Raw genomic sequence first — 46,031 nt, 5'->3', positions numbered from 1 at the left:
GAAGAGGGCAAGCACAGTATGAGCATACTGAATGCAATAAAGAACAAACTGGCGCTCAGGATTGCCGCAGTCATCAGGGATAGGTCAAAATATATGGACAGGAATAAGGCGCAGATCTAGAAAAGACCAGACCCGGGAAAAAGAAATATCGGCCAAGTGGGCTAAAAAGTTATTCTGAAAAATTTTGAGCCATCAAGCTCTAAAAATTTTTTGGAAATAACTTTTTGGATAGGAAAACTATTGAAGGAAAAAAGTAAAAAAATAGTTGGTTTAATCATAACAATCATTGCGAGGAGGAACGACGAAGCAATCTTCCCGCATGTCATGCTGAGCGTAGTCGAAGCATCTGTTCATTGGTATTCGTATAGATCCTTCGACGCAGCTCAGGATGACAAAGTCGAAAGATTGCTTCGTTCCTCGCAATGACGGGGTGGCTCGGAATAACGTAAAAATAATAAACCTGAAAATCAATAACTTACAAACATTTATCGTCCCTCAACCCTACCATAATCCAAATTCAGGATATATATAGGTATGACCACCAAAGAAATATTGACCTTACTTGAAAAGTTTAAGTCTGGAAAACTCAACAACCAAGAGCTATCCAGATTAAAACAGCTATTTGAATCATCATCTGCTCTCAAAGATCTCCTCCAATCCATGCAAATGGATTATGACCTATTGAAAGTACAAATCCAAGAATACCCAATCTACCCTAACCAAGAAAAAACAAAAAACCGCATATTACAATCCATATTAAACCAAAATCCCCACAAATCAACAAAACGGTTTCCTTTCCATTACTTGGGTTGGGCTTTGGTTGCATCCCTTGTAATTGCAGGCATATTCCTATATCCTAAAAAATCAACAAAGCAACAAGAAATCGTTTGGGAAACCATCAGTACCTTACATGGCGAACAAAAACACTTCAGGCTTTCCGACAGTACTGAAATAAAGCTTAATGGAAATTCCAGCATTACCTATGCAAAATCTACTACCGGTCAACTTCGAATCGTTAAGTTACAAGGAGAAGCATTCTTCGATGTGGCAAAAGATCCGCAAAGACCTTTCCTCATTTTATCCAAAGATTTTGTAACCCGAGTAGTTGGTACCTCCTTCAATATCGATTCTGATATTGAAAAATCTGTAGAAGTCAATTCGGGAAAAGTAAAAGTTTTTCAAATGGACGAAAAGACTTATTCAACCCTGTTAAACCAAGATTTTACCAGTCTTGAAACACAAATAACTCAATCAACAGGCCATAAAGTTGAGCTGAACAAAGGCGAAAGAGCTGTGCTAACAAATAACAATTGGGAAGTCAAATCTTTTACTAATAACAATTGGTACAATAAGGAATTGGTGCATTTCGGAGAAAAATTGAGCACCATCCTTAAAAAGGCCTATCGTTATTATGGCGATTCTATCACCGTTTCACCGGAGATTGCCAATACAAAAACCACCATCACCTTCAAAAGAAAAAGTATTGAACAAGTATTACAAACACTTGCGGAAATGAATAATGCTAACCTCATTAAAAAATCTGATCAACTATGGGAAATTAAAAAGAAATAATAGCTAACACTTTTAAAAAAACAGGAGTGCCAGGCACCCCTGCAATTATTTTTCTGTAATCAACTTGCCTGAGAAACTAACTGATTAGCAGAGACAATCAACAAAGTTTTAACCTTTATTAATTTATGCAAAGATGCAAAAAATTCGACTCATTTTATATAACCCTAACCTACGACAGATTATGCGTAAATCATTTATGCTCTGGAGTTTTCTCCTTACCTGCTGTATCGTATTCGCCAGTACAGAATCTTACGGACAGAAGGAGTTGCTAAAAACAATAAAAGTAGATTTTAAGAATATCAGTCTGCAAACGGCATTGGAAGAATTGCAAACCAAATACAATATTCCTTTAGCCTATAATAACGATGCGAGTTACTTGAAATCCAAGGTGAACTATTCGGGGAAAAACACCGCTCGAGAGGTGCTTAATGCCATACTGGCAAAACATAACCTCACCATTGAAACCAAACATGATTTTGTTCGCATCGTGAGCAAACCAGCGCCACGAAAAACCGGCCCTACATCTCCTCAAAGTGAAATTACGGGTACCGTAAAAGATACAGATGGTAATCCCTTAGCAGGGGTAACTGTATACCAAAAAGGAAAACAATCCAATGGGACCACTACTGACTTGAACGGTAAGTTTATCCTGAATGTTCCAAACAATAGTGAACTTGTTTTTCAGATTGTAGGTTACAAGACTATTGAAACAAATATTGGAACGAATAAATCCATCGAGGTTACCATGGAAATCACGGAAGCAGGAATCGATGAGGTGGTGGTTGTCGGATTTGGTACTCAAAAGAAATTGTCTGTTGTGGGTTCGCAGTCAACTGTAGAAGCGAAAAAACTACAGGTCCCAGCAGCAAACCTCACCAATGCTATAGCTGGAAAGGTTTCTGGGGTTATTGCAGTACAACGTACAGGAGAGCCTGGTTTTGATGATGCGGGGATTTGGATCCGAGGAATTTCGACTTTCAGCCAAGGATTAAGTGCTCCATTGATTTTGGTGGACGGTACACCTAGAAGTATGTCCAACGTAGATCCAGAAGATATAGAAAGCTTTACAGTGCTAAAAGATGCAGCTGCAACTTCCGTATATGGTGTTCGTGGTGCCAACGGGGTTGTCATCATCAAAACCAAAGCTGGACAAGCAGGAAAACCAAAATTCAGCTTCCGGTATTATGAAGGGGTTACCCAATTCACCAAATTACCAGAATTCGCAGATGGTATAACTTATATGCGGATGTCAAATGAGGCATTGACGAACCGAGGAGCTGCTCCAATCTATAGTGAAGAAAGAATTGAAAAAACGGCGAGTGGAGAAGATCCATACCTCTATCCTAATGTGGATTGGATGGATGTCCTTTTCCGGGATTTTGGTCAGCAACGTAGAGGAAACCTGAACATCAGCGGGGGATCTGACTTGGCAACCTATTATGTTGGTACCAGCTATTACGACGAAAATGGTTTATATACTGAAGACCCTAGTGTGAATTATAACCAACAAGTAGGTTATAAGAGGTACAACCTAACCTCCAACCTGACAGTAAGACCATCCATCAATACAAAGATTGAATTGGGAATCCAAGGTTACTTGGCCAATGCCAATTATCCGGCAACGGGAAATGGCGATATCTTTGCCAATGCGTGGATGGTAACTCCTGTCCTACACCCGGCCATGTATGAAAACGGGACGGTACCTGACCAAAGAGCTGGCTCCTTGGTCAATCCATATGCCCACTTAACCCAAACAGGATATGCCAATCAGTGGAGAAATCAATTGTTTTCTAACCTTCGGGCAACCCAACAATTACCATTTATCACCAAAGGACTTTCCGCTACGGCGATGTTCTCCTTCGATGTTTACAACTATACCAGTATGCGAAGAACAAAACGTCCAAGTTCTTATTTGGCTACTGGTAGGGATGAAAATGGTGAAATGCAATACGAGCAAACCTTTGAAGGCGATCGTTTCTTAAGCTTTGCAAGATCTTCACAAGGGACTAGGACCATCTATTTAGAAGGTGCATTAAATTATAACCGCTCTTTTGGAAAACATACCACAACTGGAATGTTGTTGTTCAACAAGTCCGACGAGTTGAATTCGCAGGCAGGAACATTGATTTCTTCCCTACCCTTCCGATTTTTAGGTTTGTCGGGAAGAGGAACCTATTCCTATGCTGATAAATACTTCTTGGAAGCCAACTTTGGATACAATGGTTCTGAAAACTTTGCACCTGTAAATCGCTTTGGATTCTTCCCATCCGTTGGATTGGCTTGGGTTTTGAGCGAGGAAAACTTCTTTACGAGTTTAAAAGAAACATTACCCGTTGCTAAATTAAGGTTCTCCCATGGTAAAGTAGGAAGCAGCAGAATCCTAAGTGAATCAGGTGAGACCCGTTTTGCCTATATCTCCACGATTGCCAATACTGGTGGGTATAACTTCGGAAAAGATAGAGGAAACAATTATGCTACTGGATATAATATTGGTGAATATGGTGTTAATGTGACTTGGGAAACATCTATCAAGAGCAACTTAGGTATAGATTTACAGACCAAAAACAATGAATTTAGCCTACAATTTGATCTATTCAAAGAGCGCAGAGAAGGTATTTTCCTTCGTCGTGGCAATGTACCAACCTATGTAGGTTTACAGACGGCACCATTCGGTAACTTAGGAATCATTGATAATAAAGGTTTTGATGGATCCATCACGTATACCAAAAAGTTCAATGATTTCGGATTCCAAATCTTAGGAAATTTCACCTTGAACAGAAACAAAATCGTGGAAAATGACCAACCTGATCCATTATATCCTTGGCTAGATCAAAAGGGTCAAAAATTAGGTCAACGTATGGGTCTTGTAGCTCTGGGTCTATTCGAAACGGAAGAAGAAATTGCCAATGGTCCATTACATTCGGGACTTGTAAGACCAGGAGACATCAAATTTCAAGATGTTAATGGTGATGGAAAGATTGATGATTTTGATAAAGTGCCAATCGGATATGGAACAATTCCTGAATTTGTATATGGATTTGGATTTAGTGTAAATTATAAAAACCTATCCCTATCTACCCTATTCCAAGGTGTAGGTAATGTGGATGTACATATGAACGGTGAAGGTTTAATGCCATTCTCAGTATCCATGAGCCGTGGTAACCTGCTGAGCAATATTGAAGATCGTTGGACTATTGACAACCCTCGTCAGGATGCTTTCTACCCTCGTTTATCAGATGGTAGCCCGAACGGAAACTACCAAACATCCACCTGGTGGGTGAAAAATGGCCGCTATATCCGATTAAAAGACGTTCAGTTATCTTATATGTTACCTAAAAATTGGACAAATCCCATCGGTCTGAACAATGCGAATATATTTTTCGCAGGATACAACCTGGTTACTTGGACACCTTTCAAATTCTGGGATATGGAATTAGGGGATGGCCGTGGAACCCGCTATCCAAATGTCAAAACGTATAGTTTAGGTCTAAATGTTAACTTTTAATCCTTCCAATCATGAAATTTAATTTAAAAAATACCATAACACCTGTCCTTGCTGCAGCTCTTTTGATGCTTGGAAGCTCCTGTCAAAAAGAATTCCTGAACCAGGTACCTGATGACAGGTTATCGCTGGAGGAAGTATTTAATAGAAGAAAACTTTCCGAGGATTGGTTGGCAGGAACGTACAATTTTATACGCGATGAAGCACACCGAACCAACACTACTCCTTGGGATGTTATTTCGGATGACAACGACGTATCGCAACGAGGAACTCCTTTTCAAGTGAATCTTGGTAACTGGAATGCCTCCTCCAATTATTGGAACTTCTGGGACCATTATTATAAAGGCATTCGTACTGCTACAACCTTCATTAATAACATTGATGGAAACGAGGAAATTCTCCAAGAAAGAGAAGGTGCAGCTCTAATCAAAAAGAGAAAAGCAGAAGCTCGGTTTTTAAGAGCATTCTTCTACGCAGAAATCCTAAAACAATATGGGCCTTTCATTATCATTGGTGATGAGGAAATTGCACCGGATCTCCCTTTAACGGATCCTAATATGCAGATGCCACGTAGCTCCTATGATGAATGTGTAGATTATATTGTCACTGAGCTAAACTTAGCAGAAGCTGACCTAGATGTGGAACATTACGCCAATGGAGATAATGTCTTGGAGAATGACATGGGAAGAGCGAGTAAAATTCTTTGTAGAGCCGTGAAAAGCCGTGTATTACTTTATGCGGCAAGTCCATTGAATAACGGGAATCAGGATTATTTAACTCTTGCTAATAAGGATGGAAAATTATTGTTCAGTTCTAGTTATGATATAAATAAGTGGGCAAAAGCGGCTGAAGCTGCAAAAGAGGTTATTAATTATGCTGAATCATCTGGAAAATTAGGCCTTTACCGAAAAAATAAATCAAATGGTGAACTGGATCCGTTTTTATCCTATCGTGACCTTTTTCTGGATTCTTGGAACATTGAATGGATTATAGGTAGGAATAACAATGGTTTATCAAGCTATCAAAGATCCTGTACCCCAAGATTAGCGAGTGGATATGCTTCCATGGGTCCAACCCAGCAATTGGTGGATGCTTACCGCATGGTAAATGGGGAGTCTCCAATAACCGGATACAATGCCGCAGGAGTTCCCAACATCAATTCCGCAAGTGGTTATTCCGAAACAGGATTTAGTAGCTTTCAGGCACCTGGTTCCACACGTGCAAAGAACACGTTCAATATGTACAAGAACCGTGAACCACGCTTTTATGCAACTATAACCTATTCTGGTAGTGATTGGATCAATACAACCTCCAGCTTGGGCGTTCGAGAAATCCAACTGTATTATACTGGAGAATCGGGAAAAGGGGGATCACACGATTATTCAGAGACTGGATACCTTTTCCGTAAGAACGTATCGCCAACCTATCATCCAGCGCAGAATAACGTCGCGAGACCTCATGTGATGATGCGCTATGCAGAAATACTGTTGAACTATGTAGAAGCGCTAAATGAGTCTAGTCCAAACAATCCTGATATCCTAAAATATCTGAACCAAATCAGGGAACGCGGTGGAATCCCTGCATTATCTGCAGGTTTATCGCAAGCGGAGATGAGAAACCAGATCCGATTGGAAAGACGTATCGAATTGACCATGGAACATCTGCGTTATTTTGATACCAGAAGATGGAAGGTTGCAGAACAGACTGATGCTGGACCAATGTATGGTATGAATGCAGAAGGAGGAACCTCCAATACCGATCTTGCCTTCTTTAAAAGGACAAGGTTTGAAAGCCGGGTATTCCGCAAAAGCTTTTATTATTTCCCTATTCCACAAGCGGAAATTTAACGTAATCCAAATTTAGTTCAGAACCCAGGTTGGTAAATCTAACCCAAAAATGAAAGGATCAATGAAAAGTCTAGTTAATAAAAACATAAAAAAAAGTATGCGATTATCCGCATTACTGTTATTATCCTCCCCGCTGTTCTTCTTACAAAGTTGTAAAGAACAGGCTTTGGATGTCGAAAACCAAGATCAGTATACCAAAGTTTTCATGCAATCCGCTAGTAACGGTGCTGTACCTAAAAGTTTGGCCATTAAAGATGAATGGACCAATATTGCTTTTGGAGCTGGCTATGGCGGATTCAGTATATTAAGCAACCCTGTAACCGTAAATTTTGAGATTGACCAAGAAAAGGTAGATCAGTATAACCAACAGAACAATACAAATTATGAATTGCCACCTGTCGAAAGTTATAAAATTTCCAGTCCGTCTGTAATCATTCAACCGGGAAATGCCGGATCTAATAATAGTAACCTGGAGATAAACCCTATAAAATTGGGCGGTACAAAAACCTATATTATTCCCGTTTCTATCAGTGATGTTCAACCCAGCCTACCAGTTAATGAAAACCTTAGGACTACCTTTTATCTGGTAAATGGAGTCTATGAATCAAATCCTTTTACACCAATCTCGATTGAAGGTTGGGAGATTCACGATTATTCGGATGATGATTACGATGGTGCCGGTGGAAGAGCTAAATATGCCATTGATGGTACCAAGGAAATGATTTGGTTATCCACCTATCGTCGAGTTAACGGTTGGAGGCCGCCACATCCGCATTACTTGACCATTGATATGAATGCCACCCATTCGCTCCATGGAATTACATTATACGGAAGAACAGGTGCTAATAATGCCTATCTTTTTCCAAAAAATGTACTTATACAAACATCCAATGATGGAAATACCTGGACTGATGCTGGTCTATTCAGCATTGTAGCCTCCTCAGAAGATACATCTGCAACCATGTATTTTGAGAAAAGTGTAAGCTGTCGTTATTACAAAGTAACGGTATTAAGCAGTGCAGGTAATGGCGATACCACTTCGATTGCCGAATTGGTAGCATTCTAATGTGTGATTTAATCTATAGATAACATGAAGAAATTAATTGGGTTAATCATAATGGGCAGCATGGTTTTGGCATGCGGAAAAGGTGGTGGAGGTAATGAACCTGTTATCGACCCTCCAAAAAAGGATATCATTGTAAAAACAATGACCTATAATATCTTTGGCGCTAGATCTGGAGGAATTCCAGATCTAAAGGTCATCGCGGAGGTCATCAAAAAAGCAGATCCAGATCTTGTTGCGCTTCAGGAAGTCGATAAAAACTCTGACCGCAACAAACACAATGGCGATATTGCCAAAGCACTGGGCGAAATGACAGGTATGGATTATCATTTTGTGAAGGCTATTGATATAGCAGGTGGTGAATATGGCGATGCCGTACTTTCAAAACTTCCCGTAAAAGAAAAGAAAGGATTTAACTTGGAAGTCGATCCTGCTTTGGGAGGAGAAAGAAGATCTGTTGCACGCATATTGGTAGAAAAAGACGGCAAAGAATTCTATTTCATCAGTACGCATTTTGACCACTTAAGTGATGAACGAAACAGGATCAAGCAGGCCAATGATTTCAATGCACTATGTAAAACCTTTGGGAAACCGATGATTGTAGGTTCCGATTTTAATGCGCTACCAACATCTAATACGATGAACATCCTGAAGACCTATTTTACCGTTGGCTGTTTAAATGGAAACTGTAGCCAGTTTACTTTTCCTACCCCAACGCCAAACAGAACCATTGACTATTTGATCTATCAACCTCTGAATGCCTTTACACCTCAAATGTATTCGGTGTTCACGTGGGCGAATAAAGAATCGGACCATTACCCAGTAATCGCGAATTTTAAAATAAACTTTTAATTGAATTAGGATCTACCGGAAGAAATTTCGTTAGATCCTATTGAAAAAAACCAGAATTAAAATGGTTTTCAAAAGGATATCATGTTCTTTAGCGATGTAATCTTTAATGCTTTTCATCGCTAAGGACATATGTTCCTTTACCGTTTGGGTGGAAATCTCCAGATTACCTGCAATTTCTTTATAAGTCAAACCTTCCTCTCGAGACATTCTAAATATACGTTTCCGCTGAGGTGGTAAAGTATTTATCGCGAGATTGTAGATATTGGCATATTCCTTATCCAAAATCGTTCGCTCAACACATTCTCCCCCTTCGATCTGTTCATGTTCTGTGGCATCAACTTTTAACATGATGGAGGCACTGATCTGCTTTTTGATTTCTTTATAAACTAAATTTCTGGTTATTCGGAAGATGTAATGCCGAATGGGATGAGTGGTTTGTATACGTTCGCGTGCATTCCAAAGATTCAAAAAAGAATCATGAATAATATCATCGCAAATTGCTTCATCTTTTATATATTTTTTGACAAAATAATACAATTCTTTTGCCAGGCTATTGTAGATGAATACAAAAGCATCATGATCACTGTTTTTTAATCGTGAATTTAAACTAATGTCTGAAATATAGTCCAAAGTTTAGGCTCCTTCTCTACCCAAAATTAGGTATAACGTATTAAGTAATTGTTAAACCTAGTTTATCTAAAAATAATGTCCACCTTGTGGTTTTGAATTTGGTTATTTAATTAAATCAAATATAAGGTAATACACATTACATGTCAAGGAGAATTAACATAGATTTAATCGATATTAAACTTAAGCTTAATTAACTTCAGCCTTCACACTTTCCTCCTTGTTGAAAATCGTCGTTCCAATACTTGCCAAAACCACACAGGCCACAGATGCCCATTGCATACCGGTCAAGAATTCCCCTAAAAAGATCAAACCCGACAATGCCCCGAAGGCAGGCTGCAAGCTGGTCAGGATACTAAAGGTCTTTGCAGGCAATCGACCCAAGGCAAACATATCTAAAGAAAATGGCAGGGCACTAGAAAAGATCGCTACTCCAAGTCCTTTAAGGAATAAACTTGGGGTAACATCCATAATGGCGCCATCCCAAATGGCGAAAGGAACTATAAAAAAAGTAGCAATCAGCATGCCCGTACTTACAGCATGTCGGCCATCCATGATTTTGGAAACCTTTCCTCCTACCACAATATACACCGCCCAGAAAGTACCAGCTACAAAGGCCAATACCAATCCTATGATATCGATGGAATTATTCTGCCAGGGCACGATCAAAAGGATCCCTAAACAGGCTAGTAAGGCCCAAATCACATCCAACCATTTACGGGAAAAGGCAAAGGCCAGGAAAAGAGGACCGATAAATTCTATGGTTACACCTAAACCTAAAGGTATGCGCTGAATGGCCATGTAAAAGATCAGGTTCATTGCGGCAATCCCCAAACCGTAAATCGCACAGTACAACCACTGCTTTTTATTGAAGGAAAATATGGGTGGTCTATTGATCAACAACAATAATATAGCTGATAAACCAATTCTTAAGGTACTTGTTCCAATTGGACCAAGAGCGGGAAAAAGTTGTTTGGCAATGGATGCCCCACCCTGCACGCAGACCATGGATAATAAAGCAGCTGTAACAGCTAAATTGGCGTGTTTTAATTTCATTGCTATGGGAATTGCATGGCAAATATAGGTATTCCATGCCTTGTTTATTAAAGGAAAAGAAATGTTTATTTTTCGAATGCTTAGGTATATAAACACCTAGTAAAATCAGAGATTAAATAAAGTAAAAATATAAGCACAAAGAAAAAAGGAAGCGATAATATCGCTTCCTTCGTATTGAAGGATGTTTTGGCAGGCTCCTTCAACAGCTATATCCTACGGGGAATAGAATTAGCTAACTAAACATATATGGACAGGATTGTCAAATACTATTGATAAACACGTACATAGTCAATTTCATAAATGGCTTCATTGATGGAAGGATCAACATCACCACCAAAATACCCCCCCATGGCCATATTCAATATGATGAAAAAATCATGGTGAAATGGGTACTGAGGCGAACTTTTGAAAGTATGGTAAGCTTTTCCATCCACCTTGAAAATAATTTCATCCTTATTCCAATCCACAGAATACACATGGAAGTTTGTTGTTGCTGTAGCCAACTCTGTAGTCTTGGTCGTGGCATTTTCCCCATGATGTTCTGGATAATGTAAGGTTCCATGTATCGTGTTCAATTGCTTACCCACATGTTCCAGTATATCAATCTCCCCACATGCAGGCCAGATTTTTGTTTGGTAATTGCTACCAAGCAACCAACCGGCCGGCCAAGTTCCTTTTCCAACAGGCACTTTTGCACGGATCTCCACCCTTCCGTAAGTAAAATCAAATTTTCCGCGCGTTACTATTCGAGCCGAGGTATATCCATAACCTTCATAGTTCTCCTTAATCAATTTGATCTTTAAGGTTCCATCTGAAATATAGGAATTTGCTGAACGGTCGGTATAATATTGCTTTTCGGCATTTCCCCATCCATTCTCACCATTCCCAATTTCATGGGTCCATTTCTTGCTGTCCAAGCCCCCAGGAACATTGAATTCATCTGCCCAAACCAGCTTTTCTGGTCTTGAAAACTCCAATTCCTCCGTTTTAGAAATGGTAATTCCGTTGGCAGAACGTGCAGTAGCAGTAACTGTATACTTCCCTGCGATAGGATAGGTATATTCTACTTTTCCGGTTTTACTTACTTCCTTTTGGTTGTTGCCAAAATTGATTTCATAGGATAATGCATTATCCGCCTTTGCTTCAAAAATATACGTTCCACTTCCGGCTTCCTTTTCCGTAATTTGCAAGGTTAAATTTGAAGGCGCATCTCCTGCTGGATCACTCCCCTTATTGCTACAACTGATTACCCCTGACAAGGCAATGATCAATATCCAAAATCTATACATCGTTATTTTGCTTTAAGTTTAACATACCAGGCAAGACCATCTCGACCAATGGTCCGCAATTGCATTTCCGTATCCGTTCGTTTTAGGATTTGGTATCGATGGGATCCCATATAATTACCAACAAAACCCAATTTTGAGAATACGATAAATTCTGTTGTTTCGGAACCATCATATCCAAATGCTTCCGAATAATCTGCTGCTTTTGGTCCTAATAACGTAAAATCACCACCTCCAGTTAAGGTATTATCGAAATCACGCAGAAAATCCTTATTCCCAAAAATGGAACCATTGGTTTTGTGCGTAAAACTACCAGAGGCTGTAAAGGTGTACTCATCATCATATATGCCCAAACCTTTTTTATCCAATGGTGGTGCAGCCCACCATATGGGTTCCATTCCATCACTAGGTCCTACTCCAAGATGACCATAGGCTAAGGAATCTAAAGCCCAAGTTTTGCTGGACCCGCCAGTTAGCATGGCTACCAATTCTGGATTAGGAATAAAATCACGTTGAACGGTTATTTCCTGTGTCGTTTCAGAAGAAACGCCCGCTCTTCCATAAGCGATTACCTTTACTTTAAATGTTTCTACACCTACGTGTTTATAGGCGTGCTGGAAGCTATTGGTGGTAGAAGTGATGGGATTGGAACCATCTGCAAAATCCACCCGATAGGTAAATGCATGATCGGCATTTACAGTTAGGGACACTTCTCCAGATCCATCCCCATTGGGATGGGTTGCATCCTTTCCTTTGATATCAAGCTGTAGTTGAGGCGTTGAAGGTGTATCGATGTTTCCAAAGGTAAAGGTCTCCTCCTTACAGCTATAGAGCCCCAAGAAGCAAATCATGGCTATTAAAAAATTCTTTTTCATGGTTTAATAATTAGGGTTTTGTTCAAGATTTGAAATCCGCACTTCATCCAAAGGGATAGGATAGACTTCATGCTTACCGACTACGAATCCCAAGGATTCCAGCCTGGAAGCTGCCATGCCCGTGCGCACAAGATCGAAGTAACGGTCGCCTTCCATGGCCAATTCCAATCGACGTTCCGACAGAATTGCATCGTATAAGGATGCTCCTGCTGCATTCACATCATGGTTATTATTTCCAAAAGCTCTCCTGCGAACCAGGTTAAGATAATCCTTAGCTTTGATATCATTTGGCGAACTGCTTTTGTTCCAAGCCTCAGCAGCCATCAACAACACCTCGCTATAACGTATGATGCGAAAATTGTTTAGGTAATTCAATTCCACCTGACCTGATGTCTGACCTTTTCTAGGCTGATATTTTTGGGAATACAATCCTGTATTTTTATATGGTGCAACCTGATAGGAAATACCATAGGATGGATTAGCGGCAGCATAGGCATCGATATCCAGGATGGTTGCATTTTTCCGTTGGTCGCCTGCTTCATAAGCTGAAGCTAGATTACCTGCAGGAAGGTTGGTACTCCATCCGGCCGCATAAGGCATAGCATCAGTTCCTGCTAAACCGCGGATTCCACATTGCTGAACCGCAAAATTACCCTGTCCGCGCATCGGTGCATCCCAATTATAATAAGGGAAGGTATTGGTATACTGAATTTCAAACACGGATTCGGGACCATTCTCTCCAGCTTGGAGAAAAATGGAAGCGAAATCTGAAACCAAAGAGAAAGCATTCGACGTGATTATACTTTCCAAAACAGGGGCCGCTTGATCATATTTTTTCTGGTAGAGGTAAACTTTTCCCAACAAAGCCTGTGCAGCGTATTTTGTAATTCTACCCTTTTGCTCTTGAACTGGAGATAGATTTCCAATAGCATCCAACAAGTCCTTTTCAATCTGTTCGTAAACCTGCTCCTTGCTGGAACGCTGGATTTGCCGAGACTCATCTAGACTTAATCGTCGATCCGCAAACAAAGGTACACCTCCGAATAAACGGACCAACGTAAAATAATAATATGCCCTCAGAAAACTGACTTCGCCATAAAGGGCATCCTTTCCATTAAAATTGACTGCTCGGCCCAATGGATTTTGATCCCGATATTGGGTCATGAAATTTGCCCGATTAATCCCTTCATAAGCAGACTGCCAGAGTTCCCTCAATGTAGCATTTTCAGGATTCACCGTAAAATCATCCACCTGTTGCAATGCAATCACATCCGATGCACTTTCTCCACCAGCTACCGCATTGTCCGAAGCAATATCTCCGATCGGAACAACTTGGTTCAACCATTGCAAAGGAGTATAAACCGAGATTGTCATTGTCCGATAATCATTCTCATCCTGCAGGTAGGTTGTCGCAGCAATTCTGAAATCATCTTTAGGACTATATTCGACCCATTTCTTGCAGGAAGTTGTACCCAATCCCAGCAAGGCAATGAAAACTAAAGGTTTTGCGAATTTATAGGTATGTTTTTGAATGTTCATGACTTAAAATTTAAAATTAGCACCAAAAGAAAAAGTCCTCGCTTGTGGATATGCCCCACGGTCAACACCTGTATTCATGATTCCTCCAGGCAATTCCGGATCATATCCTAGATAGTTGGTAAACGTGAATGCATTTTTAACCTGCGCGAACAGGCGGATAGATTTCACGTATTTTGAAAGCTGTGGATTTTCCAATGTATAACCCAATTGAAGGTTCTTCACCTTTAGGAAGGATCCATCTTCCACGAATCGGTCAGAAACTCTATTGTTATTGTTCGCATCCGTAAAGGAATATCTTGGATAACGAGCGTCATTCGTACTGTTTGGACCTGTCCATCGGTTCAGGATACTGTTCGGTTTATTGGAATAATTGGCATTCCGTTCATATGCGCGGTACAGATCATTACCGAAAGAACTATATAAGAAGGCGGAGAAATCAATCATTTTATAAGAAAGGTTCAAGCTCAAACCCAAGGTCATGCTTGGGAATGGATCGCCTATTTTGGTCATATCCGAAGCATTGATCACGCCATCTTCATTGATATCCATAAATTTGATATCCCCGGGTCTAGCGCCATCCTGTTGAGCCCATGCATCAATTTCATCTTGATTTTGGAACAATCCAGCAGTTTTATATCCATAGAAATAACCTGGTGTCTCCCCTTTTTCAAAAACGGTTACTGTCTGCGACTGACCATTGAAATAACCCCCGCCAATGATTTTTGCAGTGCCATCGTCATTGGTCGCTGTTACTTTATTCTTTGCTGTGGTAATGGTCAATGCAGAACCAAATTTCCAGTTGGATCCGTAATTGTCGTTATACCCGAAGGTGATATCCAAACCATCTGTTTGGGTAGAACCAATATTTGCCGTAGGGATGGCAACTGTGCCCAGGTAAAGCGAGGCAGAAGGGGTAAACAATAGACCATCAACAGTTTTATGAAAATAATCAGCATCCAAGCTGAATTTGTTATTTGCAAATTGAAGGTTGAATCCCACGTTGGCCTGTACCTGTTTTTCCCAAGCTAAGCTTGGATTATCAATGGAGGTTAGGCTAGATCCCGAATAAAAAACACCCGAGAAATTATATCCATTGGAATTTGCATTTGGTCCATAAACTGGTCCTCCAGTACTGATTCCAGCAAATTGAGGACTTACATTTTCATTTCCGATCGTACCGTAACTTGCTCTGATTTTGAATAGGTTTATGAATTCCGATTGAAAGAAATCTTCATTTGAAACAACCCATCCAAGAGAACCAGATAGGAAATTCGCAAATTTATTGTTAGATCCGAAAGCATAGGATCCATCCCTGCGCATGGACACCGAAGCCAAATAACGTTCATTAAAATCGTAATTGACACGCCCAAAATATGAAAGATTCTTTCGGAAATATTGTCCATAACTTCCATCACGTCCATCCGTACGTTCGGAAGAATTTGCCCCAGTTGCTGCACTGAAATCTGCGAACTCCCAAGAATTATAGGGAACATCTTGTCGGGTTGCAGACATACCATTTCCAGTAGCCTTAAAAGCCGACATCCCTAAAACAGTCTCAAAATTATGCAATTCATTCACCTTAAAATCATAATTCACGAAGTTTTCCCAGGTATAATTAAAGTATTCATTCTTATTATGGCTCACACTATTGTGTTTGCCCGTAACAGTAGAACCGTCCGCATTCATGGAATTATCCACATTATTTACACCATAGAATACCAAAGGATTGAAGGTTTTTCCATTATCATCATATCTGGAATAACCAAACCTGGAAGTAAATCGAAGATTGTGAAGGAGACTATAGGTGAGCTCACCCTTCCCATAGATCTTATTACCCCGGTAGGTATTATAAGTGTTATCCAATTTGGTCAAAGGATTGAAAATTTCGGATAACAATAAGGTACTGAAACCATATTGACCGACGATATTCGGATCAGTATTGTACAAAGGGACAGTAGGGTCATAATTCAACGCACTACCAAGAATAGAGTTGAACGAGTTTTCCTGAATACCTTTGCTATTGATCAATACATAGCTCGTATTTAATGTAAATTTCAGTTTATTGCTCAAATCATAACTCATATTGGCCGTACCAGTGGCACGATTGAACCTGGATTTATCATAACCACCAACAATACCTCCCTGCCCCAACCAACCGGCTGATAGAAAGTAAGTGGTTTTTTCACCTCCACCATTTGCTGTAAGGTTATAGGATTGATCCAATGGTTTTTCAAAAACCATCTCCTGCCAGTCAACGCCTTCACCAAAAACAGTGATATCCGGGAAAATAGCGTTTCCACCAGCAGCAATGCTTCCTTCGTTAATGATCCCTGCATATTCTGTGGCATTGAGCATATTTATTTTTTTCACAGCCTCTTGGTAGCCGACATTTGTATTGATACCAATTTGTACAGGAGCATTCTTACGTCCAGATTTCGTGGTGACAACAATAACCCCATTGCCGCCTTTGATTCCGTAAATTGCAGTTGTAGCAGCGTCCTTTAAAACATTGATAGACTCAATATCCGTGGAAGATATGGCATTGAGATCGTCCAAGGATTGCGGTACGCCATCAACGATAACCATCGGATCTGTCCCTGAAAAGGATGGGATACCACGCACAAGGACGGTTGGTTTAGATCCTGGAGTTCCTCCTTGTATAACATTAACCCCAGATGCTCTTCCCTGCAATGCTTCCTCTACGCGCGTAGGTCTCAATTTTTCAATATCTTCACCTTTCACTGTCGAGATCGCACCTGAAACCTTGGTAATTCGCTGCGTTCCATAACCTACTACAACAACATCCTCAATCAGACTGGCATCGCTGGCTTCCAATTGGATGTTTAAATTCCTCGCATTTGCTGTTAAAGTAATGGTTCTGTCTTCATAACCTACATAAGTTATGATCAATTGATTACGTGGTTGAGCAGATATTTCAAATCTACCCTGACCATCCGTACTGGTCGCTTTGTTGGTACCCAAGATCCGGACAGTAGCCCCAGATATGGTTTCGGCAAGCGCATTTCTCACAACACCAGTATAAGATTGCTCCTGCACTTGGGCTTTGGCCATAGAAGGCATCACAAAGGTCAATAGGAGCATCAGGTTGCAAACATACATATGCCACTTGCATTTGTTGATTAGGTAAAATAACATCATGTTTAATTGCTGTTTATAAATGGTTAAAATTTCTGAAGGCATACTTAGCAGTCGCACATCAATATCCCAAAGTTAATGTAGAATGCTTTACCCACCAATTTTTCACACCCTATAATGCCACTACAAAATAAATTTATACTATTGTAAATCAGATAATTAAAATACTACATATATTTGTATTGAAAAAAAGAGAATCTAACCAATTAAAATATGACCAATTTCTATTCTAGGGTTTTTCTTTTATTAGTAACTCTCCTACCCTGCTTGACTGTTATGGGACAGAAGAACATTGGTGTAGCCAAGATTGTTAACATCAGCCATTTTGATATGGATGCCGGTACCCAAAATTGGCAGATTCAGCAAGATAGTGCTGGTACTATGTATATTGCCAATAACAATGGGCTGATCACCTTCAACGGGAAAGAATGGAAATCCTACCCCATTCCGAACCATACTATTCTTCGTTCGCTGAAAATCATAGATCAGAAAAGAATTTACGCCGGTGGTCAAGGTATGTTCGGATATTTTATCCCCCACAATTCAGGTTTACAGTATGTCGATTTAACAAAACTAATACCGAAGGAACATCAAGATTTTGGAGACACTTGGAGGATTGAACAATTTGAAAACCACATATTCTTTCAAACATCCAGATATATTTTTCAATATGATGGAAAGAAGATAACAGTTTTACCTGCAGCAAGAGGAACAGAATGGTCTTTCCTTGCCAAAAATCAGGGACGGTTATACATAGCAGAAAAGGACAAACTTTATGAATGGAAGCAAGGGAAACTAACCCTTATTCGAAAAGATATTTTTGCCTATATCACAGGGCTGACCGATCTAGGTAAGGAGGGCATTTTGGTAAGTTTATTGACAGAACAAGCATTTCTTATCAAAGATAATGGAACGAGTCCTTTCCATTTACCCTCGGAAATAGTCAACCAACAAGTAAATAGTATCAGTGAATTGGAAAACGAGCAATATGCGATCGGAACTGTCTCTAATGGTCTTTATATTGTTGATAAAAATTGGAAAATCATACAGAATATCAATAGCTCAGATGGTTTAAGGAACAACACTGTGCTATCGAGCCTAGTGGATAAAAATGCAAGGCTTTGGCTTGGTTTGGACAATGGCATCGCGATAATCGATGCCAATTCAGCCATCAGAAATATATACCCTCTACCTCAAGTTCCGATGGCCAGTTATACCTCTTCGGTATATGACAACAAATTATTCATTGGGACCACCGATGGGGTCTATCAAACGACTATTGATCCTGATGCAAGGGATTTATCCTATTCCTCCCACGCATTCAAAAAAATGCAGAATAGCAAAGGACAGGTATGGAATTTCGCCATTACTTCAGGTGAGTTCTACATGCTGCACCACACAGGTACTTACCATTATCAGAACAACAACTTTGTACAGATGAACCAATTAGGTTCCTGGCTAGTGAAGGAAACAAAAGATAAACAACTTTTGATCGGGACATATAATGGTCTTTTTAGTTCTTCTAACGGCTTAAAAGACCTGATGCTGCTAGGAAAAATGGATGAATCCATGCGTTTTCTACAATTGGAGAAAGATGAACGATATGCTTGGACCTCGCATCCTTATCGAGGGGTATATCGATATCATTTGGAAAATCCACAAGAAAAAGCGAAACTATATGGTCATGAAGAAGGTTTGCCAGCCCAAATCAACAATTACGTCTACAAAATCAAAGATCAGATTTTGGTCACCAACCCTCAAGGGATTTATCGTTTCGACCACCATAAGAACCGGTTCATTAGAGATGAATATTGGAATGCGCTCTTCGGAAATAATGCTATCATCTATCTGAAAGAAGATCAACAAAATCGAGTATGGTTCGTTAGTGAAGAAAGATTAGGAGTTCTAGATTTAAGCACTAAAAAAATAACCTTTTTCCCTGAACTCGAAAAGAATATGATAGGTGGATTCTACCATATCAATCCTGTTGACGGGAAGAATATCTTAGTTGGGTCCTACAATGGGTTATTTCACATCAATTATGAGGTTTACCGCTCCAGAATGGAGAAGCCGGTCATATCCTTCAATAAGATTTTAGTGAGTAACCAGGTAAAAGACAGCATATTGATGAACGGTTATTTCAGTAGCCAGTTAAGTGAAACCAAAAAACAGGATCAGGAATTATGGATGCCTCCGGCTTTCAATTCCATTATTTTGGATATCTGTAACCATGATTTCCAAAAAGATGCCATGCAGTATGCTTATCGAATACAAGGGCAGGGTGATTGGTCTAACTGGACATCGGAATCTACTCGGACCTTCGGGAACTTAAAACCTGGAAAATATGTTTTTGAGGTGAAGGCCAAAAACCGATATGATCAAGAATCCGAAACACTTTCCTATACCGTCAACATCAATAAACCTTGGTACCAAAGTCTTTGGGCGATAATCATTTATTGCTGTCTTGGTTTAGGATTAGTTTATCTCGGTTATACACTTTACCTAAACCAACTTTGGAAGCAAAAAGAACGTTTTGAAAAAAAGCAAAGGGACCTCACCTACCTTCATGAATTGGAAAGTCGGGATAAAGAACATAAGATTACCGAGCTGGAAAAAGAAAAGTTACAAAATGATCTGATGTACAAAAACAAAGAATTGGCTTCCATCACCATGAATATTTTTAGAAGGAGCCGTCTAATGGATCGAATGAAACTGGAAATGGAAGAAGTAATCGCCAATATCGATAACAGGGAGACGAAAAACGAAGTGGAAAAAATCGTCAAAAAATTAGTGGACCATTCGAAACAGCGGGATGATTGGGAGCAGTTCTCCCTACATTTCGATGCCATCCATGCTAATTTTTTGAAGAAAATAAAGAATAAATATCCTGCCCTAACAGCAACCGATCTTAAACTCTGTGCTTATATCAAACTCAATATGTCCAGCAAGGAAATTGCCCAGATATTGCATATTTCGCCTAAAGGTGTGGAGGTCGCTCGCTATCGATTACGGAAAAAACTAAACTTGGATCAGCAGGCCAATCTTGCGGATTTTCTGAATGATATTTAACCCACACTGGCAACAATTAATTTTAAATAATTTTTATTTCCATGAAATAATCCCTAGCTTAGTCGAAACTTTAGGGGTGTCTGCAAGGATTGCAGGCTGAGATTTTACCCTTTGAACCTGATCTAATTCATATTAGCGTAGGGAAAAGTAGAACTCAACATGGGTGCGTATCTGCAACCTTGCGGCGTTCCTAAAGTTTATCAAAAAAGATAAACATAGGAATGGAAATCAGCATCAACCAAGAAAAAATTCATTTTGAAATTGCTCCAGCGTCGATCCAAGAATTACTGGAACAACATTACCCAACTTTAACATCAGGTTTTGCCATTGCCCTCAACCAACAGGTAGTGCCGAGGGATCTCTGGAAATCCACCCCTATCCAATCTCAAGATCAAATACTAATCATTTCGGCCACCCAAGGTGGTTAATATTCATTTTTCATACCCCATATTATGAACGAGCAAAGCATAAGTACGAGTCCATTTCCCAATTCCAGAAAGATTTATGTTTCTGGAGAACTGTTCCCTATCCAGGTTCCCATGCGTGAAATCAGCCTTAGCCCAACCAAATTAAGCAAAGGTGGCGTGGAGGAAAACCCAGCCATTACGGTCTATGATACCTCTGGTCCATACACCGATAGCAACGAAACCATCGATGTACGCAAAGGACTGAAAAGGGTTCGGGAGCAATGGATCATCGATCGAGGTGATGTGGAAGAGTTAACACAGATCAGCTCCGAATATGGAAAAGCCAGGTTAGCAGACCCTAAATTGGATGAACTCCGCTTTTCCTACGCACATAAGCCCCTAAGGGCATTGCCGGGCAAAAATGTGACCCAATTACATTATGCCCGAAAAGGGATCATCACCCCCGAAATGGAATATATCGCTATAAGGGAAAACCAGCGCATAGAGCAGATAGAAGCTGCTCCAGCCGCATTGCAGCAACAACACCCAGGCGAAAGTTTTGGTGCAAGAACCCCGAAAACTAGAATCACCCCTGAATTCGTTCGGGAGGAGATTGCAGCAGGACGTGCGATCATTCCCAATAACATCAACCATCCTGAAAGTGAGCCCATGATCATCGGACGTAACTTCCTCGTAAAAATCAATGCCAATATTGGCAATAGCGCGGTAAGTTCCAGCATCGAGGAAGAAGTGGAAAAGGCTGTTTGGGCATGCCGTTGGGGTGCAGATACCATCATGGATCTGTCGACAGGAAAAAACATCCATGAAACTAGAGAATGGATCATCCGCAACTCCCCTGTTCCGATCGGTACTGTGCCTATCTATCAAGCCCTAGAAAAAGTGAATGGAGTGCCAGAGGACCTGACCTGGGAAATTTTCAAGGACACCCTGATCGAACAGGCAGAACAAGGCGTGTCCTATTTCACCATCCATGCAGGAGTACGATTGAAATACATCCACCTGACTGCCAATAGGGTAACTGGGATTGTATCCAGAGGTGGATCCATCATGGCAAAATGGTGTTTATACCATCATCAGGAAAGTTTCTTGTATACGCAGTTTGAGGAGATCTGTGAGATCATGAAACAATATGATGTGGCCTTTTCCTTAGGCGATGGCCTGCGACCGGGATCGATTGCTGATGCCAATGATGCGGCCCAGTTCGCAGAGTTGGAAACCTTGGGAGAACTGACCAAAATTGCTTGGAAACACGATATTCAAGTGATGATTGAAGGACCAGGTCACGTGCCTATGCACATGATCAAAGAAAATATGGAGAAGCAGTTGGAGGAATGTGATGAAGCGCCTTTCTATACCTTAGGACCATTGACAACCGATATAGCGCCAGGTTATGACCATATTACCTCAGCCATCGGAGCGGCCATGATCGGTTGGTACGGATGTGCCATGCTTTGCTATGTAACTCCCAAAGAACACTTGGGATTACCGAATAAAAAAGATGTGAAAGATGGTGTCATCACCTATAAACTAGCTGCCCATGCCGCTGATCTGGCCAAAGGACACCCTGGAGCCCAATACCGAGATAATGTATTGAGCAAGGCGCGATTTGAATTCCGTTGGGAGGATCAATTCAACCTTTCCTTGGATCCGGATACCGCAAGGGAATTCCATGATGAAACCTTACCTGCTGATGGGGCGAAAATAGCGCATTTCTGCTCCATGTGCGGACCGAAATTCTGCTCGATGAAAATCACCCAGGAAATTCGGGAGGCCACGGAAGAAGGCATGTTGGAGAAGTCAAAAGAATTTATTGAATCTGGAAAAGAGATCTATATATGATCGTCGTGATTTCAGAAGAGCAGTATGTTCCATCGGAATTGCAGCATTGGTTGGCCTTATTTGATGCAGGACTGGAAAATCTCCACCTACGCAAATACGGCTTACCAGATCAGCTCATGCTGTCTCTTCTGAATCAAATACCTAATATGTTCAGGAAATACCTGGTAATGCATAGCCACCAGCATTTGGCTGCTGAATTAGGAATCGAAAGGGCACATCTCAAAAGAGAGGGATCGATCGAAATGGAATATCAAACCTTCAGGAAATCCTGTTCCACCCATAGCCTGGAAGAATTTAACCAATTGACCTGCGCTTGGGAATATGCTTTTTTAGGTCCTTTTTATTCGAGTATTTCCAAACCGGGATACCAAGCAAACCCGGATCTGGCAAATGCTTTAGCGATTACCCAAAGACAAAACTACCATACAAAACTGATTGCGCTCGGTGGAATCTCCAAAAAGCAAATCTCAAAACTATCCAGGTTCGATATCGATGGAATAGCCTTAAAAGGAGGTATCTGGCAATCTGAAAACCCAGCACAAAGTTTTAAAGAAATACAAAAACAATATCTAAATGAAAAAGGGAAAATCAATTCCTAGGTTACAATATATCTCCCAAGGCCATACAGAAACCGATCAGCTCACAGGCATACAGCGGGTTCTGGATGCTGGAATCAAATGGGTTCAAGTTCGGTGGAAAGAGGCCGATCTTACGGTACTAAAAAATCTTCTGGAAATAGTCAAACCTAAATTTCAATCCTATAATGCTTATTTATGCATCAATGATCATGTGGAATTGGCAAAGGAATTCGAAGCGGATGCCTTACACCTTGGCCTAAATGATTCCCCCATATTAGAATCAAGGACAATTTTAGGATCGGACACCTTGATTGGAGGAACCGCAAATACCTTCCAGGATATAAAACAAAGGATCGAAGAAAAAGTGGATTATATTGGATTGGGCCCACTACGATTCACCAGCACCAAAAAATCACTAAGCCCCATCCTTGGCTATCAAGGCTATGAAGAAATCTTCGAAAATCTAAGGATGCAAGAACTTTCCTGCCCTCCCATCTTTGCTATTGGCGGAGTGGAATGGGAAGACACGGATATCCTGCAACATTTAGGCCTCTACGGCTTTGCGGCTTCCAATCTATTTTTAAAAGAACCTATACCTTCAGAACTAATTCTATGAAACCCTTAATTATTGCCGATAAAACATTTGATTCACGCCTATTCTTGGGAACAGGCAAATACGGAAGCCATAACCTGATGCGTGAATCCATATTAGCCTCCGGTTGCAACATGGTCACCATGGCCCTAAAACGCTTGAACATGCAAGAAAAAGAAGATTTCTTTTTACAGGCGATGGAAATCCCAGGCATGAACTGGCTACCAAATACCTCAGGTGCTCGAACTGCCGAGGAAGCTATTTTTGCCGCTCAATTAGCGCGAGAAGCATTAGGCACCAACTGGCTGAAGTTAGAAATACATCCCGATCCCCGCTATCTACTTCCAGATCCGATCGAAACATTGAAGGCGACGGAAGAATTGGCAAAACAAGGATTTATTGTCCTGCCCTACATCCATGCTGATCCAGTTCTCTGTAAACGATTAGAAGACGTAGGCACCGCAGCTGTGATGCCGCTTGCGGCCCCTATCGGTAGCAATAAAGGCCTAAAAACCATGGATTTTTTAGAGATCATCATCGAACAGAGCCAGGTTCCAGTCATTGTGGATGCCGGAATCGGTGCCCCCTCTGATGCCGCCAAAACCATGGAAATTGGAGCAGATGCCGTATTGGTCAATACAGCCATTGCGACAGCTAATGATCCCATCCTAATGGCCACAGCCTTCAAAGAGGCAGTAAATGCCGGAAGAATAGCTTATGAATCTGGATTAGCACCGACTAAAAGCAAGCATGCAGCAGCTTCTTCCCCTTTAACCTCCTTTTTATTCGATTGATAATCAATAGTTATGCTAATCAATTCAAATTATCAGTAGCTATGCTAAACAAATCAAATTATCAGCAGGTATTCCAACAATATGCCTGGGAAGATATCAAAGCAACGATCTATGAGGCTACAGCAAATGATGTTTCCCGAAGCTTGGGCAAAACCAGATTGGATGTTTCCGATTTCATGAACCTTATATCACCAGCGGCCGAACCTTTTTTGGAAGAGATGGCTTTTCGATCCATGCAACTGACCCAACAACGATTCGGAAAAACCATACAGTTATATGCTCCGTTGTACCTCAGCAATGAATGCCAGAATATCTGTACCTACTGTGGCTTCAGTATGGACAACAAGATAAAACGAAAGACACTGTCCGATAGCGAATTGCTCTTGGAAGCTTTTGCCTTAAAGGCCATGGGTGTTAACCATGTCCTGTTGGTATCCGGAGAGGCTAATAAAATCGTGGACACCCCCTATTTCCTGCATGCTATAGAACTTTTGAGACCACATTTTGCGCATATCTCCTTGGAAGTACAGCCGTTGGACCATCAAGATTATGAAGTATTGCAAAAAGCAGGGCTACATTCCGTGCTGGTCTATCAGGAAACCTATCATCAGGAGGTTTACAAACAATACCATCCCAAAGGCAAAAAATCAAACTTTTCCTATCGATTGGATACCCCCGATCGCATCGGAAAGGCTGGTATCCACAAAATGGGCTTGGGCGTTTTATTGGGTCTGGAAGACTGGCGTATCGACAGTGCTTTGAACAGCTTCCATCTGGAATATTTACAGAAGACCTACTGGCGGACCAAATATTCGGTTTCCTTTCCCCGCTTGAGACCGGCCCAAGGTATTATGGAACCTAATTTTATCATGGAGGATAGGCACCTGCTCCAGCTGATCTGTGCCTATAGGATCTGGAATCCCGATCTGGAAATTTCCCTTTCCACTCGAGAGGATCAGAAATTCAGGGATCATATCATTCCTTTAGGAATTACCCATATGAGTGCCGCCTCCAAGACCAACCCGGGGGGATATGTGGTCGATCCGGAATCCTTGGAACAATTCGAGATCTCGGATGAGCGATCCATGGATGATATTCGAAAGTTGATTCGAACAGTGGGATATGAACCGGTAATGAAAGATTGGGATAAGGTTTACTCCTCATTTGCATGAAAAAGGAAGATCCGTTTTTACGATATAGCCGTCAGGTGTTCATCGAGGAGATTGGTGTTGCTGGGCAACGCAAAATTATGGCCTCCAAGGTTCTGGTGATCGGCGCCGGTGGATTAGGTTCGGCTATTATTCCTTATCTGGCAGCCGCTGGGGTTGGATGCATTGGAATTATGGACCATGACCTTTTGGAATTGCATAACCTTCAAAGACAGATCATCCATGAAGAAAAAAACATCGGGCAATCAAAGGCACATAGTGCCACTCTATTTGTTAAATCATTGAACTCTGGTATAACGGTCCACACCTATCCCTTTGCTCTGGATCAGGCCAATATGGCCTCCATAATCAATAAGTACGATATTATATTGGATGGCTCAGACAATTTCGAAACACGCTATTTGATCAATGATGGCTGTGTTCAATATCAAAAACCATTGGTTTATGGAAGTATAGAGGGTTTTCAGGGGCAACAAACCGTATTCAACTATCAAGGCGGAAAAAATCTGAGGGACCTATTCCCCCAGGCAGAAGAGCCAAATTATCAGCCAACATGTGATAGCCTCGGCGTATTAGGACCATTAGCAGGCATCGTTGGCAACATGATGGCTTTACAGGCCCTAAAAATAGCAGCTGGTTTACCTGTTACGATAAACCAACTGACCATCGTTGATGGCTACTATTGGCGATTTACGACAGTGAATTATTAATCCTCTCGCGAACCATCATCGGCCATTCGAACTATTTTTGGTGAAAAATTGGCCACAATATCCACCAGTTCTTCTTGGGCGGCCATCACGGTATGAATATCCTTATAGGCCATTGGTGCCTCGTCCATATTAGATCCGATAAGGGTAACTCCCTGATCGTTCAACATTTGCAGCATGTCCTGTTTTTTCAGGTTCTTAATGGCTTGGGTACGGCTCATCTGACGACCTGCTCCATGGGAAGCAGAGTTGATCGACGATTCCACTCCTTTCCCTCGAACCAAGAAGCCGTCGGATGCCATGGATCCTGGGATAATCCCAAGGACACCCTCTGCTGCAGGAGTAGCTCCTTTTCGGTGCACCATCAGTTCTTTGCCTTTATATTGCTCTTTCCAAGCGAAATTATGATGGTTTTCAATTTTGGCCATCCTATCTACCCCCAAATCCTTCAACACCTTTTCATGGATCACCTCATGGCAGGCTGATGCATAATCACCCGCCAGGTTCATGGCGTTCCAATATTCCTGACCGGCTTCTGTATCCATTCCCAAATACGCTAAATGTTGTGCTTGGTAAGGGAGTTTACAAAGCTCTTTAGCCAATTTGGTATAATGTCCGGCAATGGTAGCGCCAAGTCCACGAGAACCAGAGTGGGTCAACAAAGCGAGGTATTTCCCTGCAGGGATACCTAATTCCTGGTCCTCTTGCTCAAAATTAATCGACCCAAATTCTACGAAATGGTTCCCCCCTCCTGAGGACCCCAACTGTGTCCAAGCCTTATCCTTCAAATTCGAAATAAAGGGGATTTCCTGGAATAAGGAATTTTCCAACACTTCATGATCCAATCGCTCATGCTTTAAAAAACCATTGCCAGCTCCAAACCGGGTGTTCTGCAAGATGATCTTTTTTAGCCAATCGTGTTTTTCCAGTAAGGCAACATCTTCCATATCAAAGATGGATAAGGCCATTCGACATCCAATATCCACCCCTACAGCATAAGGAATAATGGCATTTTCCGTTGCCAATACCCCGCCGATTGGTAAACCATATCCCTGGTGGGCATCAGGCATCAAAGCACCCGCTACCGACACCGGTAATCGCATGGCAACATCCATCTGCTTTCTTGCCCCTTCTTCAATGTGTTCTTCCCCATATACGGCATAGGCATCCGTTGATTCTTTTAATGGAATGATGCTGGTGTCCTTTTCCTCGGGAAACAATAAGGCTTTCGCCAAGGGTTCGAAAATCGCGTCTTCCGAAAAGGATTCCGGATCAGCTAAAACCTCTTTAAATTTCTGAAGCATTTCATCACGTTTTAATCCATGACGCTTGCTATTGATCTTTAGGGCAATACCTAATGCACGGTTTTCTTTATAACCTAAGGCTAATAAATCATTCCCATTTATACGTTTATTTTCCATTTTTTGTTTTCCTTTCTTCTTTTTAAAATTGCTAGGGACGAATTTCCCTAGCAAACTTCTTTATTTAACGAACAATTGTTTTAACTGGTCTAATACCTGGCCATTACCTGAAACCGAGATATTATTGATCTTTTCGGAGATCTTCTCCATGTATTCCATTTCTTTCAACCGGAACAACATGTTATTCTCTTCCAATAGTTTAGCCGTGTTCAATAAACTTCTGGTCGAAGCTGTTTCTTCCCGCCGGGTGATGATATTGGCTTGCGCCCTTTTTTCAGCAATCAACACCTGATTCATGATATCCCGTACATCGCCAGGTAAAATGATATCCTTAATCCCTACATAGAACAATTTCAATCCCAATTCCTCCACCTTCAATTGAAAGTTCTTGAAAAAATAGGAAGAAATTCCTTCTCTATTTTCCATCAAACCATCCAAGCTAAAGTTTCCAATGTATTCCCGCAATCCAAATTGCATCAATGCATAAAGTTGATTGTTAAAATCCCTATTATCCAAAAGGGCTTTATAGATATCTTCCACTTGATACTGCACGATAAAATTGACCCGGATCTGGGCTTTGTCCTTGGTTAAGATCTCTTGTCCAGGCACATCCATCTGAACGATCCGCAAATCCACTTTTTTGATTTCGATCTGTATGCTGTTTTTCCAAAAATAATAGCTTCCCGGCAACAATTCCTGTTTAAACATACCATCCACAAAAAGCAAACCCTTCTCTTCTGGATTTATGGTAAACATTCGCACAAAACACTTTAATTGGGATTTTTCAAGCAAATCTCTCTTTATAGATGTTGGGATTTCCAATGTGCTTATATCATACTTTTCGAAACTGTTCTGTTGCAAACCTTTCCAAAAGAAATACCGTCCGGCACCCAAGACCTGATATAAATTACCATTGATCCTATGTAAGGCAATTTCCATATCCGGAACCTCGATGACATCAACCAATTCGGCAAAGCCTGGAATGGTTAACATCAGATCCATGTCGAATGGCATTTGCACCACTCCGCTCATTTCATAAACAGCAAGCTTCTCGCCCATCCATAACCAATATTTTCCAGTGGTTAAGATGCGTTCAACGGCATTGTTTTTCAATACCAAGCCTACTTCGTTTTTGTTGATGTTAATCCTTTTCATTTTATTTCATTTTTGGTTTTAATTCGATATGTTAACAACCTCTTTTCATTTTACAGCTTCTCTTTTCCTTGTTCATCCCTTGGACAACGGGGATAAGAGGTAAATCCTTTTGCAATTATATACGCTTATGATTTAGGGTATAAATCCGAAGGAATAGCTCAAATCCGCTGGTCATTCAATGGATTGTTACAGATCCTTTCGTCCGCATTGCTGCAGGTTAGAAGATCCTAACGGAACAAGGAATCGATCTGCTTTTCATGTATTTTAGCTTTACCAATTAAGCAACATTGCTTTCGCAAAGACAGGACTCGAACCTGCATATAATTCAACAATCCCTTTGTTGAATGGAGTCAGCAAGCCAACTCTTGATCAGTATACAGTCTATAAATCTATAGCTGCACTATCCTGCTATTCAGAAACAGTAAAATGAATCAAAGAACTTGGTCATATCTGACACTACAAAGATGGGGCTACTACTGCGCAGGGTAATTGCGCAATAGAGGAAAATGCTAAAAATTTTTAAAAAATATGCTAAACAGCTGATTTAATGAAACATATATTTTAATATTTCATTATCTCTTGGAAAGTAACAGAACAAATACGCAAATAGATTGCGTAGTGAAATCCATTTCATTACATTTATGTTAGCGAATAACCAGATGAAATAACATGTCAAGCAATAAACTCGCCTTAATACGCTATAAAACGATCGACCAATGCTTAAAGCAGCGGCATCGAAAATGGACCTTGGAAGACCTGATGGAAAAAGTATCGGATGCCTTGTACGAATTGGAGGGGATAACTTCTGGCGTTAGCAAAAGGACCATACAGGGAGACATCCAATTGATGCGTAGTAACAAATTGGGTTATAATGCACCGATAGTTGTCAAGGATAGAAAATTTTATGCCTATGATGATCCTGCCTATAGCATCAGCAACTCCCCATTATCCCATATGGATATGGAGAAGATGAAGGAAGCATTGGATGTATTGAAGCATCTTAATGGCTTTTCCTTTTTTGAGGAGATGAGTGACATGATCATCCGATTGGAGGACAAAATATTGGTAAATGAAAGTAATAAGCCAAATATTGTCCAAATGGAAGGCAATAAATTGTTGCGGGGGCTGGAGTGGATCAATCAGATCTACCAAGCGATCAAAAATCAAATTCCCCTTTTGATCAAATATAAATCATTCAAATCCCAAACTGCAACCGAACAGATTTACTATCCTTATTTATTGAAAGAATACAGGAACCGATGGTTCTTAATGACCTATACAAAAAACGGAAACACCCTAATAACATTGGCATTAGACCGTATTCTGGAGATTGAAGAGATGGCAAAATCTTCTTTTAAAGCTTATGAAGGGATAGATTTTGAACGCTATTTTTCGGATACGATCGGCGTTACGAAAAGTCAAAAAGACCGTGGTCAGGCTGTTTTGTTAAAATTTGACGCCAAAAATGTCCCTTATGTGGAAACTAAACCCCTACATGATTCCCAAGAAATCGTGCAGCGATATCCGGATGGATCGGCATTGTTCCGCATTGATGTGGTCTTGAACCTGGAATTGGAAAGGGAGATCCTAGGTTTTGGGGAATGCGTCGAAGTACTCGCACCAAAACAGCTAAAGAACTACATTAAAAGAAGATTGTTCAGAGCTTATAAACAATACCAGAAGGAACCTAAAGTGGAGAAACAGAACAGTTAAAAAGAAATGAAACAAACGAAAACAGGTAAGAAACCAAGAAAAACCACCGCTGGACCAATTAGGGAGAAGGCCAGAACGATGAAAAACCTGGTGGCGGCCGTTGGCAAGGTGTTGAAGAAAAAAGGATATCCGGGATTGAGCATCGCAAATATTGCGGTGGAAGCAAAGGTGGACCGGAAATTAGTATATGCCTATTTTGGAAACTTGGATAATTTAGTGGAGACCTATATCACCGAACAGGATTATTGGAAAACCAAGGCTAAAAAACAGATTGCCAAGCTGCTGGAGCAGGACCAAATGAGTAAAGAGGAAATGCATGGCTTATTGTTTGGACAATTTGAAACGGTCCTGCAGGATAAGACCTTGCAGCGGATTTTGCAATGGGAACTTTCCGAACCGAATACATCGCTTCGCAAATTGGCGGATGCGCGGGAGGAAGTAGGCGAAGAACTGATTCAAAAATTGGAAAAGAATATTGGGAAGGATGGATTGGATATCCGTGCGGTATTGGCTCTGCAGACAGCCGGTTTGTATTACTTGGCGATACATGCCAAATCGAATGGAAGCACTTTTTGTGGGATTGATATCAATGAGGCAGAGGGAAGAAAACGAATTGAAACGACCTTGATGGATATTTTGGAAAAAATAGATGAAAAAAAGAATCAAAATTGATGAACAACTTACACTTCGGGCCTTAGTTTCGGCTGATGCGATTCGGATGTATCAGATAATTGATTCCCAACGGGATTATTTGGGCGAATGGTTGCCTTTTGTGCATTTTACCAATAAGCTGGAGGATAGTAAGGGTTTTGTGGAGATGTGTATACAGAATTGGAAGAACATGAAAGATTTTGTGTTTAAGATTTGTTTGGATGATCGGATGGTTGGATTGATTGGAACGAAAGAAATTGATTTTTTGAATAAATCTACGGAGATTGGATATTGGTTGTCGGAGGAAGTACAGCATCAAGGGATTATGACAAAGTCGGTTAAGGTGGTTATTGAGCATTTGTTTGAGGAGTTTAATTTGCAAAGGATTCAGATTTGCTGTGCAACTGGAAATGTGAAGAGCAGTAATATTCCGTTGAGGTTGGGTTTTGTGAAGGAAGGAGTTAAGAGAAATGCGGAATGGATAGGGAATTATGAGTTTAGGGATTTGGAGGTGTATAGTTTGTTGAAAGGAGATTTTTGATAGGTAGATGCGTCATTGCGAGGAGGTACGACGAAGCAATCTTTCGCTATGTCATCCTGAGCATAGTCTTTTTGTCATCCTGAGCGTAGTATTTTTGTCATCCTGAGCGTAGTCGAAGGATCTATACGGTTATTAGCGAACAGATGCTTCGACTACGCTCAGCATGACATGCGGGAAGATTGCTTCGTTCCTCGCAATGACGTAGTGGCACCCAATGACAGGGCTCCCTATGACGCAGTTCCTCGCAATGACGCAGGGGCTCGAAACAACTTAACTACCTCTTCCTCGCTTCTTTCATCGGATTTGACTCCGACGACTGCCCTCTCACCCCTCTGCCCTGCCCCTGAAAAATCTCAAACCTAGAAGGTTGCGATTTTCTTGGCCAAGCATTATTATCCTCATCAATATCTGCAGTTTCTCGCCATGGATCCAACTGAATGGAAACCACCTCTTTCCTTTTAGCAAACACCTTCGTCACCTCATTCTCATTCAACCTCCAAATATAAGCCGGGATATTATCTACTTCCTTACTTCCATCAGCAAAGGTCCATTCAATAATCAATGGCATAACCAATCCCCCATTATTTTTGAATTTCAATTCATAAAAAGAAATCTTTCCATCGAAAATATCCTTCTCCTTCGCATTTAACGACGCATAAAAAGCTTGATAATTTGCCTCATTCTCCGGTTTCACCGCAAAACGGTCCCATTTATTATAAAAATCCAATAAGGAAGTATCCTTTTCTACCAAGAAAGCCATATTTTCTTCCATATTACGCTTCCGTGTAATCGTATTCAAATCCCTATCAAAGGCTTCCTTCTGATCTTTCTGCGTTTTCCCCGGATCAGCACCCGTCATCCTATATTGGGTAACATTCGCCAATTCAATCTCCACTGCATCCGTTGTAAAGAACCAACCCCGCCAAAACCAATCCAGATCAACCGCCGAAGCATCCTCCATCGTCCGGAAGAAATCAGCCGGTGTTGGATGTTTAAATTCCCAACGACGGGCATATTCCTTAAACGCATAATCAAACAGCTCCCTACCCATTACCGTCTCCCTAAGAATATTCAGTGCGGTGGCCGGTTTTGCATAAGCATTAGGCCCAAACTGCACAATATTCTCTGAATTGGTCATAATAGGCTCCAATTGATCCTTCGGCAAACGCATATAATCCGTGATCTTATGCGCCGGTCCGCGACGCGATGGAAAATCCTTATCCCATTCCTGCTCTGTCAAAAACTGTAAAAAGGTATTCAAACCTTCATCCATCCAGGTCCATTGTCTTTCATCCGAATTCACGATCATCGGGAAGAAATTATGTCCTACCTCATGGATGATCACCCCGATCATCCCATATTTCACCGCCTCCGAATAGGTCCCGTCCTCATCAGCACGACCATAATTAAAACAGATCATCGGATATTCCATCCCATTGGCCGCTTCCACTGAAACGGCTACCGGATAAGGGTATGGAATCGAGAATTTGGAATAGGTTTTTAAAGTATGTGCCACCACTTTGGTGGAATATTTTCGATATAAAGGATAAGCTTCTGGCCCATAATACGACATGGCCATGGGTTGGTTTCCAGGAACACCTTCATTCACCTTCAACGCATCCCATACCAAACGACGGGAACTCACAAAGGCAAAATCACGAACATTCTTGGCTTCATAAACCCAGGTTTTCTTGGCTTTGGATTTCTCACCCATCGCTTTTTGGGCATCGGCCAAGCTCACGATTTCAATTGGCTCCTGGCTGCTTTGGGCTTGCTTCCATCGGTTAAGTTGTGTAGCATTCAATACTTGTCCATAATTCTGACATTCACCAGTAGCTCCAACGATATGGTCCGCGGGAACCGTGATATTCACTTTATAATCTCCAAATACCAAGGCAAACTCACCTCTACCGGTGAACTGTTTATTCTGCCAACCTTGGAAGTCCGAATAGACCGCCATTCTTGGAAACCATTGTGCGATGGTATAAAGGTAATTATCATCTTTCGCAAAATATTCGTATCCGCCACGGCCACCCTGCTCGATGCGATTGGTAATCTTATAATCCCAATCGATATGCAGATTCATTTTTGCACCCGGCTTCAAAGCGGTTGGAAGGTCGATGCGCATCATCGTATAATTGATGGTGTATTTCAAAGGTTTATTGGATCCGTCCGTCACCTTATGGATATTAACGCCAAACCCCTTCTTTTCAGGGACCAATGTTTTCAATTGGTCAATCGACATGCGTTCGCTCAAACTACTCTGATTGAATTTTTTGCTTTCTGAACCATCTGCATGTTCGTTTTCATCCAGCTGTACCCATAAATAGGTCAAGGGATCGGGAGAATTATTGGTATAGGTAATGACCTCAGAGCCTTTAAGGATTTGGTTCACTTCATCGATCTCCACATTGATCACATAATCTGCTTTCTGCTGCCAATACATCGAACCAGGAGCACCAGAAGCGGTCCGGAAGATATTCGGATCACTCAACAAGGTGCCCAATTGTTCAAATTTATTGCCGTGATTTGACCCAGGATTTTGTTGAGCCTGCGCTAGTGTTAAACACAGGGAGCCAGCGATTGCAAAGCTTAATGTTTTCAAGTTGCCAAATATTTTCATAGTGGAATACGTTCAATAGCCATAATAAAGGAAATACCGATCACTGCAGATGATAAAAAGAAACTCCAGTCTCTATTATTGACCCGGAAGATCTTCAGCATCAGTTCGGACAGTAGGATAACAAAGAAAACAATAATTAGTTGTCCAAATTCCAAACCTATATTAAAGGATAAAAGGGGCAGCACTATGTTTGCCTCTTTTCCCAAAAGTGATTGCAAATAATTGGAAAAGCCCAATCCATGGATCAGACCAAAGATGAGGGCCATACTGTAGAGAATAGCAGCGCTTCGCTGCTTTCTTCTTTTCGGCAGGTTATAAAGCGCCGTAATCAGGATAGTGACAGGTATCAGGAATTCGATCCAGCTCATATCAACCTTGATAATCTTGAAGGCGGCTAAGGCAAGGGTAATGGAATGGCCGATTGTAAAAGCCGTAACCAACCAGAGCAGGCGTTTCCAATCCTTTAAGGTATAGCTACAACATAAAACCAAGACAAATAGGATATGGTCATAGCCATTGAGGTCCAGAATATGTTGCCAACCAAGTTGAAAGTAAATGGAGAAATCGCTCATGATTTAGGTTATTCCAATAATATCACACAAATTTAATATTATTTTAATAAGGAATATTTTATAACTAAATAATTACATAGTTCAAGGATTTAAACTAACCAATTATTTATCCAATACTAACTTTTTGATGCGATCATCAGCCTGCAGCAGTTTAACCTCTTGTTCTGAAAGCTGCACAGAAAATTGGAAATAGTTCGGCATCGGTTGGGAAACATCGATCTGCCGGCCAACATTGATGTTCAGATCCTGAAAAACAGTGATAACAGCATCCTTAACCACAAGAACGGCCTGCGGTTCTTCCAAACCGTCCACAGCAATCGTCAACATATAGGATTCCGACAGGGTGCCCTTATAGGCAATCCGGTCATTTTCATCCTTTTGGCAGGAATTGAAGATCAGTAAAAGGCAACATCCCAACAACAGTACAACTATATTTTTCAAAGGTTTAGCTTGTTTTAATAATAATAACAGCTTGTTCATCAGTTAATTAATTAGTTTTGGCATGGAAAATTAATCATTTTCCTGAATATTGGATACTTTAGTGTGATAAAAATATGAAAAACCTAAAATACAATTGGAAAGTCCTATGTTTCGTTTTAATATTTGTAACGAGCATTGCCTTCGCACATCCATTTTACGTTAGCATCAGTTCCATCACGTTCAACCCCCAAAAGAAACAGGTAGAAATATCCTGTCGGCTCTTTTATGATGATCTCGAACTGGCCTTAAAAAATCAGATGAACCAACGCATTGATGTCATTAATCCGAAGAATAAACAGCAGGCCGATTCTACGATATCTCAGTATATAAGGAACAATTTTCGGATGAAAGTAAATAGTAAACCGGTTGAGCTCAGGTACCTAGGATATGAAATCATTGATGATGTGGCTTGGTGTTATTTATATTCCGATCAGATCAGTTCCATTAATCAACTGGAGGTGACCAATCAACTATTATATCAGGATTTTAAGAGGCAATCCAACATTATGCATGTGCAGGTCGGGAAAACAAAGAAAAGTTACAAGTTAGATCATCCAAAGCGAGTAGCTTCGTTCAGTTTTTAATGGATGAATGATAGAATTGGTAAAAACCTAACCCCTTATAAACACAAAATGCTTTTCGTTAAAAAAGCACATCTAAATTTTAATTATTGATTTTTGTTTTTTAGAAGGTTAACTTTTATTGTTAACACTTCTAGGATTTGGTTTGGATTGATCTCCGACAAAACCCCAATTCGTTACATAATATAAATATGGGTTTCTGACTAGGGTTTGTTTTTTCTTCTTCTCTTTTTTAATCATATTATTTCCTTTCTTTTATTGTTACGGCAATAATATAGCAAAAACCAGTCCAATTTCCAAAGAAATGGTTTATTTTTTTTTTTATAATAAGCTATTAAACTAAAATATTGGGAATTTAGGGATATATTTCTTTTAAATTTAACGATACACTTCCTTTAAAGGAACGCTTCTTTTATACGTAAAATCTGTTGGCGAACATCCAATGATATGTTTAAATACCCTATTAAAATGAACTACGGTATTAAAACCACAAAGGTATGCCACTTCCGATATATTCTCCGTAGAATGGTTGACCAATAATTGGCAAGCCTTTTCGATCCGTATCTCGTTCAAGAAAGTAACATAGGTTTTCATGGTGTGTTTCTTGAAATACTTACAAAAGGCCGAGGGTGTCATGTGGATTAACTTCGCAATCTCATCAATGGTAATATCCTTCGCATAATTTTCCAGGGTATATCTTAACACCTCATTGATTCGGATACCGACCCGGTCGTTGAAATTGGAATCCTGCAACCCAGAGTATAAGGAAATCATATTCGATTCCTGGGTAAAAAGGAAATCAAATACGGTAAATACCTTTTTAAGTTTGCTGATATTTTGGGATCTAAATAAATCCAGGAACACTTCTTTAATCTCCAGACTATGCTTAGGGCTTAATTTTTTGGAAGAATCCAAGTTCTTGAAGAAATCGCGAATGGAACGAAGTTCCGACATTTCGAACAAGGATCTTAATTTTTCAAACCCAACGAATAGATGAACAACATGGATTAATTCTATGGAATCATTCTCTTTAATAAAAACATGTGGATCATTCGCTTTCAGGATATAAATCTCATCCTTTACAAAAGGTTGGATTAAATTCCCGATCACCACGGAACCCCTACCCCTAACAATGTATGAAATCTGAATTTCTTTATGCCGGTGATAGTGGCTATAAAATTGTTCAAGGATATCTTCTTGTACATAAAATGATCCTGACCCACCCGCTGGGGCAGTAAATTCGATAGGTGTTTTCACCTCCATGTTTTTAATCGATTCCATACTAGAGAGAAAATTTAATTCAAATGTTTTAAAAGTCTGGTGTTAAAATTCATAACTAAGTTTAACAAATCTAAGATTTTTTTTTATCCTATTAGCATAGGATTAAACATAAAGTGAACTTTTTTCTCTTAAAAGTTATTGTTACACTTTTTATTGTCAAAAATTTAAGAAACAATCGTTTTTATTGGAAAAAATAAGAAAACTGTTCTTAGCTTGTTGAAATATTTTAAATCTACTGGAATCCAAGTTTGATTCTTCATCTAAGTGAGGTCTAAGTGAGATGTAAGTGAGTTGTAGGTGCCTTTAGTCACTTACAACTCACTTACAACTTGCTTAGACATTTCTTCCATAGTGAATCTAAAAAGATATTCCTAAATTGGTCCATCATATACTTGGAAGGATGAAAGATGTTTTAATAATAGCTTTAGGCGGTGGAATCGGCAGTGTAATGCGGTATTTTGGTGCACAATTTATCAGCAAGAATTACCCTTCGCATATTCCTATGGGAACCCTGCTTATCAATATTACCGGATGTCTACTTATTGGCTTGTTGATCGGTCTATCCGATAGACAGCAATGGCTAAATAATGAATGGAAACTCCTATTGATCACCGGTTTCTGTGGTGGCTATACCACCTTTTCCACTTTTGCAGCCGAGAACATCAACCTGATTCAAAACCAACACATCGGATACGCTATCCTCTACACGGTTTTAAGTGTGGCTTTAGGTTTATTGGCGGTTTGGGCAGGACTTTCCTTAGGAAAAGTGTTCCTTAGTAACTGACCAAATTAGAGTTGAATACCAGCCCTTCCTTCCGTTCAATATCCTTCATCTGATTCACTAATATCCGAACGCTTTCTTTTGCCAATACGTCGGTAGGCTGTTTCACATGACTGATGGGATGGTAGAAAAAATCATAAACTTCACTGGCATCAAAACACAAGACTTCTAAATCCTTTGGAATCTGTACCCCTCTCTGGGTCAATATTTTCAATCCTGCAACCGACAAGGTGTTGGTGGCAAACACCATCACATCCGTCTTTTGTCCATCCAGGATTTCATATACCACCGATTTCAGTTCCTGATGTTGATTTGCATAATCAATTTCAAAAACATCGGTTACCATATCTTTTGCTGCATCTTTAAATCCAGCCTTCCTATCGATCATATGTTGAAGTTGGGTATTGTAACTGATCAACGAAAGATGTTTAAAACCTTTTTCAATCAGATTCTTTACCCCTGCGAACATCGATTGGTAATTATCCGTGATGACATAGCTGCTATTGATATGTTTAAAATGCCTATCAATCAAGCACAGTGGTATGCCCAAGGACATGATATATTCAATAGTTTCCTCCGAATTTTCCGGTGGAGAGATGATAAAACCATCTACCTGCCTTTTAATGAATACATCGACTAATTTCTTGAGCTTTTCAGGGCTCTCATCAGAGCTTCCCATAATGGTGGTCAACCCAAATTGGCTGGATTCATCCTCCACCCCTCGTGCAATGGAAGCAAAAAATGGATTGGAAATATCAGCAACGATCAATCCAATGGTATTTGTTTTTCCTGATTTTAAGCTCTGGGCGATGTGATTGGGTTTGTAATTCAATTCCAAAGCGGCCTGCTTGATGCGCATGGCTGTTTCTTTGCCCACTCTTCCCTTTTCCTCATTGCCACTGATCACATAGGATACCAAGGCAGTTGAAACACCCAAATGCTGTGCAATATCCTTTAATGAAACTTTCTTAGCCATGTTATAAAGATAAATTAAAATAAACACTTGTTAATACTTCCAGAAGATTTGATCGCCCCAATTATCCAATATTCGGTTATAGGCCTCCGAAGCTGCCCCATTTCCCCAGTCGTAGATGGTAAATTCTCCAATTCCAATGCCCTCAGCAGAGGTATGCCCATCATGACCATAATTTTCCATCATAAAACCATAATCCCGTTCATTCATAAAAGGCCATCTTTTTTCCCATTGCACTTTGCTAAGGGCATTTTCCGGGCAATACATCAGTACAAAAGATGCCCGTAAGGCCGCGATCCCCCGCTGCATGTAATCCTTTCTTTTCAAGGCCTTCCCATATTGAAGAATGAGCTCGGCGAATAAACTCTGTCGCGAATCATTCCATTCGGCATCCGCATTCATCACCCCAAAACCGCCAACAGCAGGAATATGGATGAATCCCGGCTGCCAAACCGCTTGCCACATCAATAGTTCATCCATCACACGCTCTCCTAATCGTAGATGAGTCACATCCCTGCTTATCCTGTACGCCTGAAAATGGGCCTGGGCTAAATAATACATACTCAAGGTATTCTGTTTGTACATATTATTCCGAACGACCTTCCGCCCGACCAAATCCACCGATCCATACCTACTACAGGACAAATAGGTCTCGAAATCCTCCCATTGTCCATGCTCCAAACATAATTGATCAACGGCTTTTAGTGCGCGCCATGCTGCATTCTTGAACTTTTCTTCCTTCGTGATTTCAGATAGTTTGAGTAAAAAGGTCACGGACATGGCCGATTCTGGACTTTTGCTGAGGATCTGCAGGTCCTTATGCGTTTGCACATCGATCCAGGCAGGGAAAAAACCATCATCCCGTTGGATCTTCAACAAGCCTTCCCCATAATTTCGGGCAAAGTCCAATAACGTTTCATCCTTTTCCAAATCCTGGTACCACTCCAACATAAGAAAGGCCGTAAAACTCATATCGAGGACATGGAATGGCGCTTCCTTTGCCGCTTTTCCAAAAGGATTTCTATCCGAATTGCCGTAATAATAATGTTGCCAGCCTTTGGACCGCCAATAACTCTTTCCGGCTATTTCACGAGGCTCCATTTCGGTAGCAATCAATCCAGGAAAAAAACCCTCTTGCTGAGGAAATGCCAAAGCCAACTCTTTGGTTTTTAAGGCATACCCCTTCAAGGAATCATTATGGGTTCTCAAGGCATAACGCATCAATCCAGATGCGGAACGGAATGAGTTAAACCAGGCCTGATTCCAGATGGATCGAAATTCCCGCTCATTGATCTCGCCCTTGTAATTGGGACTTTGGGTTACATTGACAATAAAAGTGGGTGCTCCGACCCTTTTCCCATGGAGATCAAACTCCTGCCAAACCGCATCCTTCCAATTTTTGAATGCCCAATTATAGGTATGCTGCACATAAGTATCTAAATCCGACTTAAGCAAGGCTTTGTTCTTCTCATTCGCTTTCTCACCCCATTTTTGCCATAAGAACTGGTTCACTTTCGCAAAGGGGTTTCGGATATCCTCTTGCTCTTCGGAGATCAGGATATAAGCTGCCAATTGATTTTTTCCTTTCGGAATGTTCGTTTTCCCCAGTTTTTCATACAGCACATGATCTGTAATCTTAGATGCAGAAAAACCTAGGGAAAGTAGATTCTTCATGGCATCCATATCCATAAACCAAGGTGCTTTATCCTGATGCTGCAACAGATCCAGATCTGGAACGATGGCCAAGAACCTATCCTCACTCGTATTGATCATGGCCGGTGAGCGAAAAACATGCTGCGGCATGATATGGTTATCCGTAGGCGTCAAATGAGGTGCCCAATGGAATAAAGGCATAAACATTGGCCTGATCTGTACCTCCCAGAAAGCCAGAGATAGATCGTTAGCACAATCCCACTCAAAAGCAATGTAATAAACCCCCTTGCCCATCTTCCGGATTTCTCCTTCTGGTTTAAACCCCTGCGGAGCAAAGTAGCTTATCGATTGGATATACGGTCTGAGATCGTTCGGAATATCCATGCTGATCGAATCTTCCGCCACAAAGTGAAAACCTTTCTCTCCATAAGGAGAGGCTTGGACAATCCCTAGCAGCATAAACATCCATATACTAGTCAGTAAATAGACTGGACTTCTCATAATTTCTGAAACTTGGTCAATTGGTTAATGTTGAAACAATTTAAGCAATTAATCCACGACAATAGCTAAACCATTGGCAACTTTTCGCGGTTCGGCATCCGAATACACATTGATCTCCCGAAAACCAGTACCTTCCTTTTGAATCAATGTACTGGAACCCCCACCATCCAGATTCAGCGCATGCTGAACCTTCAGGCTGAAGAACAATTCAGACATTTCCCGGAAACTCATGCCGATGGAATGTTCCGCCTTTCGGCCATCCACCACCAAGAGATAGAATTTCTCGGCATTAAAGCCCAAGGATGTCCGTGGATGCCTTTCCGAATTGGCATGACTGACCATGGCATAATCGCTCATTAATTTTTCCACACCTCCAATCCCCTCCGAAATAGAATCCTTCAATTTTGTATAATTCAGGTTCCCTCCAATCAGAAACTCTCCTGTTTTCTTAACCGCAAAGAAGCTATGCCAGGTATCAAAAAACTTATCATGAATGATCTTTCCCTCCTGTACAAAAGGTCCCCAAGGGTTCCCCTGCCAGTAGAAAAAATCCCCATTTACAGCAAACTGTATCTTGGATGCGTAGGGCGATTGTGTCGCCATTTCCTTCACCGTACCTAATTCATAATCCGAGGAATCCTTGGTCAAGGAAATGGTCTTTAATTTTAGATTTGCCTTAGCGCGATCCATCGCTATTAGATGAAATGCTAGCGGCGCATCGGTTTGGTTCTGTATGTTGACCGAATATAACTTCAGTCCATCAAGAACAGCTGTTTCTTTGAATTCCACTAGGTTTTTGACATAGCTTAGCTTTTGGATCTGATCTTCCACATCTACCTGAAGATCCAATACTACCGGCGCTATATTTTCTGCTTTGTTGCAAGCTAGCTGCAACAGCAATAAGATTCCCCATATATTATATTTAAACTTCATCTTCCAATTATTTTAAAGGGTAAAAACCATCTGTTCTAAAATCCTTATAGCGATAGATATCACCTGCTGCATCCAAACCAACGAGATCCCCTTTTAGCACTATGATTTTCTGGTACATATCAAACCCTTCACCGATCAATCGCCTATTGGAAGGCACAGCCAATTCCGACATGCTATAAGCCCACAGTTTTCCATTACTTTCTAAGGCCAATAATTCATCCTTAAAGGCCATCAATTGTTTGTAACCTTTGAAGCCGGTAGCCACTTCTGTTTTTGCTGCAGAAACATTACTCAAGACAGGTTGTCTGTTCATAATTCCATTGGCATCTACGGTCAACAGGTAATTCTTGAATGGGACCAAAGTCCATTTATTCCAAAAATCGCCCAACCAGAAAGGATTGGCTTGTGCCATAGTATAATCCGCATTGATCCTGAAACTAAATAATCCTGCCCAATAAGGATGATTTCTAAAAACAATGGATTGATCGTCTATCAAATACCAGGATTCCGAAGCATCCCAGAACACCCCGACCACTTTAGGCGGATCACTGAAGACTCCTGCCTGATCTGGAACATAGGACATGATATCGTGGTTATTCTTTTTAAGCAATAGACTACCGCGTGAACCTGGACCAATAAACAATCCCCAATTGGCGCCCAAACTCAATACCTTATCTCTTGGTACCTCTCCACGTGGATAACTCACCTGGATAACATAATAAATCGTTTGGAATTTCCGGTTGGTAGCAATTCCAGAAGACTGCGATTGGATCGTGATGGGCAACAAATAAGATTTGAACAATTGCAGGTTCGCATCCGGTTTGATCTGAACCTGTAATTTATTGCTCATTCTTTGGCCTGCTGTAATCAATAAATTACTGCCTGTCAATTGGTAATTGGAAGCCGGGAGCAATTCATAATTAGTACCATTGGCCCTGTTGAAAGAATCCAGCAAAGAAGCATCTGCCGCCGCCGTGATTTGGATATCCTGCCCAGCATCCTTTGGCCCACCTAAATACACATTGAAATCGAGGTCTATAGGCTCACCACTAGGGCTAACAGCCTGTTGAACCACTCCTCTTTCCGCTTTCGGAATGTACAATTTTCCATAAAGCGCATCTTCTTCTGCTGTTGTTTCGTAAATGATCACCTTGCTACAGGAAAACATCATTACGATCAAAAGCAATCCGAGTATATAATTTATCTTACTTTTCATAATAATATCATTTATAGCTTACCAGCCTACGTTTTGCACCATATATGGATTCTTTTCGATCTCCCCGATCTGAATTGGCCATAGATAATGTTTTGGAGAGGTAAATACCCTTCTTTCGATCACCGTTCTTTTATAATAAGCAGGATCTTTTAGGTGGGTACCGGCCATGATGTTCATGCCGTAGATGGGTCCAGAATCATACGATCTGGCAATTTTCCAACGCCTCACATCAAAATAGCGTTGCGCCTCAAAGGCCATCTCTACCCTTCTTTCCTGTTGTATCCGTTCGCGCATGCTTTCCTTACTCAATCCGGCAGGAAGATCGGGCATTCCCGACCGTGTCCGGATCAGGTTGAGGTATTTGTACACATCGGCTACAGGACCTTGGGATTCATTCAAAGCTTCAGCATAATTCAGATAGATTTCAGCCAGACGGATTTCCACCCAGGTATTCAATCCAAATTGATTCTGAGGGATATTACTGGTATGGTTCACCATTTTGCGCATCAGATAGCCCGAAATACAATAGTCAGAACCAGCCTTTTCTCGTCCATCCTTTCCCGTGAACCAAAACTGAACCTCCGCATTTTTCCAACGCGAACCGGCAAACGTAATGGAAGCATAAAAGCGTGGATCACGATTGATGTACATGTTGCTAACTCCTGCTGGGTAATAATCCTTAGGATGTTTTGCTGCTACAAATCCATCTTCGCGATAACCGGATTGGGGGTTGATAATAGGCGAACCATCTGAATTGTAACCGCTGATCGGTTTCTCGCCATTGTTCATTTCATAGGCATCCACTAAGCCTTGGGTTGGACAATAAATGGAATATCCACCATAGGAGGTGGGATTAGCACAACGTTCAAAATGCTGTTTGACACCATTGTTCCTCGCCAATAAAACTTCCCTATTATTTCTTATCGTAAATACCTTTTGGTAGTTATCCATCGGGTCATTCGTTGGAGAATAATATAAGCCATAACCATTCTGTTCAGCTCCATCGATACAGGCTTTTGCTGCTGCAGCCGCCTGTGCCCATCGGTTGGCATCGTAATCCGGAAACAAACGTGTTCCATCATCGTTCTTCAAATTCCGATAATCGGGGTTTCCATTGAATAAAGGACTCGCCATATACAGCAATACCCGTGATTTAAGGCCCATTGCTGCTGCTTTAGTGATCCGCCCATAATCTATGGGTTCCACATTCCAATCCAAAATGGCGATCGCTTTATCGCATTCCGAGGCAATAAATTCGGCAACCTTATCCACTGGATTTCTTCTGATCTTACTAAAATCCTCATCCAATTTGATGGTTCGATCCACGATAGGAACAGCGCCATACATTTTCATAATATTAAAATGGTAGTATGCCCTTAAAAATATAGCCTCTCCTTTCCATACTTCTTTATCCCGTTCATCCATCGGAACACGATCTATATTTTCCAGGAAGATGTTGGTCTTCCGGATACCTTCATACATAAAACCCCATACATCGGGATGAAAATCGGCAGGGCTCCAAGCCCCGGAATTCAGCAGATGCGAATAGGCTCCTGTCCAGGTGATCTCCATTTCATCGCTGGCACCCGTAAATGGGTTTCTTTCCTCCCAACGGGAAATCTCCAGCATGGGCGGCATATTATGGTATACGGAAGAGAGGAAGCCTTCTGCAAACTGCCTTTCGGAAAACACCTTATCGATATCGAGGTTTTCATCCGGCTGTTTTTCCAGGAAATCTCGCTCGCAGGATAGTAAGCAGGCTCCGGCTATCAGTATTTTGAAGATTAAATTTCTTTTTTTCATGACTAGTTCATTTAGGTTTAAAAAGTCAATTGTGCACCAAAATTCACGATCCTTTGCAGCGGATATCCCGGAGTACCATAATTTGCTTCTGGATCGATGATCTTGATCTTATCCCAAGTAATCAGGTTCGTTCCATTGGAGAATACCCGGATCCCATTCAAACCGATTCTCTTCAAGGACTCGGGCGCAAAAGAATAGGCAATCTCTGCACTCTTCAACCGAATGAAACTGGCATCTTGGAGAAAATGCGTGGATGTCTGGTTATTGTTCAGGTTATCCATGCTCGATACCCTTGGGTATTTGCGAGGGCACTGAAAAAGTCTCAACTTTTTAATGAGATTTAAAGAAATGACTGAGTACAAGATTTATCTTACTCGGTCATTTTTGTTCTAAGGATTTCTGAAAATTTGTTTTTTAATGGTTTTATTGAAGGTTTAATCGACCATGAGTGGCTATTTAGGCTTTCAGAATCTCAAATCCATTGATTTTGAGGTAATATTCCTCCTTTTTAGATCAATTTCAGGATTCTTTTCAAGTTTACCGTGAAGATGGCCATTGCACCCTGCATTTCCATATTTTGGATGCCATAGGAATCTGCTCTT

The 46,031-nt window shown here is 40.9% G+C and carries 36 protein-coding genes and 1 riboswitch; of the genes, 18 read left to right on the top strand and 18 right to left on the bottom strand.

What is annotated here, in order from left to right; translation table 11 throughout:
- Positions 1 to 534: 534 nt before the first annotated feature.
- The 5 genes from CRJ00_RS07365 (at position 535) to CRJ00_RS07345 (ending at position 8,836) form a co-directional block, all read left to right on the top strand.
- On the top strand, positions 535 to 1,572 hold the full coding sequence (locus CRJ00_RS07365) for a FecR family protein (RefSeq protein WP_099366222.1): 1,038 nt from the start codon (positions 535 to 537) through the stop codon (positions 1,570 to 1,572).
- A gap of 181 nt (positions 1,573 to 1,753) precedes the next feature.
- The gene (locus CRJ00_RS07360) at positions 1,754 to 5,077 is read left to right on the top strand and encodes a SusC/RagA family TonB-linked outer membrane protein (protein WP_218962194.1); all 3,324 of its coding nucleotides are present in this window, start codon (positions 1,754 to 1,756) and stop codon (positions 5,075 to 5,077) included.
- An 11-nt stretch (positions 5,078 to 5,088) separates the two neighbouring features.
- Positions 5,089 to 6,921, top strand: a complete 1,833-nt coding sequence (locus CRJ00_RS07355; protein WP_218962193.1) for a RagB/SusD family nutrient uptake outer membrane protein — start codon at positions 5,089 to 5,091, stop codon at positions 6,919 to 6,921.
- 97 nt (positions 6,922 to 7,018) lie between these two features.
- Complete coding sequence (locus CRJ00_RS07350) at positions 7,019 to 7,987, top strand: BT_3987 domain-containing protein (protein WP_180268445.1); 969 nt, start codon at positions 7,019 to 7,021, stop codon at positions 7,985 to 7,987.
- 24 nt (positions 7,988 to 8,011) lie between these two features.
- Entirely contained in the window at positions 8,012 to 8,836 is an 825-nt protein-coding gene (locus tag CRJ00_RS07345; RefSeq protein ID WP_099366220.1) for an endonuclease/exonuclease/phosphatase family protein, read from the top strand.
- A 30-nt stretch (positions 8,837 to 8,866) separates the two neighbouring features.
- Here CRJ00_RS07345 and CRJ00_RS07340 read toward each other — a convergent pair whose 3' ends face one another.
- The 6 genes from CRJ00_RS07340 to CRJ00_RS07315 form a co-directional block, all read right to left on the bottom strand.
- Positions 8,867 to 9,466 (bottom strand): RNA polymerase sigma factor, encoded by a 600-nt coding sequence (locus CRJ00_RS07340; RefSeq protein WP_099366219.1) that lies wholly within the window; start codon positions 9,464 to 9,466, stop codon positions 8,867 to 8,869.
- Between the two features lie 186 nt (positions 9,467 to 9,652).
- Complete coding sequence (locus CRJ00_RS07335) at positions 9,653 to 10,519, bottom strand: EamA family transporter (RefSeq protein WP_099366218.1); 867 nt, start codon at positions 10,517 to 10,519, stop codon at positions 9,653 to 9,655.
- Positions 10,520 to 10,785: 266 nt separating this feature from the next.
- Entirely contained in the window at positions 10,786 to 11,808 is a 1,023-nt protein-coding gene (locus CRJ00_RS07330) for a family 16 glycosylhydrolase (RefSeq protein WP_099366217.1), read from the bottom strand.
- A gap of 2 nt (positions 11,809 to 11,810) precedes the next feature.
- Positions 11,811 to 12,680, bottom strand: coding sequence for a hypothetical protein (locus tag CRJ00_RS07325; protein ID WP_099366216.1), 870 nt, complete (start codon positions 12,678 to 12,680; stop codon positions 11,811 to 11,813).
- A 3-nt stretch (positions 12,681 to 12,683) separates the two neighbouring features.
- On the bottom strand, positions 12,684 to 14,219 hold the full coding sequence (locus CRJ00_RS07320) for a RagB/SusD family nutrient uptake outer membrane protein (protein WP_099366215.1): 1,536 nt from the start codon (positions 14,217 to 14,219) through the stop codon (positions 12,684 to 12,686).
- A 3-nt stretch (positions 14,220 to 14,222) separates the two neighbouring features.
- Positions 14,223 to 17,378 (bottom strand): SusC/RagA family TonB-linked outer membrane protein, encoded by a 3,156-nt coding sequence (locus CRJ00_RS07315; RefSeq protein WP_257213719.1) that lies wholly within the window; start codon positions 17,376 to 17,378, stop codon positions 14,223 to 14,225.
- Between the two features lie 273 nt (positions 17,379 to 17,651).
- Between CRJ00_RS07315 and CRJ00_RS07310 the strand changes: the two genes are divergently transcribed.
- The 8 genes from CRJ00_RS07310 to CRJ00_RS07275 all read left to right on the top strand — a co-directional run bounded on the left by CRJ00_RS07310 (position 17,652) and on the right by CRJ00_RS07275 (position 26,554).
- Positions 17,652 to 20,444: a triple tyrosine motif-containing protein gene (locus tag CRJ00_RS07310; RefSeq protein WP_180268444.1), complete on the top strand. Its 2,793-nt coding sequence runs from the start codon at positions 17,652 to 17,654 to the stop codon at positions 20,442 to 20,444.
- Positions 20,445 to 20,506: 62 nt separating this feature from the next.
- Positions 20,507 to 20,605: riboswitch (TPP riboswitch) on the top strand.
- Positions 20,606 to 20,665: 60 nt separating this feature from the next.
- Positions 20,666 to 20,872 carry a sulfur carrier protein ThiS gene (thiS, locus tag CRJ00_RS07305; protein WP_099366213.1) on the top strand — a complete coding sequence of 69 codons (207 nt, stop codon included), beginning with the start codon at positions 20,666 to 20,668 and terminating at the stop codon, positions 20,870 to 20,872.
- A gap of 24 nt (positions 20,873 to 20,896) precedes the next feature.
- The gene (gene thiC / locus CRJ00_RS07300; RefSeq protein ID WP_180268443.1) at positions 20,897 to 22,711 is read left to right on the top strand and encodes a phosphomethylpyrimidine synthase ThiC; all 1,815 of its coding nucleotides are present in this window, start codon (positions 20,897 to 20,899) and stop codon (positions 22,709 to 22,711) included.
- A complete protein-coding gene (locus CRJ00_RS07295) occupies positions 22,708 to 23,310 on the top strand; it encodes a thiamine phosphate synthase (protein ID WP_099366211.1) in 603 nt (200 codons plus the stop codon). Before thiC ends, CRJ00_RS07295 begins: the two co-directional genes overlap by 4 nt.
- Complete coding sequence (locus tag CRJ00_RS07290; RefSeq protein WP_218962192.1) at positions 23,285 to 23,905, top strand: thiamine phosphate synthase; 621 nt, start codon at positions 23,285 to 23,287, stop codon at positions 23,903 to 23,905. Before CRJ00_RS07295 ends, CRJ00_RS07290 begins: the two co-directional genes overlap by 26 nt.
- Complete coding sequence (locus CRJ00_RS07285; RefSeq protein WP_099366210.1) at positions 23,902 to 24,675, top strand: thiazole synthase; 774 nt, start codon at positions 23,902 to 23,904, stop codon at positions 24,673 to 24,675. Before CRJ00_RS07290 ends, CRJ00_RS07285 begins: the two co-directional genes overlap by 4 nt.
- Before the next feature lie 41 nt (positions 24,676 to 24,716).
- A complete protein-coding gene (gene thiH / locus CRJ00_RS07280; protein ID WP_099366226.1) occupies positions 24,717 to 25,847 on the top strand; it encodes a 2-iminoacetate synthase ThiH in 1,131 nt (376 codons plus the stop codon).
- Positions 25,844 to 26,554 carry a HesA/MoeB/ThiF family protein gene (locus CRJ00_RS07275; RefSeq protein WP_099366209.1) on the top strand — a complete coding sequence of 237 codons (711 nt, stop codon included), beginning with the start codon at positions 25,844 to 25,846 and terminating at the stop codon, positions 26,552 to 26,554. The genes thiH and CRJ00_RS07275 overlap by 4 nt, the downstream gene beginning before the upstream one ends.
- On the opposite strand, the gene CRJ00_RS07270 is transcribed toward CRJ00_RS07275, so the two are convergent.
- The gene (locus CRJ00_RS07270; protein ID WP_099366225.1) at positions 26,551 to 27,972 is read right to left on the bottom strand and encodes an RtcB family protein; all 1,422 of its coding nucleotides are present in this window, start codon (positions 27,970 to 27,972) and stop codon (positions 26,551 to 26,553) included. The genes CRJ00_RS07275 and CRJ00_RS07270 overlap by 4 nt on opposite strands.
- A gap of 60 nt (positions 27,973 to 28,032) precedes the next feature.
- The gene (locus CRJ00_RS19155; protein WP_099366208.1) at positions 28,033 to 29,127 is read right to left on the bottom strand and encodes a slipin family protein; all 1,095 of its coding nucleotides are present in this window, start codon (positions 29,125 to 29,127) and stop codon (positions 28,033 to 28,035) included.
- Between the two features lie 669 nt (positions 29,128 to 29,796).
- On the opposite strand from CRJ00_RS19155, the gene CRJ00_RS07260 reads away from it, so the two are divergent.
- The 3 genes from CRJ00_RS07260 to CRJ00_RS07250 are packed head-to-tail and all read left to right on the top strand — an operon-like array spanning position 29,797 to position 32,032.
- Entirely contained in the window at positions 29,797 to 30,840 is a 1,044-nt protein-coding gene (locus CRJ00_RS07260; protein ID WP_099366207.1) for a helix-turn-helix transcriptional regulator, read from the top strand.
- A 6-nt stretch (positions 30,841 to 30,846) separates the two neighbouring features.
- Entirely contained in the window at positions 30,847 to 31,512 is a 666-nt protein-coding gene (locus tag CRJ00_RS07255) for a TetR/AcrR family transcriptional regulator (protein ID WP_099366206.1), read from the top strand.
- A complete protein-coding gene (locus CRJ00_RS07250) occupies positions 31,490 to 32,032 on the top strand; it encodes a GNAT family N-acetyltransferase (protein ID WP_099366205.1) in 543 nt (180 codons plus the stop codon). Before CRJ00_RS07255 ends, CRJ00_RS07250 begins: the two co-directional genes overlap by 23 nt.
- 274 nt (positions 32,033 to 32,306) lie before the next feature.
- Here CRJ00_RS07250 and CRJ00_RS07245 read toward each other — a convergent pair whose 3' ends face one another.
- The 3 genes from CRJ00_RS07245 to CRJ00_RS07235 form a co-directional block, all read right to left on the bottom strand.
- Entirely contained in the window at positions 32,307 to 34,637 is a 2,331-nt protein-coding gene (locus CRJ00_RS07245; protein WP_099366224.1) for a M1 family metallopeptidase, read from the bottom strand.
- A 14-nt stretch (positions 34,638 to 34,651) separates the two neighbouring features.
- On the bottom strand, positions 34,652 to 35,227 hold the full coding sequence (locus CRJ00_RS07240) for a HupE/UreJ family protein (protein ID WP_099366204.1): 576 nt from the start codon (positions 35,225 to 35,227) through the stop codon (positions 34,652 to 34,654).
- Positions 35,228 to 35,329: 102 nt separating this feature from the next.
- Positions 35,330 to 35,707 (bottom strand): hypothetical protein, encoded by a 378-nt coding sequence (locus tag CRJ00_RS07235; RefSeq protein WP_099366203.1) that lies wholly within the window; start codon positions 35,705 to 35,707, stop codon positions 35,330 to 35,332.
- 74 nt (positions 35,708 to 35,781) lie between these two features.
- On the opposite strand from CRJ00_RS07235, the gene CRJ00_RS07230 reads away from it, so the two are divergent.
- Positions 35,782 to 36,291: a DUF6702 family protein gene (locus CRJ00_RS07230; protein ID WP_099366202.1), complete on the top strand. Its 510-nt coding sequence runs from the start codon at positions 35,782 to 35,784 to the stop codon at positions 36,289 to 36,291.
- Between the two features lie 375 nt (positions 36,292 to 36,666).
- Here CRJ00_RS07230 and CRJ00_RS07225 read toward each other — a convergent pair whose 3' ends face one another.
- Positions 36,667 to 37,551, bottom strand: coding sequence for an AraC family transcriptional regulator (locus CRJ00_RS07225; RefSeq protein ID WP_180268441.1), 885 nt, complete (start codon positions 37,549 to 37,551; stop codon positions 36,667 to 36,669).
- Positions 37,552 to 37,969: 418 nt separating this feature from the next.
- Between CRJ00_RS07225 and crcB the strand changes: the two genes are divergently transcribed.
- Positions 37,970 to 38,353, top strand: a complete 384-nt coding sequence (crcB, locus tag CRJ00_RS07220; protein ID WP_099366200.1) for a fluoride efflux transporter CrcB — start codon at positions 37,970 to 37,972, stop codon at positions 38,351 to 38,353.
- Here crcB and CRJ00_RS07215 read toward each other — a convergent pair.
- Genes CRJ00_RS07215 through CRJ00_RS07190 form a run of 6 tightly spaced genes read right to left on the bottom strand, consistent with a single transcriptional unit; the run spans position 38,343 to position 45,710 of the window.
- Positions 38,343 to 39,326, bottom strand: a complete 984-nt coding sequence (locus CRJ00_RS07215) for a LacI family DNA-binding transcriptional regulator (RefSeq protein WP_099366199.1) — start codon at positions 39,324 to 39,326, stop codon at positions 38,343 to 38,345. The two genes, crcB and CRJ00_RS07215, sit on opposite strands and share 11 nt — an antisense overlap.
- A 30-nt stretch (positions 39,327 to 39,356) precedes the next feature.
- A complete protein-coding gene (locus tag CRJ00_RS07210) occupies positions 39,357 to 41,477 on the bottom strand; it encodes a hypothetical protein (RefSeq protein WP_099366198.1) in 2,121 nt (706 codons plus the stop codon).
- A 48-nt stretch (positions 41,478 to 41,525) separates the two neighbouring features.
- Positions 41,526 to 42,410, bottom strand: a complete 885-nt coding sequence (locus CRJ00_RS07205; protein WP_099366197.1) for a phosphodiester glycosidase family protein — start codon at positions 42,408 to 42,410, stop codon at positions 41,526 to 41,528.
- A 7-nt stretch (positions 42,411 to 42,417) separates the two neighbouring features.
- Positions 42,418 to 43,626: a DUF1735 domain-containing protein gene (locus CRJ00_RS07200; RefSeq protein ID WP_099366196.1), complete on the bottom strand. Its 1,209-nt coding sequence runs from the start codon at positions 43,624 to 43,626 to the stop codon at positions 42,418 to 42,420.
- 18 nt (positions 43,627 to 43,644) lie between these two features.
- Positions 43,645 to 45,429: a RagB/SusD family nutrient uptake outer membrane protein gene (locus CRJ00_RS07195; RefSeq protein ID WP_099366195.1), complete on the bottom strand. Its 1,785-nt coding sequence runs from the start codon at positions 45,427 to 45,429 to the stop codon at positions 43,645 to 43,647.
- A gap of 17 nt (positions 45,430 to 45,446) precedes the next feature.
- Positions 45,447 to 45,710, bottom strand: a complete 264-nt coding sequence (locus CRJ00_RS07190; RefSeq protein ID WP_099366194.1) for a hypothetical protein — start codon at positions 45,708 to 45,710, stop codon at positions 45,447 to 45,449.
- Positions 45,711 to 46,031 lie beyond the last annotated feature (321 nt).

Origin of the sequence: Sphingobacterium sp. 1.A.4 (assembly GCF_002734245.1) — a bacterium.
Classification (GTDB): domain Bacteria; phylum Bacteroidota; class Bacteroidia; order Sphingobacteriales; family Sphingobacteriaceae; genus Sphingobacterium; species Sphingobacterium tenebrionis.
This window is presented reverse-complemented; position numbering and strand designations above follow the sequence as displayed.

What these genes read in the sequence shown, in the direction of transcription:
- CRJ00_RS07365 (WP_099366222.1), top strand. Translation starts at nt 535, where the DNA reads ATGACCACCAAAGAAATATTGACCTTACTTGAAAAGTTTAAGTCTGGA.
- CRJ00_RS07360 (WP_218962194.1), top strand. Translation starts at nt 1,754, where the DNA reads ATGCGTAAATCATTTATGCTCTGGAGTTTTCTCCTTACCTGCTGTATC.
- CRJ00_RS07355 (WP_218962193.1), top strand. Translation starts at nt 5,089, where the DNA reads ATGAAATTTAATTTAAAAAATACCATAACACCTGTCCTTGCTGCAGCT.
- CRJ00_RS07350 (WP_180268445.1), top strand. Translation starts at nt 7,019, where the DNA reads ATGCGATTATCCGCATTACTGTTATTATCCTCCCCGCTGTTCTTCTTA.
- CRJ00_RS07345 (WP_099366220.1), top strand. Translation starts at nt 8,012, where the DNA reads ATGAAGAAATTAATTGGGTTAATCATAATGGGCAGCATGGTTTTGGCA.
- CRJ00_RS07335 (WP_099366218.1), bottom strand. Translation starts at nt 10,519, where the DNA reads ATGAAATTAAAACACGCCAATTTAGCTGTTACAGCTGCTTTATTATCC.
- CRJ00_RS07330 (WP_099366217.1), bottom strand. Translation starts at nt 11,808, where the DNA reads ATGTATAGATTTTGGATATTGATCATTGCCTTGTCAGGGGTAATCAGT.
- CRJ00_RS07325 (WP_099366216.1), bottom strand. Translation starts at nt 12,680, where the DNA reads ATGAAAAAGAATTTTTTAATAGCCATGATTTGCTTCTTGGGGCTCTAT.
- CRJ00_RS07320 (WP_099366215.1), bottom strand. Translation starts at nt 14,219, where the DNA reads ATGAACATTCAAAAACATACCTATAAATTCGCAAAACCTTTAGTTTTC.
- CRJ00_RS07315 (WP_257213719.1), bottom strand. Translation starts at nt 17,378, where the DNA reads ATGATGTTATTTTACCTAATCAACAAATGCAAGTGGCATATGTATGTT.
- CRJ00_RS07310 (WP_180268444.1), top strand. Translation starts at nt 17,652, where the DNA reads ATGGGACAGAAGAACATTGGTGTAGCCAAGATTGTTAACATCAGCCAT.
- thiS (WP_099366213.1), top strand. Translation starts at nt 20,666, where the DNA reads ATGGAAATCAGCATCAACCAAGAAAAAATTCATTTTGAAATTGCTCCA.
- thiC (WP_180268443.1), top strand. Translation starts at nt 20,897, where the DNA reads ATGAACGAGCAAAGCATAAGTACGAGTCCATTTCCCAATTCCAGAAAG.
- CRJ00_RS07295 (WP_099366211.1), top strand. Translation starts at nt 22,708, where the DNA reads ATGATCGTCGTGATTTCAGAAGAGCAGTATGTTCCATCGGAATTGCAG.
- CRJ00_RS07290 (WP_218962192.1), top strand. Translation starts at nt 23,285, where the DNA reads ATGAAAAAGGGAAAATCAATTCCTAGGTTACAATATATCTCCCAAGGC.
- CRJ00_RS07285 (WP_099366210.1), top strand. Translation starts at nt 23,902, where the DNA reads ATGAAACCCTTAATTATTGCCGATAAAACATTTGATTCACGCCTATTC.
- thiH (WP_099366226.1), top strand. Translation starts at nt 24,717, where the DNA reads ATGCTAAACAAATCAAATTATCAGCAGGTATTCCAACAATATGCCTGG.
- CRJ00_RS07275 (WP_099366209.1), top strand. Translation starts at nt 25,844, where the DNA reads ATGAAAAAGGAAGATCCGTTTTTACGATATAGCCGTCAGGTGTTCATC.
- CRJ00_RS07270 (WP_099366225.1), bottom strand. Translation starts at nt 27,972, where the DNA reads ATGGAAAATAAACGTATAAATGGGAATGATTTATTAGCCTTAGGTTAT.
- CRJ00_RS19155 (WP_099366208.1), bottom strand. Translation starts at nt 29,127, where the DNA reads ATGAAAAGGATTAACATCAACAAAAACGAAGTAGGCTTGGTATTGAAA.
- CRJ00_RS07260 (WP_099366207.1), top strand. Translation starts at nt 29,797, where the DNA reads ATGTCAAGCAATAAACTCGCCTTAATACGCTATAAAACGATCGACCAA.
- CRJ00_RS07255 (WP_099366206.1), top strand. Translation starts at nt 30,847, where the DNA reads ATGAAACAAACGAAAACAGGTAAGAAACCAAGAAAAACCACCGCTGGA.
- CRJ00_RS07250 (WP_099366205.1), top strand. Translation starts at nt 31,490, where the DNA reads ATGAAAAAAAGAATCAAAATTGATGAACAACTTACACTTCGGGCCTTA.
- CRJ00_RS07240 (WP_099366204.1), bottom strand. Translation starts at nt 35,227, where the DNA reads ATGAGCGATTTCTCCATTTACTTTCAACTTGGTTGGCAACATATTCTG.
- CRJ00_RS07235 (WP_099366203.1), bottom strand. Translation starts at nt 35,707, where the DNA reads ATGAACAAGCTGTTATTATTATTAAAACAAGCTAAACCTTTGAAAAAT.
- CRJ00_RS07230 (WP_099366202.1), top strand. Translation starts at nt 35,782, where the DNA reads ATGAAAAACCTAAAATACAATTGGAAAGTCCTATGTTTCGTTTTAATA.
- CRJ00_RS07225 (WP_180268441.1), bottom strand. Translation starts at nt 37,551, where the DNA reads ATGGAGGTGAAAACACCTATCGAATTTACTGCCCCAGCGGGTGGGTCA.
- crcB (WP_099366200.1), top strand. Translation starts at nt 37,970, where the DNA reads ATGAAAGATGTTTTAATAATAGCTTTAGGCGGTGGAATCGGCAGTGTA.
- CRJ00_RS07215 (WP_099366199.1), bottom strand. Translation starts at nt 39,326, where the DNA reads ATGGCTAAGAAAGTTTCATTAAAGGATATTGCACAGCATTTGGGTGTT.
- CRJ00_RS07210 (WP_099366198.1), bottom strand. Translation starts at nt 41,477, where the DNA reads ATGAGAAGTCCAGTCTATTTACTGACTAGTATATGGATGTTTATGCTG.
- CRJ00_RS07205 (WP_099366197.1), bottom strand. Translation starts at nt 42,410, where the DNA reads ATGAAGTTTAAATATAATATATGGGGAATCTTATTGCTGTTGCAGCTA.
- CRJ00_RS07200 (WP_099366196.1), bottom strand. Translation starts at nt 43,626, where the DNA reads ATGAAAAGTAAGATAAATTATATACTCGGATTGCTTTTGATCGTAATG.
- CRJ00_RS07195 (WP_099366195.1), bottom strand. Translation starts at nt 45,429, where the DNA reads ATGAAAAAAAGAAATTTAATCTTCAAAATACTGATAGCCGGAGCCTGC.
- CRJ00_RS07190 (WP_099366194.1), bottom strand. Translation starts at nt 45,710, where the DNA reads ATGGATAACCTGAACAATAACCAGACATCCACGCATTTTCTCCAAGAT.